The organism is Gallaecimonas xiamenensis 3-C-1 (assembly GCF_000299915.1).
GTDB classification, from domain to species: domain Bacteria; phylum Pseudomonadota; class Gammaproteobacteria; order Enterobacterales; family Gallaecimonadaceae; genus Gallaecimonas; species Gallaecimonas xiamenensis.
Window position 1 is genome coordinate 168,710 of record NZ_AMRI01000003.1, and the last position, 48,641, is coordinate 217,350.

45 protein-coding genes (1 of these 45 cut by a window edge) are annotated in these 48,641 nt (G+C 62.1%); 30 read left to right on the forward strand and 15 right to left on the reverse strand.

Going from position 1 to position 48,641, the window contains the following annotated elements:
* Positions 1 to 419 carry the end of a MocR-like pyridoxine biosynthesis transcription factor PdxR gene (pdxR, locus tag B3C1_RS03090; protein ID WP_008482841.1) on the forward strand. It extends 1,024 nt beyond the left edge of the window, so the window shows 419 of its 1,443 coding nt (coding positions 1,025-1,443); the start codon falls outside the window, past its left edge; the stop codon is at positions 417 to 419.
* 25 nt (positions 420 to 444) lie between these two features.
* Here pdxR and B3C1_RS03095 read toward each other — a convergent pair whose 3' ends face one another.
* A complete protein-coding gene (locus tag B3C1_RS03095; protein ID WP_008482842.1) occupies positions 445 to 2,055 on the reverse strand; it encodes an alpha-glucosidase family protein in 1,611 nt (536 codons plus the stop codon).
* A 354-nt stretch (positions 2,056 to 2,409) separates the two neighbouring features.
* Between B3C1_RS03095 and B3C1_RS03100 the strand changes: the two genes are divergently transcribed.
* Complete coding sequence (locus tag B3C1_RS03100; RefSeq protein ID WP_008482843.1) at positions 2,410 to 3,906, forward strand: MFS transporter; 1,497 nt, start codon at positions 2,410 to 2,412, stop codon at positions 3,904 to 3,906.
* Positions 3,907 to 3,916: 10 nt separating this feature from the next.
* Entirely contained in the window at positions 3,917 to 5,566 is a 1,650-nt protein-coding gene (locus tag B3C1_RS03105) for an alpha-amylase family glycosyl hydrolase (protein WP_008482844.1), read from the forward strand.
* Here B3C1_RS03105 and B3C1_RS03110 read toward each other — a convergent pair.
* Positions 5,532 to 6,569: a LacI family DNA-binding transcriptional regulator gene (locus tag B3C1_RS03110; protein ID WP_008482845.1), complete on the reverse strand. Its 1,038-nt coding sequence runs from the start codon at positions 6,567 to 6,569 to the stop codon at positions 5,532 to 5,534. The two genes, B3C1_RS03105 and B3C1_RS03110, sit on opposite strands and share 35 nt — an antisense overlap.
* A gap of 84 nt (positions 6,570 to 6,653) precedes the next feature.
* Between B3C1_RS03110 and glk the strand changes: the two genes are divergently transcribed.
* Positions 6,654 to 7,631 (forward strand): glucokinase, encoded by a 978-nt coding sequence (gene glk, locus B3C1_RS03115; RefSeq protein ID WP_035480983.1) that lies wholly within the window; start codon positions 6,654 to 6,656, stop codon positions 7,629 to 7,631.
* Positions 7,632 to 7,716: 85 nt separating this feature from the next.
* Positions 7,717 to 8,919, forward strand: coding sequence for an MFS transporter (locus B3C1_RS03120; protein ID WP_008482847.1), 1,203 nt, complete (start codon positions 7,717 to 7,719; stop codon positions 8,917 to 8,919).
* Here the strand turns inward: B3C1_RS03120 and B3C1_RS03125 are convergent.
* Positions 8,909 to 9,346, reverse strand: coding sequence for a GNAT family N-acetyltransferase (locus B3C1_RS03125; RefSeq protein ID WP_008482849.1), 438 nt, complete (start codon positions 9,344 to 9,346; stop codon positions 8,909 to 8,911). The two genes, B3C1_RS03120 and B3C1_RS03125, sit on opposite strands and share 11 nt — an antisense overlap.
* Before the next feature lie 190 nt (positions 9,347 to 9,536).
* Here B3C1_RS03125 and nagX point away from each other — a divergent pair, with 190 nt between their 5' ends.
* Together nagX and B3C1_RS03135 are read left to right on the forward strand one after the other, a co-directional pair.
* Positions 9,537 to 10,631 (forward strand): transmembrane glucosamine N-acetyltransferase NagX, encoded by a 1,095-nt coding sequence (gene nagX / locus B3C1_RS03130; RefSeq protein ID WP_008482850.1) that lies wholly within the window; start codon positions 9,537 to 9,539, stop codon positions 10,629 to 10,631.
* Positions 10,632 to 10,749: 118 nt separating this feature from the next.
* Complete coding sequence (locus tag B3C1_RS03135) at positions 10,750 to 11,082, forward strand: hypothetical protein (protein WP_008482851.1); 333 nt, start codon at positions 10,750 to 10,752, stop codon at positions 11,080 to 11,082.
* Here B3C1_RS03135 and B3C1_RS03140 read toward each other — a convergent pair.
* Together B3C1_RS03140 and B3C1_RS03145 are read right to left on the reverse strand one after the other, a co-directional pair.
* Positions 11,079 to 11,495, reverse strand: a complete 417-nt coding sequence (locus B3C1_RS03140) for a DUF2390 domain-containing protein (RefSeq protein ID WP_008482852.1) — start codon at positions 11,493 to 11,495, stop codon at positions 11,079 to 11,081. The genes B3C1_RS03135 and B3C1_RS03140 overlap by 4 nt on opposite strands.
* On the reverse strand, positions 11,492 to 13,411 hold the full coding sequence (locus B3C1_RS03145; protein WP_008482853.1) for an ABC transporter ATP-binding protein: 1,920 nt from the start codon (positions 13,409 to 13,411) through the stop codon (positions 11,492 to 11,494). The genes B3C1_RS03140 and B3C1_RS03145 overlap by 4 nt, the downstream gene beginning before the upstream one ends.
* A 53-nt stretch (positions 13,412 to 13,464) precedes the next feature.
* On the opposite strand from B3C1_RS03145, the gene B3C1_RS03150 reads away from it, so the two are divergent.
* Positions 13,465 to 13,665, forward strand: a complete 201-nt coding sequence (locus tag B3C1_RS03150) for a YheV family putative zinc ribbon protein (protein ID WP_008482854.1) — start codon at positions 13,465 to 13,467, stop codon at positions 13,663 to 13,665.
* 20 nt (positions 13,666 to 13,685) lie between these two features.
* On the opposite strand, the gene B3C1_RS03155 is transcribed toward B3C1_RS03150, so the two are convergent.
* Together B3C1_RS03155 and B3C1_RS03160 are read right to left on the reverse strand one after the other, a co-directional pair.
* On the reverse strand, positions 13,686 to 13,892 hold the full coding sequence (locus tag B3C1_RS03155; protein WP_008482855.1) for a SlyX family protein: 207 nt from the start codon (positions 13,890 to 13,892) through the stop codon (positions 13,686 to 13,688).
* Complete coding sequence (locus B3C1_RS03160) at positions 13,885 to 14,961, reverse strand: WD40 repeat domain-containing protein (protein WP_035480938.1); 1,077 nt, start codon at positions 14,959 to 14,961, stop codon at positions 13,885 to 13,887. Before B3C1_RS03160 ends, B3C1_RS03155 begins: the two co-directional genes overlap by 8 nt.
* 86 nt (positions 14,962 to 15,047) lie before the next feature.
* Here B3C1_RS03160 and fkpA point away from each other — a divergent pair, with 86 nt between their 5' ends.
* Both fkpA and B3C1_RS03170 read left to right on the forward strand, forming a co-directional pair.
* The gene (fkpA, locus tag B3C1_RS03165; protein ID WP_008482858.1) at positions 15,048 to 15,818 is read left to right on the forward strand and encodes an FKBP-type peptidyl-prolyl cis-trans isomerase; all 771 of its coding nucleotides are present in this window, start codon (positions 15,048 to 15,050) and stop codon (positions 15,816 to 15,818) included.
* A 104-nt stretch (positions 15,819 to 15,922) separates the two neighbouring features.
* Positions 15,923 to 16,639: a polysaccharide deacetylase family protein gene (locus B3C1_RS03170; protein WP_008482859.1), complete on the forward strand. Its 717-nt coding sequence runs from the start codon at positions 15,923 to 15,925 to the stop codon at positions 16,637 to 16,639.
* Positions 16,640 to 16,675: 36 nt separating this feature from the next.
* Here the strand turns inward: B3C1_RS03170 and B3C1_RS03175 are convergent, their stop codons facing one another.
* Positions 16,676 to 17,773, reverse strand: a complete 1,098-nt coding sequence (locus B3C1_RS03175; protein WP_008482860.1) for a polysaccharide deacetylase family protein — start codon at positions 17,771 to 17,773, stop codon at positions 16,676 to 16,678.
* A 57-nt stretch (positions 17,774 to 17,830) separates the two neighbouring features.
* Positions 17,831 to 19,006: a YfaP family protein gene (locus tag B3C1_RS03180; RefSeq protein WP_008482861.1), complete on the reverse strand. Its 1,176-nt coding sequence runs from the start codon at positions 19,004 to 19,006 to the stop codon at positions 17,831 to 17,833.
* Between the two features lie 261 nt (positions 19,007 to 19,267).
* Here B3C1_RS03180 and B3C1_RS03185 point away from each other — a divergent pair, with 261 nt between their 5' ends.
* The 6 genes from B3C1_RS03185 to B3C1_RS03210 all read left to right on the forward strand — a co-directional run bounded on the left by B3C1_RS03185 (position 19,268) and on the right by B3C1_RS03210 (position 24,760).
* Positions 19,268 to 19,828 carry a hypothetical protein gene (locus B3C1_RS03185; protein WP_008482863.1) on the forward strand — a complete coding sequence of 187 codons (561 nt, stop codon included), beginning with the start codon at positions 19,268 to 19,270 and terminating at the stop codon, positions 19,826 to 19,828.
* A gap of 149 nt (positions 19,829 to 19,977) precedes the next feature.
* The gene (locus B3C1_RS03190; RefSeq protein ID WP_008482864.1) at positions 19,978 to 22,059 is read left to right on the forward strand and encodes a TonB-dependent siderophore receptor; all 2,082 of its coding nucleotides are present in this window, start codon (positions 19,978 to 19,980) and stop codon (positions 22,057 to 22,059) included.
* A gap of 103 nt (positions 22,060 to 22,162) precedes the next feature.
* A complete protein-coding gene (locus B3C1_RS03195) occupies positions 22,163 to 22,867 on the forward strand; it encodes a DUF3592 domain-containing protein (RefSeq protein WP_008482865.1) in 705 nt (234 codons plus the stop codon).
* Between the two features lie 168 nt (positions 22,868 to 23,035).
* Positions 23,036 to 23,761: a DUF3592 domain-containing protein gene (locus B3C1_RS03200; RefSeq protein WP_008482866.1), complete on the forward strand. Its 726-nt coding sequence runs from the start codon at positions 23,036 to 23,038 to the stop codon at positions 23,759 to 23,761.
* 18 nt (positions 23,762 to 23,779) lie between these two features.
* On the forward strand, positions 23,780 to 24,172 hold the full coding sequence (locus B3C1_RS03205; RefSeq protein ID WP_008482867.1) for an MAPEG family protein: 393 nt from the start codon (positions 23,780 to 23,782) through the stop codon (positions 24,170 to 24,172).
* Between the two features lie 111 nt (positions 24,173 to 24,283).
* A complete protein-coding gene (locus tag B3C1_RS03210; RefSeq protein ID WP_008482868.1) occupies positions 24,284 to 24,760 on the forward strand; it encodes a GNAT family N-acetyltransferase in 477 nt (158 codons plus the stop codon).
* Here the strand turns inward: B3C1_RS03210 and B3C1_RS03215 are convergent.
* Together B3C1_RS03215 and B3C1_RS03220 are read right to left on the reverse strand one after the other, a co-directional pair.
* Positions 24,757 to 25,191: a GFA family protein gene (locus tag B3C1_RS03215; RefSeq protein WP_008482870.1), complete on the reverse strand. Its 435-nt coding sequence runs from the start codon at positions 25,189 to 25,191 to the stop codon at positions 24,757 to 24,759. The genes B3C1_RS03210 and B3C1_RS03215 overlap by 4 nt on opposite strands.
* Positions 25,188 to 25,658: an Rsd/AlgQ family anti-sigma factor gene (locus B3C1_RS03220; RefSeq protein ID WP_008482871.1), complete on the reverse strand. Its 471-nt coding sequence runs from the start codon at positions 25,656 to 25,658 to the stop codon at positions 25,188 to 25,190. The genes B3C1_RS03215 and B3C1_RS03220 overlap by 4 nt, the downstream gene beginning before the upstream one ends.
* A gap of 102 nt (positions 25,659 to 25,760) precedes the next feature.
* Here B3C1_RS03220 and nudC point away from each other — a divergent pair, with 102 nt between their 5' ends.
* The 4 genes from nudC to B3C1_RS19230 all read left to right on the forward strand — a co-directional run bounded on the left by nudC (position 25,761) and on the right by B3C1_RS19230 (position 34,364).
* Positions 25,761 to 26,570 (forward strand): NAD(+) diphosphatase, encoded by an 810-nt coding sequence (nudC, locus tag B3C1_RS03225; RefSeq protein WP_008482873.1) that lies wholly within the window; start codon positions 25,761 to 25,763, stop codon positions 26,568 to 26,570.
* Positions 26,571 to 26,662: 92 nt separating this feature from the next.
* A complete protein-coding gene (locus B3C1_RS03230) occupies positions 26,663 to 29,098 on the forward strand; it encodes a PepSY domain-containing protein (protein ID WP_008482874.1) in 2,436 nt (811 codons plus the stop codon).
* A 66-nt stretch (positions 29,099 to 29,164) separates the two neighbouring features.
* Entirely contained in the window at positions 29,165 to 30,229 is a 1,065-nt protein-coding gene (gene hemE, locus B3C1_RS03235) for a uroporphyrinogen decarboxylase (protein ID WP_008482875.1), read from the forward strand.
* A 106-nt stretch (positions 30,230 to 30,335) separates the two neighbouring features.
* Positions 30,336 to 34,364 carry an EAL domain-containing protein gene (locus B3C1_RS19230; RefSeq protein WP_008482876.1) on the forward strand — a complete coding sequence of 1,343 codons (4,029 nt, stop codon included), beginning with the start codon at positions 30,336 to 30,338 and terminating at the stop codon, positions 34,362 to 34,364.
* Here B3C1_RS19230 and B3C1_RS03245 read toward each other — a convergent pair.
* Positions 34,361 to 34,891, reverse strand: coding sequence for a DUF1439 domain-containing protein (locus B3C1_RS03245; protein WP_008482877.1), 531 nt, complete (start codon positions 34,889 to 34,891; stop codon positions 34,361 to 34,363). The two genes, B3C1_RS19230 and B3C1_RS03245, sit on opposite strands and share 4 nt — an antisense overlap.
* 257 nt (positions 34,892 to 35,148) lie before the next feature.
* On the opposite strand from B3C1_RS03245, the gene mdh reads away from it, so the two are divergent.
* Positions 35,149 to 36,321: an iron-dependent methanol dehydrogenase gene (gene mdh / locus B3C1_RS03250; protein WP_008482878.1), complete on the forward strand. Its 1,173-nt coding sequence runs from the start codon at positions 35,149 to 35,151 to the stop codon at positions 36,319 to 36,321.
* Between the two features lie 38 nt (positions 36,322 to 36,359).
* On the opposite strand, the gene B3C1_RS03255 is transcribed toward mdh, so the two are convergent.
* Positions 36,360 to 37,253 carry a helix-turn-helix domain-containing protein gene (locus B3C1_RS03255; protein ID WP_192813341.1) on the reverse strand — a complete coding sequence of 298 codons (894 nt, stop codon included), beginning with the start codon at positions 37,251 to 37,253 and terminating at the stop codon, positions 36,360 to 36,362.
* A gap of 166 nt (positions 37,254 to 37,419) precedes the next feature.
* Between B3C1_RS03255 and exaC the strand changes: the two genes are divergently transcribed.
* The 8 genes from exaC to B3C1_RS03295 all read left to right on the forward strand — a co-directional run bounded on the left by exaC (position 37,420) and on the right by B3C1_RS03295 (position 46,253).
* Positions 37,420 to 38,940, forward strand: coding sequence for an acetaldehyde dehydrogenase ExaC (gene exaC / locus B3C1_RS03260; protein ID WP_008482882.1), 1,521 nt, complete (start codon positions 37,420 to 37,422; stop codon positions 38,938 to 38,940).
* Positions 38,941 to 39,032: 92 nt separating this feature from the next.
* Positions 39,033 to 40,133 (forward strand): PfkB family carbohydrate kinase, encoded by a 1,101-nt coding sequence (locus B3C1_RS03265; protein ID WP_008482883.1) that lies wholly within the window; start codon positions 39,033 to 39,035, stop codon positions 40,131 to 40,133.
* Positions 40,117 to 41,031, forward strand: a complete 915-nt coding sequence (locus B3C1_RS03270; protein ID WP_008482884.1) for a pseudouridine-5'-phosphate glycosidase — start codon at positions 40,117 to 40,119, stop codon at positions 41,029 to 41,031. The genes B3C1_RS03265 and B3C1_RS03270 overlap by 17 nt, the downstream gene beginning before the upstream one ends.
* 476 nt (positions 41,032 to 41,507) lie before the next feature.
* Positions 41,508 to 42,596 (forward strand): polyamine ABC transporter substrate-binding protein, encoded by a 1,089-nt coding sequence (locus tag B3C1_RS03275; RefSeq protein WP_035480944.1) that lies wholly within the window; start codon positions 41,508 to 41,510, stop codon positions 42,594 to 42,596.
* A gap of 54 nt (positions 42,597 to 42,650) precedes the next feature.
* Positions 42,651 to 43,772: an ABC transporter ATP-binding protein gene (locus B3C1_RS03280; RefSeq protein ID WP_008482886.1), complete on the forward strand. Its 1,122-nt coding sequence runs from the start codon at positions 42,651 to 42,653 to the stop codon at positions 43,770 to 43,772.
* Between the two features lie 2 nt (positions 43,773 to 43,774).
* The gene (locus tag B3C1_RS03285) at positions 43,775 to 44,668 is read left to right on the forward strand and encodes an ABC transporter permease subunit (RefSeq protein ID WP_008482887.1); all 894 of its coding nucleotides are present in this window, start codon (positions 43,775 to 43,777) and stop codon (positions 44,666 to 44,668) included.
* Positions 44,665 to 45,498, forward strand: coding sequence for an ABC transporter permease subunit (locus B3C1_RS03290; RefSeq protein ID WP_008482890.1), 834 nt, complete (start codon positions 44,665 to 44,667; stop codon positions 45,496 to 45,498). Before B3C1_RS03285 ends, B3C1_RS03290 begins: the two co-directional genes overlap by 4 nt.
* Before the next feature lie 53 nt (positions 45,499 to 45,551).
* A complete protein-coding gene (locus B3C1_RS03295; RefSeq protein ID WP_008482891.1) occupies positions 45,552 to 46,253 on the forward strand; it encodes a glutamine amidotransferase-related protein in 702 nt (233 codons plus the stop codon).
* Between the two features lie 26 nt (positions 46,254 to 46,279).
* On the opposite strand, the gene aroG is transcribed toward B3C1_RS03295, so the two are convergent.
* Together aroG and B3C1_RS03305 are read right to left on the reverse strand one after the other, a co-directional pair.
* Positions 46,280 to 47,332: a 3-deoxy-7-phosphoheptulonate synthase AroG gene (gene aroG, locus B3C1_RS03300; protein ID WP_008482892.1), complete on the reverse strand. Its 1,053-nt coding sequence runs from the start codon at positions 47,330 to 47,332 to the stop codon at positions 46,280 to 46,282.
* Between the two features lie 103 nt (positions 47,333 to 47,435).
* Positions 47,436 to 47,921, reverse strand: coding sequence for an acyl-CoA thioesterase (locus B3C1_RS03305; protein WP_008482893.1), 486 nt, complete (start codon positions 47,919 to 47,921; stop codon positions 47,436 to 47,438).
* Positions 47,922 to 48,015: 94 nt separating this feature from the next.
* On the opposite strand from B3C1_RS03305, the gene B3C1_RS03310 reads away from it, so the two are divergent.
* Positions 48,016 to 48,641 (forward strand): class I SAM-dependent RNA methyltransferase (locus B3C1_RS03310; RefSeq protein ID WP_008482894.1); only part of this gene is annotated, 626 nt, incomplete at its 3' end.

Below are 48,641 nucleotides of genomic sequence, written 5' to 3' on the forward strand. Positions count from 1 at the left end.
CCCTGGTACTGGCCCGCCAGGCGGCGGATCTGCACAGCCCGCTGGTAGCCCAGGCCGCCCTGGCCGAATTTATCCGCCAGGGGGCCCTTAGGCGCCACGTCAGGGCCATGGGCAAGCAGTACCGGGCCAAGCACCAGGAGGTGTGCCAGGCCCTGGCCGGTTGCCCCTGGCTGGTCCCGGTGCCGCTGCTGGCCGGGGTCCATATGGCGCTGCTGGCCGATGAGGCGCTGGATCTAGAGGCATTGGTGATCCGGGCCAGGGCGCTGGGGGTCAATGTCAGCCACAGCGGCCCCTTCGGCCTGGCGGCCGGTACCCGGCCCCGGCATTTGCTGCTGGGGCTGGGGCCCATAGCACTAGAGGACATAGCCCCGGCCATGGCCAGGCTCAACGCCGCCGTAGCCGAGCAAATCAAGGCATAAAAAACGGGCCCAAGGCCCGTTCTTTTCAGCCCTTAAGGGCGAAGAAGCTGCCGTAGGGGGGCAGGGCCAGGCTGCCGCCTTGGAGGCTGCCTGCCACCAGGCCGTGGCCGTCCAGGGCTTGCCAGTGGCCGTCCAGAGCCAGGGTGTGGTCTTTTCCGGACAGGTTGAAGGCCACCAGCAGGGTCTGGCCCTGCCATTGGCGCTCAAAGGCCAGCACCGGCTCGGCGGTATCCCAGAACTGGATGCTGCCCTGTACCAGGGCCTCGAACTGCTTGCGCCAGGCCAGGAAGCGGCGAAAGCCGTTGAGGATGGAATCGCTGTCCTGGTCCTGGTGGGCCACCGCCTTTTGCTTGTGGCTGTCCGGTACCGGCAGCCAGGGCTTGGCACTGCTGAAGCCGCCGTGTTCGCCGTCGGTCCAGGGCATGGGGGTGCGGCAGCCGTCGCGGCCTTTGAATTCGGGCCAGAAGGTCTTGCCGTAGGGGTCTTGCAGGTCGTCGAAGGCCACCTGGGCTTCGTCCAGGCCCAGCTCTTCACCTTGGTAGATGCAGACCGAGCCGCGCAGGGAGCAGACCATGGCGCTGAGCATCTTGGCCATGTGGGCCGGCGGCGCTTCACCGCCCCAGCGGCTGATGGCCCGGGGCACATCATGGTTGGAGATGGCCCAGCAGGGCCAGCCCACCGTCATCTTGGCTTCCAGGTTCTGCACCGTGGTGCGGATATAGGCGGCCGAGAAGTCGTTGACCAGCAGCTCGAAGCTGTAGCCCATGTGCAGGCGGCCCACTTCGGTGTATTCGGCGGTGGTGGCCAGGGAGTCTTCCGAGGAGATCTCACCCAGGGTGGTGGCGCCGGGGTAGTTGTCCACCAGGGCCCGTAGCTCTTCCAGGAAGGGCAGGTTCTCTGGCCTGGTGTTGTTGTAATAGTGGTACTGGAAGGCGTAGGGGTTGTCGGCACTGAAGCCACGCCCCAGGCGCTTTTCCTTGGGTTTGGCCGGGTTGTCCCGCAGCGCCTGGTCGTGGAAGCAGAAATTGATGGCGTCCAGGCGGAAGCCGTCCACGCCCTTGTCCAGCCAGAACTTAACGTTGTCCAAAGTGGCCTGTTGCACCGCCGGGTTATGGAAGTTCAGGTCCGGCTGGGACGACAAAAAGTTGTGCAGGTAGTACTGGCCGCGGCGCGGTTCCCATTGCCAGGCCACGCCGCCGAACAGGCTCATCCAGTTGTTGGGGGGGGTGCCATCTTCCTGGGCGTCGGCCCAGACATACCAGTCGGCCTTGGGGTTGTCGCGGCTTTCGCGGCTTTCCTTGAACCAGTCGTGGTCTACCGAGGTGTGGGACAGCACCTGGTCAATCATCACCTTGATGCCGCGCTCGTGGGCACCGGCCAGTAGCCGGTCGAAGTCGGCCAGCTGCCCGAACAGCGGGTCCACGTCCCGGTAGTCGGCGATGTCGTAACCGAAGTCGGCCATGGGGGATTTGAAGAAGGGGGAAACCCAGATGGCATCCACCCCCAGGGACTGGATATAGTCCAGGCGGTCGATGATGCCGGGCAGATCCCCCACGCCGTCACCGTTGGTGTCGCTGAAACTGCGGGGATAAATCTGGTAAATGACGGCGCCGCGCCACCAAGGTGCTTGACTCATAGCTACCCCAATCTGCTGTTTGGAAAGGGGACAGGCCCCTTGTTTGCCGTGCAGCTTAAGACAGGGGCCTTCGGGGCGACAACCGGCTGCATACGTATGCAGGGTAAAAAGGTTGACCTAAACGTCAAGCGGTTAGGCTGGGGCTAAGGTGCTGGCCAGGGCTGATTTTTCCTGGCCTTGGCCGGTTTTGGCGGCCCGAGGGCGGGGATGAATACGTATGCATGGCGTTGTCCGCCACCCTGGCTCGGGTGAACATGGCGTCTACGTAAAGGTAAGGTTACTTGCCTTGGGCCGGTCGGGGAGCCAACAGCCCCGAGCAGGGCGCCGCCGGCGCCCCAACGAGGAATACACCGCATGACCACAAAACCGCAGCTTTCCTTCTGGCAGATCTGGAACATGTGTTTCGGTTTCCTGGGGATCCAGTTTGGCTTTGCCCTGCAAAACGCCAACGTCAGCCGTATCTTCCAGACCCTGGGGGCCTCGGTGGACGACATCCCCATCCTCTGGATAGCCGCCCCTTTGACCGGCCTGCTGGTGCAGCCTGTGGTGGGTTACCTGAGTGACCGCACCTGGACCCGCCTGGGCCGGCGCCGCCCCTATTTCCTGGTGGGCGCGGTGCTCACCACCCTGGCCCTGTTTGCCATGCCCAACTCCCCGAGCCTGTGGATAGCGGCGGGGCTGCTGTGGATCATGGACGCCTCCATCAATATTTCCATGGAACCCTTCCGGGCCTTCGTGGGTGACCAGCTGCCCCCCAAGCAGCGGCCCCTGGGTTACACCCTGCAAAGCTTCTTTATCGGCATCGGCGCCGTGGTGGCGTCCATGCTGCCCTGGATCCTCGCCAAATGCGGGGTCAGTAACGTGGCCGAGGCTGGCGCCATTCCCGACACCGTCAAATACGCCTTCTACTTTGGCGGCCTGGTATTGTTCCTGGCGGTGGGCTGGACTGTGGTGTCCACCCGCGAATACGCCCCCGACACCCTGCACGGCTTTGACGGCGCCAAAACCGCCCACAGCCAAACCCTGGCACCGGCCCAGGCCAGGCGCAGCGGCGGCAAGTGGTTGCTGGCGGCCCTGGTTTTGGGTGGCGTGGTGGCCTATTGGCAGCTGGAAAAGGAGCTGTACCTGCTGGCCGGTGGCCTGGCGGTTTACGGCCTGGCGCTGCTGGGGCTGTCCTGGCACCAGGGCCAGGGCATGTTCAGCACCATCATGACCGACCTCTACACCATGCCCCCGGCCATGGGCCGCCTGGCCTGGGTGCAGTTTTTCTCCTGGTTTGCCCTCTTTGCCATGTGGATCTACACCACCTCGGCGGTGACCCAGATCCATTTCGGCGCCACCGACAGCCAGTCCGCCGCCTATAACGACGGCGCCAACTGGGTCGGGGTGCTTTTTGCCGCCTATAACGGCTTTGCCGCCCTGGCTGCCCTGGTGATCCCGTTGATGGTCAGGGCCTGGGGCCTGCGCATCGCCCACCTGATCAACGTCTGCCTGGGGGGCGCCGGCCTGGTGTCCATCGCCCTTATCAAGGATCCGGACTGGCTGCTGCTGTCCATGGTGGGGGTGGGCTTTGCCTGGGCTTCCATCCTGTCCCTGCCCTATGCCCTGCTGTCGGACCGCCTGCCGGCCGACAAAATGGGTATCTACATGGGCATCTTCAACTTCTTTATCGTGATCCCCCAACTGCTGGCGGCCAGCGTGCTGGGCTTTATGCTCAAGAGTTTCTTTGGCAACCAGCCGGTGTACGCCCTGGTAATAGGGGGCGTGAGCCTGGTGGTGGCTGGGCTTTGCGTACTTAGGGTGCAGGAAAACGGCGACCAGGCCATGGCGGCCCTGGCCCCAAGCAAATAAGGAGCGGCCCATGAAACCCTGGCTTCCCGGCCTTTTGGCCCTGGCCAGCTGCCAGGCCCTGGCGGCGGACTACTACGGCACCACCGAGCCCTTTGCCAAGAGCCCCATTTATTTCGTGATGACGGACCGCTTCGTCAACGGCGATACCGGCAACGACCACCGCCACCAGGGCGGGGAGCACCCCACCTTTGATATCCCGGTGCCAGGCCCCGGCGGCCAGAGCGCCAACATCGGCTACCTGGGGGGGGATTTCAAAGGCATCCTCAACAACGCCGACTACATCCAGGGCATGGGCTTTGGGGCGGTGTGGATAACCCCCATAGTGGACAACCCGGACCAGGCCTTTACCGGCGGCAGCCCGGTCAGCTGGGGCAGTGCCTTTACCGACCAGGGCAAGACCGGCTACCACGGCTATTGGGGGGTGAACTTCTACCGGGTGGACGAGCACCTAGAAAGCCCGGGCCTGTCCTTTGCCCAGTTCACCGCCGCCATGAAGGTCAAGGGCCTGAAAACGGTGCTGGATATCGTGGTTAACCACGGCTCCCCGGCCTATACCATGCCGGTCAAGCAGCCCCAGTTTGGGCAAATTTTCGATAAAGACGGCAAGCTGGTGGCGGACCACCACAACCTGCCCCCGGAACAGCTGGACCCCAAAGACCCCCTGGCCGCCTTCTCCCACCGCCAGGGGGAGATGGTGCAGCTGTCGGACAACGACGACGACAGCGCCGCCGTGCTGGACTATTTCGTGGGGGCCTACGAGCAGTGGATAGAGCAGGGCGCAGACGCCTTTCGCATCGATACCATCAAGCATGTGTCCCACCGCTTCTGGCAGGCCTTTAGCCAGCGCATCCGCGCCCGCCACCCGGGCTTTTTCATGTTCGGCGAAAGCTACGACTTCGACGCCGCCAAGATAGCCCAGCACACCTGGCCGGAGAATGGCGCCATCAGCGTGCTGGACTTTCCCCTGAAGGCGGCCCTTAACCAGGTGTTTGCCGAGGGTAAGGGCTTTGAAACCCTCACCCCCGCCCTGTACCTGGAGCAGGGCCCCTACCAAAACCCCTATGAGCTGACCACCTTCTACGACAACCACGACATGCCGCGCATGGCGGCCAGCGACAACGGCTTTATTGACGCCCACAACTGGCTCTTTACCGCCAGGGGCATACCGGTAATTTACCAGGGTTCGGAACTGGGCTTTATGCGCGGCGCCGCCGAACACGCCGGTAACCGCAATTACCTGGGCCAGGCCCGTATCGACGGCGCCCCCCAAAGCCCCATCTACCGCCACCTCAAGGCGGTGGGGCAGCTGCGGGCCCGTTATGTGGCGCTGCAGCAGGGGCTGCAATTGGATCTGGCACTGGCCGGCGACCAGGCCCAGTTCCTACGGGTCTACCAAAAGGACGGGGTGCACCAGCAGGTTCTGGTGTTACTGAACAAGGGGGATAAAACTGTCGAGGCCAGCCTTGCCGGGCCCCTGCAAGCAGGCACCTGGCAGGACGCCCAGAGCGGCCAGTCCCTGGCTCTTGCCAAGGGCAGTGCGCTGGCGGTACCGGCTCACGGCCTCAGAGTGCTGGTGCTGGATCAGGCAGTGACAGACCCGGCCGTTAAGGCCGGGCTGGACGCCCTTATGGCACGGCCTGTCCGCAAGAGCGGCGAATAACCAGTTCGGCGGGGATCTTGGCGCTTTGCACCGGCAGATTGTGCAGGGTGCGCAGCAGTGATTGGACCAACAGCTCCCCGGCTCTTTTGGTATTTTGGCGCACCGTGGTCAGGGGCGGGGTGGCAAAGGCGGCCATGTGGATGTCGTCAAAGCCCACCACCGCCACCTGTTCGGGTACCTTAAAGCCTCTGTCGGTCAGGGCGCGCATGGCGCCAAGGGCGATAAGATCGCTGGCGCTGAAGACGGCGTCGAAGGACTGGCCCGCATCCAGCAGGGCGCAAACGGCTTCGTAGCCGGCCTGTTCGGTGGTGATGGCGTCCAGTTGCAGGGCCGGGTCAACCTTGAGGCCGGCCGCAGCCAGTGCGGCGCAGTAACCCTGGTAGCGCTCAAAAAACTCGGGGTAATGATTGGAAGCGTGGCCGAGAAAGGCTACCCTGCGTCGACTCAGGGCCAACAGATGCTCCACCAGGTCGCGGCCACCTTGGAAGTTGTCGCAGCCGATGGACAGGCCAGGCTGCTCCGGCAGCACGGCGCCCCAGCGCACGAAATGGGTGCCCTGGGCCACCAATTGCTCAAGCTTTGACTGGTACGCCACATAATCACCGTACCCTAATAAAATAATGCCGTCAGCCTTGTTGCTGTCTTCATAATCGGCATGCCAGTCATCGCTCAACTGCTGGAAGGACACCAGTAGGTCATAGCCCGCCTGGGCACAGGCCCGGGTGATGGACCCCAGCATGGACAGGAAAAAGGGGTTTATCAGGGAGTCATCCGGGGTGGGATCCTCGAACAGCAGCAGGGCCAGGGTGCCGGAGTGCTGGCTACGGAGGTTGGACGCATTCTTGTCCACCTTGTAGTTGAGCTCCCGTGCTATGGCCTGGATGCGATCACGGGTTTCCTTATTGACCAGGGGACTGCCGCGCAGGGCGCGGGAGACCGTGGACTGCGAAACGCCCGCTCTGTGGGCTATGTCAAAGGATGTGGCCTTGCCTTTATTGCGCATAGGGTCGGATCTTTCGCTGTCGCACCAGGGTCTTAGGAAAGAATAAATTAACACGATTTTGTGTTTGAAGACGGTACGGTAATCATGGTTACGCAGACATCTCCTTTCGTCGTCGCCGACATCGGCGGCACCAATGCCCGTTTCGGTCTGGTCACCGGCAAAACAGACGGCCGTTTCGATATCGCCTATCAGGAACGTTTCCCCTCCGGCGATTTTGCCGACATGCAGGCCCTGGTGGCCCATTACCTGGCGCTGGTGGCCGACCATGCCCCCAAGCATGTCTGCCTGGCCGTAGCCGGCCCTGTGGGTGGCGATGAAGTCCACCTGACCAACCTGGATTGGCGCTTTTCCATCAATGAGCTGCGCCAGGCCCTGGGGCTGGTGCAGCTGGAAGTGATCAACGACTTCGTCGCCTATGCCAACTCCATTCCGCTGCTGCCGCCCCAGGCCCTGGTGCAGGTCCGTGACGGCAAGCCGGTGGAAACGGCCCCCATAGCGGTACTGGGGCCCGGCACCGGCCTGGGTGTGGCCAGCCTTGTCCCCAACGGTAAGGGCGGCTGGAGTGCCATCGGCTGCGAAGGGGGCCATATTGCCCTGGGCGCCGCCACCGAGCAGCAGCGCCAGGTACTGTCCGCCCTGGCCGAAGACCTGGATTTTGTCTCCGCCGAGCGGGCCCTGTCCGGCTCCGGCCTGCCCAACCTGTACCGGGCCGTGGCCAAGGTCAAGGGCGACGTGCCCAAGGCCCTGACGTCTGCCGACATCAGCGAGATGGCCTTGGACGGTGACCCCACCTGCTTTGAAACCCTGAGCCTGTTCTGTGAATGGCTGGGGGGCGTGGCTTCCGACATCGCTCTGGCCCAGGGCGCCCGGGGCGGCCTCTACCTGGGGGGCGGCATACTGCCGCGCTTCTTGGAGTTCTTCCTCAAAAGCCGCTTTGTGGACGGCTTTACCCAAAAAGGGGTGATGACGGGCTATCTGTCTGATGTCCCAGTTTATCTGGCCATAGAGACCCATTCCGCCCTGACCGGAGCGGCGGCCTGGCTGGAATCTCATAAGATTTAATTATCAACTTTATAAGTTGAATATATTTTATTGATGCTACTGCCGGCCTTTATCATGTGCCCCTCAACACCCTCGAGGAGCTGTCATGATAGAGGTCGGTACCAAAGCCTTCTGGCGCGCAACCCTGGCCATGAGCCTGGGATCCTTCCTGATCTTCGCCAACCTCTATTTCACCCAGCCCCTGCTGCCGCTGCTGGCCGCCGAGTTTGACGTTTCGCCCCTGACCGCCTCCTACAGCTTTACCCTGTCCACCCTGATGCTGGGGCTGTCCCTGCTGCTGTATGGGCCCCTGTCCGACGCCCTGGGCCGGCGGGCCATCATAGTGGCCACCCTGGTGGGCGCCGTGCTCTGCACCTTGGCCCTGTCCCAGGTGCACAGTTTCGGGGCGCTGCTGGTGCTAAGGGCCTTGCAGGGCTTTTTCCTGGGGGGGCTGCCGGCCATCGCCATTGCCTACCTGGGGGATGAGATGACCAAGCGAGCCCTGGTGTCGGCGGTGGGGCTCTATATCAGCGCCAACAGCCTGGGGGGGATCAGTGGCCGGCTGATGGGGGGCTTTTTGGCCGACACCCTGGGCTGGCAGGCGGGCTTTGGGGTGCTGGGGCTGGCCAGCCTGGCGCTGCTGGCGGTGTTCTTGTGGCTGTTGCCCCCCAGCCAGCATTTCAGCCCCAAGCCCCTACACCCCAAGCGCATGGTCGCCGACCTGCTGGGTCACCTGAGGAACCGGCTACTGCTGGTGAGCTTTGCCATAGGGGGGCTTAATTTCTTTATCTTCGTCAACCAGTACAGCTTCCTGACCTTCAGGTTGTCGGACGCCCCCTACAACCTGCCGGCCCGCTACCTGGGGCTGCTGTTTTTGACCTATCTGTCCGGCACCCTGGGCTCGGCCCTGTCCGGGCGCCTGGCCGGGCGCTTTAGCCAGCCGGTGGTGATGATGCTGGGTATAGGGCTGATGATGCTGGGCAGCCTGGTGAGCCTGGCCGAGGGGCTTTGGGTGATCATGCTGGGCTTTTTATTCAGCGCCTTTGGCTTTTTCCTGTGCCATGCCAACGCATCGAGCTGGGTCAGCCACAACGCCGACAAGGCCAAGGCCAGCGCCTCTTCCCTGTATCTGGTGTTCTACTACCTGGGGGCCAGCCTGGGGGGGCTTTACCTGGCGCCCTTCTGGCACCATGGCCAGTGGCTGGGGGTGGTGCTGGGGTCCCTGCTGGTGCTGGCGCTAACCTTCAGCCTCTGCCTGCTGCTGCGCCATTGGAGCAGCCAACACGGCACCCTGGCCGTTAGTAGCTGAAGTAAGAGCCCGCTTTACGCGGCGCCATGTGCAGTAAGAATTGACCTGTGCGGCTGTCCAGCAGCTCTCTTACTGGGTGAAAACCCTGCTGCTTAAAATAGCTGTGACCATCCTGGGCCGATGTCATCAGTTGCACTTCCAATTGTGGACAACGGCTTTGGGCGTAGGCTAATAGGGCTTTTCCTATTCCCTTTCCCCTGGCGGTGTTGCTGACGCACAGCGCCTTTACTTGCCGCTGTTCTGTGGTGATGAAGCCCTGTATCCCTTCTTGCTCATAAAGCCAGGTTTGGCTTTGGGGCAGCAGCTGCTGGGCAACCCATTGTATTTCTTGGTCCCAGTCTTGTCCCGGCGTCAAAGCCAGGCCGGCTTGCTGCCAAAGAGCCAACACGGCTTCAATATCTTGGGGGGTGTCGATACTGCGGATCACCTGTTCATCCTAGTTGAACGCGAAGACAGACATGCTAAGTAGCCATGCCAGGTCAACCAAGGGGCCAAGCGGCCAACGGTTGGCCGGAGGCGACATAGCCGTTAAAACCTGGTTAAGTCGATGAGGGCATGGGCTTGCAATAAAAAGACAACGTTGTCATTTTGTTGAAGTATTGCAACAAGGTGGCCCTATGACAACGCCTCAGCCCCAACGCCTGCTTTGTGTCGACGCCTTGCGCGGCTTCGACATGTTTTGGATCTTGGGGGGAGAGCTGCTGTTTGCCGCTCTCTTTACCTGGACCGGTGCCGGCATCTGGCACAGCCTGGCGGGCCAGATGGCCCATTCCGACTGGCACGGCTTGACCGCCTATGACGGTATCTTCCCGCTCTTTATCTTCCTGTCCGGGGTGACCCTGGGGCTGGCGGACAAGCGGGCCTCGGCCCTTGGCGGCGGCGCGCGCCGGGCCCTCTATCGCAGTGCCCTGCGCCGGCTGTTACTGCTGTTGTTGCTCGGGGTGCTCTACAACCACGGCTGGGGCACCGGCCTGCCGGGGCATTGGGACGAGGTGCGCTATGCCTCGGTGCTGGGGCGTATCGGCCTGGCCTGGTTTGTGGCGGCCATGCTGGTCTGGCATTGCCGGCCCAAGGTCTGGCAGGGGGTGGCTCTGGCCATCTTGCTGGGCTACTGGGCATTGCTGGCCGGGCACCTTGATAACCCGGCCGCCACCCCCAACGCCTGGGTCGATGGCCACTGGCTGCCCGGCATCCATTACCGGCAGATGCCCGCCGACCCCGAAGGGTTGCTCTCTACCCTGCCGGCTGTGGTCAATGCCCTATTGGGGGTAGTGGCGGGGGGGCTTTTGCGCAGTCCTCGCCAGCCCTGGTCAAAGGCGGTGCTGCTGGCGGCCCTGGGGCTGGGGCTGTTGGCCCTGGGATATCTTTGGAGCCTGGTGTTTCCCCTTAACAAGACCCTCTGGACCTCCAGCTTCGTGCTGGTCACCAGCGGCTGGAGCGCCTTGCTGTTGGCCCTTTTCTACGTGCTTATCGATCTGTTGCGGCTGCGCTGGCTGGGGCTGGCCTTTGCCGTGATCGGCGCCAACGCCATCGCGATTTATCTTGCCTCCAGCCTGGTGGACTGGCCCTATGTCGCCGCTAGCCTCTTTGGCCAGTGGCTGGCGGCGCTCGGCCCTTCGGCCCAACCTTTAGGGGCGGCCCTGGCGCTGTTGGCGGTGCAATGGCTGGTGCTGGCCTGGCTTTATAAGCGGCAGATCTTTATCAAGGTCTGATATAAGAAAAACTGGGGCAAAAGGGGCAAAAAGACTGGCCTGAACATCACCGCTTTGTCACGGAGCTTTTCTAAGCTGTGCGCCGTTGATTGGTGATTGGCGCTTATGGGAGCCCGTGATGAAAAAGTCTCTGTTTGCCCTGTTCGGTATGATGCTGTGTGGCCAGGTCCTGGCCGATGACGTGACCTACTCCAACGAAGAATACTGTGCCATCCGCTACCAGGTGACCCAAAGCCACCTGGCTGCCTACGCTGACAAGCTGGGTTATGCCCCCAGCGACAAGGAATGTCGCCTGCTGCAAATCAAAGACCTTAACGGCGATAAGGCAGCCTGGGACTTCCAGGGCAACAGGCCTTATGCCGGTTCTGTGATGCGCCTGCCGGTGGCGGTGGTGGTCAAGCTGCGCGACATGACCCCGGCCCAACGCGCCGAGGCCCTGTCAGCCCATTAAGGCAGCTGGTAGAGGGCTTTTAAACGCGGCAGGTTCTTGGGACCTGCCGCTTTGTTTTGGGGGTAGTCCTGAGCGCTGGGGTCCCTGCCCACCAGGGCTTGATATTGGCGCTGGGCTTCGCGCTCCAGGCGCAGCTCCATGGCTTTGAGCTCCTGGTAGCGCTCTTGGCTGACCTCGCCCTTAAGGCTGTGGCGAAGGGCCCTGTAGGGTGCCAGCCACTGGGCTTGGATACGGCGGCTCTCACTCAGCAGCGCCAGCCAGGTGGCCTGCTCCAGGTACAGTTCTTCCTCGTCCAGCCAGGCCGCCAGCAGGTAGAGGTTCAGGTCCAGCTCGTGGCTTTGCTGCCAGGCCAGCAATTGCTTTTCCCATTGGGGATAGACCAGCAGGCAGTAATCCCAGAAGGTCTCGCTCATGCAAACTGTTCCTCAAAGGCGCTGTCCAGGCCCTCAAGCTCTTCGGACAGGGCCATCCATTCCATTTCCACTGCATCCAGCTCGGCCTTGGCATCCCCTTGCTCCTTAAGGAGCCGGGTCAGCTCGGCCTTGTTGGCCGCTTCGTAGATATCGGCTTCCCCCAGGCGACCCTCGATGGTGGCCAGCTTGTCACCGAGGCTGGCCATGGTTTTGTCGAGCTTTTCAATTTTTTGCTTAAGGGGCCGGGTCTTGGTGCGGTGCTCGGCCTCCAGGCGCTTGCGGTCCTTGCGGGACTGGGCCGAGTTGTCCTTGCCGGCGCCGTTGTCGCTGGCCGGGCTGGCTGCCTTTTCCCGGTCTTTTAGCCACTTGTGGTAGTCGTCCAGATCGCCGTCAAAAGGCGCCACCTCCCCGTGGGAGACCCGCAGGAAGGTGTCGGTGGTGGTGCGCAGCAGGTGGCGGTCGTGAGAGACGATGACCATGGCGCCGTCAAAATCCTGCAGGGCCAGGGTCAGGGCCTCGCGCATCTCCAGGTCCAGGTGGTTGGTGGGTTCGTCCAGCAGCAGAAGGTTGGGGCGCTGCCAGACGATAAGGGCCAGGGCCAGGCGCGCCTTCTCGCCACCGGAGAAGGGGGCTATGGGCTCCAGGGCCTTGTCGCCACGAAAACCGAAATGGCCGAGAAAATCGCGCAGCTCCTGCTCCCGTACTTGCGGCGCCAGGCGCTGCAGGTGCAAGAGCGCCGAGGCGTTGGCGTCCAGGTATTCCAACTGGTGCTGGGCAAAATAGCCCACCTTCAGGCCCTGGGCCGGTACCAGCTCGCCACTTTGCGGGGCAAGGCCGCCAGCCAGGAATTTAATGAGGGTGGATTTACCGGCGCCGTTGGGGCCCAACAGGCCAATGCGCTCACCGGGTTGTAGCCGCAGGCTGACATTACTGAGGATTTGCTTGTCGCCGTAACCCAGGCTCACTTTGTCGATGGCCAGCAGCGGCGAGGGCAGGGTGGCGGCGTTTTCAAAGACAAAGGAGAAGGGCGAGTCCACGTGGGCCGCTTGCAGCTCTTCCATCCGTTCCAGAGCCTTGATGCGGCTTTGGGCCTGGCGGGCCTTGGTGGCCTTGGCTTTGAAGCGGTCGATAAAGCTTTGCAGGTGGGCGCGCTGAGCCTGCTGGCGCTCGAACATGGCCTGCTGCTGGGCCAGGCGGGCGGCGCGCTGGCGTTCGAAGCTCTCGTAGTTGCCGGTGTAGCTGTTGAGCTTCTGGTGCTCCACATGGCAGATGTGGGTGACCACGTCGTCGAGAAAATCCCGGTCGTGGGAAATGAGCAGCAAGGTGCCCTTGTAGCTGGTCAGCCAGTCGGCCAGCCAGAACACCGCATCGAGATCCAAGTGGTTGGTGGGTTCGTCCAGCAGCAACAGATCTGAGGGGCAGATCAGCGCCTGGGCCAGGTTAAGGCGCATCCGCCAGCCGCCCGAGAAGGACGACACCGGCCGCAGCTCGTCACCGCCGGCAAAGCCCAAACCGTGCATCAGGGCGCCGGCCCGGGCGCGAATGTCGTAGCCGCCGGCCTGCTCCATGTCGCCCATGATGCGGGCCATGGCGTCGCCGTCGTTGTGCGCCTGAGCGGTGGCCAGTTTGGCCTCCAGGGCCCGGTAATGGGCGTCGCCGTCAATCACATAATCGATGGCGGGGCGCTCAAGGGCCGGGGTTTCCTGCTTGACCGAGGCAATGGTCCAGTTGGCGGGCAGCTTGACGTCGCCGCCATCCACCTCCAGCTCGCCGCGCAGCAGCGCAAAGAGGGTGGACTTGCCACAGCCATTGGCGCCTACCAGGCCCACCCTGTGGCCGGCGTGTACGGTAAGGGCGGCGCCGTCGAAGAGTTTCTGGCCGCCGCGGATCAATTGCAGGTCTTGAAGGTGTATCATGTGCGGTCTACATCTGCCGTGATGTCGGCAATCCTACTAGGTTGGAAGTCAGTATGGCAAAGCGTCGTTTCATCGCCGGGGCCAAGTGCCCGCAGTGCGAGCAGCAAGACAGCATTCAGCTCATCATTGAAAACAACGTCGAGCGTATCGAGTGCGTGTCCTGCGGCTATAAGCAGACCCAGACCAGCCGCGACGCCGAAGGCGCCGCCAAGGGCGACAAGGAAAGCATCATCGGGCTGTTTAAACCCGAATAAGGGCGCCGGCGGCGCCCTTTTCAATAATGGGGAGGCGGGGTTTCTTCGTGCTCGCCGGCAATGTTACTGCCCTGGGCACTCTTGAGCTTCCTGGCCATCAGCGCCAGCTGCTCCCGCTGCTTTTCCACCAGCCGCTGCAGGCTGGCCATCTCGTCCGACAGCTCCTGTAGGGCTATCTCTTGAAAGGCCAGGCGGCTTTCCAGATCGTTAAGGCGTTCTTCACTCATCCGTCTTCTCCAGCGGCCAGGCCTCCAATAAGCCGGCGGAGCTTACCGAATAGACCCTGTCCTTGGCAAAGGCCGTGGCATAGACCACCGCCGAGCGCGGCCGGTAATCCTCTGCAACCCCCACTTGGCGCTGCCAGAGCCGCTGGCCGCTTTCCAGGTTCCACAGGATCAACTGGCGGCCCGGGCCACCGGTGAGTAGCCGTTTGCCGTCGCCGCTGAAACGGGCGCTGGTAAAGAGCTCCTGCTTGGCCTTGGTGGCTAACCGGGTTTTCACCTGGCCGCTCCGGATATCCCAGATAAGGGCGTTGTTGTCGGCATCTTCCACAAAGGCATAGCGGCCGTCCTGAGTCAGGGCCACCAACACCACTCGTCCTTCGGCCGGGAAGGGGCGTTGCACCTGACCGGTCTGGGTGTTCCAGAGCATTGCCCTGTGGTCGTTGCCGCCGGACAGCACATAAAGGCCATTGGCGGACATGGCGATGGAATTGACCTTCTCGCTATGGCCCAAGAACTCCAGGCGCCGCCCGGAGATGCGGTTAAGGTGCACTATCACGCCATCGGCCCTGGCAAAGGCGATGAAATTGCCGCCATTGGACACCGCCACATCCCTCAGGCTGTGCACCTGGCTGGTGCCGGGTTGGTCCACTCTGGGGGCGCCGCTGTAACTGCCGGCCTGCCAGTAACCGAGGTTTTCACCGTCGGCGGTTCGCCACAAGGCGAGGCGGGTCTGGTCGGCGGTCACCAGGTAGGCGCCGTTCTCGGAAAAACGGGTCAGGGTGACCGGCAGGGGCTGGGCGGGCAGCCGTTCGTCCGGCTTGTAGCCGCCCCGGGTCAAGGCTGCTTGGTCGGGAGGTGCCACGTTCATCTGCAGCCGGTAGCGGGGGGCCTGGGTTTTCAGATCCCAGACCACCACCCCCTCGGGGTCGCCGCTGACCGCCGCCAGGTCACCCTGTACCGACAGATCGGCACCATAGGCCCCGTTGCCGACCAGCTGCCAGCTGGCCAGGGACGGGGATTGGGGGCTGCAACCAAACAGCAGCACAACACAAAACAAAAGGACTCTGGGCATGGATTTAATAATGCAAGATTTTGTGTTTAGTATAAGGACTTTACCAAAGACGAAAGGGGATGGCCCCTTTCACTGAAGGAGTGACTATGAAGCCCTGGTTCAAGCTGGCGGTGATCCCTGCTTTCGTTCTGGCAGTGACAGCCTGTCAACAACAAGAAGAAAAGACTGACCAAGCTGCCGCACAGGTCAAGCTGGAAACCGACGAGGCCAAGCAGGCTTATGCCATCGGTGCCAGCATTGCCGAGTACATCCGCACCACCATGGACAAGCAGGAAGAGCTGGGCATCAGCCTGGACAAAGAGCTGGTGATCGCGGGCTTCAGCGACGGTATCCACGACAAGAACCAACTGGACAAGGACACCATCACCGCCCAGCTGCAGGCCCTGGACAAGACCGCTTCCGAGAAGCTGGCCGCCAAGTCCAAGGAAGAAGCCGAAAAGAACAAGACCGATGGTGAGAAATACCTGGCCGAAAACGCCAAGAAAGACGGCGTGAAGGTCACCGATTCCGGCCTGCAGTACGAAGTGCTGACCGAAGGCACCGGCGAGCATCCCAAGGCTACCGACCGCGTTACCGTCAACTACAAGGGTACCCTCACCGACGGTACCCAGTTCGACAGCTCCTATGACCGTGGCGAGCCCATTACTTTCGCCCTCAACCGCGTTATTCCCGGTTGGACCGAAGGCGTACAGCTGATGACCGTTGGCTCCAAGTACCGCTTCGTGATCCCCTCCGAGCTGGCTTACGGTGAGCGCGACATGCAGACCATTCCCCCTAACTCCGTGCTGGTGTTCGAAGTGGAACTGCTGGGCATCGACAAGGGCGAGCAGGCCAAACCTGAAGCCTCCGACAAGTAAGTTGATTTGTTAATAAAAACCGGCCTTGATGGCCGGTTTTTTTACGTTGTTGTGGGTGGCAAAAAGGAACCACACTTCGTTTAAGGATGAATAGGAAATGTGTGATGAGTTTGTCCATCAAGTCGGTGGTGTTGGGTCTGATTGCTTTACTGGTGGTACTGCTTGGTACCTGGCAACTGGTCAACAGCCGCCAGGTGCAGCTTTTTGGGGAGCTGGTCAACAGGGTGGATACCGACCAGAAGGTGATAGCCCTGACCTTCGACGACGGCCCGGCCCCGGGCAATACCGAGGCGGTCCTGACGATGCTGGCCGCCGAGGACGTCAAAGCCACTTTCTTCCTGGTGGGCAGCGCCATGGAGCTGCACCCCAGGGAAACCATGCTGATTGCCAATGCCGGCCATGAGATTGGCAACCACTCCTACAGCCACCAGCGCATGGTGCTGATGTCTCCTGGCGCCGTGCGCGAAGAGTTGGAACGCACCGACGCCCTGATCCGCCAAAGCGGCTACCAGGGCCCCATCCTGTTCAGGCCCCCTTACGGCAAGAAGTTCGTCATGCTGCCCTGGTACCTGTCGCACCGTGACATGACCTCTGTCACCTGGGACCTGGAGCCGGAAAGCCATGGCGACATCGCCGGCAACAGCCAGGCCATCACCCGTTATGTACTGGACAAGGCCAAACCCGGCTCCATCCTGCTGCTGCACGTGATGTTCCGCTCCCGCCAGGCCTCCCTGGACGCCGTGCCCGGCATCATCGAGGGCCTTAAGGCCAAGGGCTATCGTTTGGTGACGGTGTCAGAGTTGCTGGCGTTAAGGCCCTGATAAAAAAGCCCCGCAGAGCGGGGCTTTTTTTAGCCATCAAATGTCGCGGCAGTCGGTCCAGGTGAGCCCCGCCTGCTTTTGAAAGTCCACCAGGGCCGGCAGGTTGGCCAAGGCCTTGGGGTGGATGTCGTGGTAGAGAATGATACCGCTGCGCCACAGCAGCATCAGGGTGATCACCCTGTCCTGGACCTGTTGGTTGTCGAGCTTGCGGTTCCAGTCCTGGCTGTCGATATTCCACAGCATCACCCCTTCATCCCGCTCAGCCAGGCTTTCCAGCAGCGCCGGTTGGCGCTGGCCGTAAGGGGGGCGGAACCAGTGGTGGCCTTTTTGCGGCAACTCGGCCAGCAGCTTGCGGGTGTCGGCCAGGGACTGGGCCCAGCCGTCCCAGCGCTGGTGGCTCTTATGCTGGTAACCATGGGAGCCCACGCACTGGTTGGCGTAAAAATCCTTACCGGGTTTAACGGCGGCCAGCCTTTCCCCCAGGGCGAAAAACTGGGCATGCAGGCCCTTGCCTTCAAGGGCGCTGACCAGTTGGGCACTGCGGTTGTCACCCTTGACGGTGCTGGACGGACCGTCGTCGTAGCTCAGCAGGAAGTGGCCGTCGGCCTGGTTAAAGCCACTTCGTTCCAGTTCGTCCAACTCACCGGCCCCCAGGGGTAATACTTCGCTGGTTACCCGGCCAAAGAGGGCGGCCAGACGCACCTGCTCGTAGAGGTAACGCTGGTGAAAGGCCTGGCTTGCCTGCTGCCAGGCGCCAAGGCTGTTGTCATGGGGTTGTTGGCTGGCGGCCACCAGGGCTTCCCAGCTTTTGGCGTCCTGGCATTGGTGGCAGGCCATGGCGTAGTTGCCCTGTAGGCGCAGCTGGGTCAGCTCGCGCCATTGCTGGACGCTGGCCATGTCCGGGTTGTCCACCTGGGTAAAGGCGGTGACGGCGGCGGCATCATCCAAGGGGGTGGCTGCCAGCAGCCGGGTAAATTGGCGGATCTCCGCCGCCGAGGCCTGGTCAAAGGCGCTGCGGCTGTCGATAGCCTGGGGCCAGAGCTGGCGGTCCAGGGTGGCGACCTTGGCGGGGCCGGCGGCCCAGGCTTGGGGCAGGGTCAGCAGGGCCAAGGCGGCGATAAAATAAGAGCGCATCTGTCGTCCTTTTCTTGTGCGTGGAAAGAAAAAACCCCGCCGAAGCGGGGCTTGGGATCAGTGCAGTTTCTGCTCCATCCGTTCTATGCCTTTGTCGTAGGCGCTGTGGGCGCGCAGGGACTTGGCTTTACGGTAGCTGTCGAGGGCATCCTGCCACTGGCCTTTGGCCTCGTAGATACGGGCGATGTTGTAGTAGCTGCTGGCCTGGACCCTGTCCTTGCTCTTGCCGCTGGCCAGTTCGATGGCCTTGCGGTTGGCCCACAGGGCTTCGGCGGTGCGGTCCAGTTTCTGGTAGGTCAGGCCCAGGTTGCTGTAGGCCTGGCCGAAGTTGGGATAGAGGTTGATGGCGTCTTGGAAGCGGTACATGGCGCCCATCAGATCCTGCTGGTGATAGAGCTTCTCACCCTGGGTGTTGTAGCGCTTGGCTTGCTGGATGTCGGCGCTGCTGACCAGGTTCTGGGGGTCAAAGCTGTCGCTTGCCAGCAGGTCCTTGAGGTAGGCATCCAGGCCCTGGGGGGTCAGGTTCTTGTAGCTGTTGATGTCCTGGAAGGCACCGTTCTCGTCGATGCCGAACACCAGCCAGCTGTTGCCGTTTTTACCGGGCTGAGGCCGGTAGGTGCGGACCAGGGTCTGGCCTACATAGAGCTGAACGCTGGCTTGGCTGTCGGCCATGGCGCGGGCAATGGTACCGCTGGCATTGCTGAAGTCATGGACGGCGTAGATGTATTTCTTGCCTTGCTGCTTCTTGCTGACGGTGATGGTCTCGGGGCCATAGGAGGTGGTGTCGTCCACGTCCAGATTGGCTTGGCGGCCGTTTTTCTTGGCGAAATAAATATGACTGCCGGGGAAGGCCATGTGGGAGTCCAGATCCTTGGGCGAGGCGCCCCAGGTCAGTACCACCCGCAGGCCGTCCAGGTTGTCCATCACCGGGGACAAGGCATAGGTGAAGCCGTCGCAAGGGCAACGTACTACCAGGGTGGAGTAGCCTTCCTTGTCTATGATCATGGTGGTGTCGGCATCATCGGAGATCTGGGCGCTGGCCTGGCCGGCGGTGTTGCTGGTGGCGCGTTGGGAGCTTTCACCATTGCGCTGCCAGGTGATCTTGGCGTCGGCCAGTTTCTGATCCTTGACCACGGCGCTCAGCACTTTGACGTTGACGCTGTCGGCGGCCTGGGCAGGCAGACCCATGATACCGGCCAACAACAGGGCCGGGAGTCCAAAATACGGCTTCATGTACATGTCCTTTGAATGTGTCGGTGAATCTGGGCTGCACTCCGCCTTCCAGGCGAAGTTGGCAGGCACAAGAGTCTAGCGACAATAACAGGGGATAACTACGGTCAAGGGCGGGAAATTTTCCGGCCCCAAGAAGGCAAGTCACTGTAACGCATTGCTTTTGGAGGGAGCCTGGCAGGTAAAGATAAAGGCCGATACTGAAGGTGGGGGGCCATTTGGACGCCTTTTGGCTAGGTGGCCCTTTTACTCCAGGTGTTGTCCATGGCCTTACTGCGTATCCTGCTGCTACCGCTATTGCTGGTGGGTTGTGCCAGCCAACCTTTCCACTACAGCCAAACCCCCACGCCTCTGGTTCAGGGCCAGAGCCAGTATTTCGTCGGTGCCGTGCGCATCAAACTGGTCAATGGCCCAGGTGGCGACCCCGACAACCTGGACTTTGCCGACCAGCAGCAGCTGACCCGCCACTTCACCGCTTTGCTGAAAGCCAACCTGGCCAAAGGCAAGCAGTTGGCCGCCCGGCTGGCGGATGCCGACGCGGTGCTGGAGCTGGACATGGAATATGTACGGCACTTCAACTTCGGTGGGCGCAGCCTCAACAAACCGGAGGTGTCCTTTTCCGCCTACCTGCTCAGCCCCGACCACAGCTTACGGCCCCTGGCTGATTTCAGGGTGGCCCGCTTTACCACCCGCTATCCCCAGCCCCAAGACGCCGAGATCAACGCCGAGATCGCCGCCTACCGCTGGGATGACAAGGATGAACCCCGGGATCTGGCGCTGATCGCCCAGTCCATCGCCGAGGACTTGGCAAGGGTAGGGGATTAGCAGAGTGAGCCAGCCTTCCGCTTGAATATGCAAATGGGAATGATTATCATGCGCTGATTCTTGTCGGGACCACTCCCGGGCTCCAGCAATACCCAGAGGTTGCAGGGCCGGCCTGGAGCGGCCCTGTCGCCGTTATGGGATAAAAGATCATGCTGCGCAAAACCCCCCTTACCCTGGCCCTTTCTGCTTTGCTGGGCAGCCTACCGGCCCTGGCCGACGACGTTGAGCACCTGCAAGTCACAGGTAGCCAGATACAAAAGGCCAACACCGCCACCGGCCTGCCCCTGTCACAGCGGGAGACACCCCAGTCCCTGACCGTGATGGACCAGGACCTGCTGCAAGATTTCAACCTCGACACCCTGGTCAAGGTGCTGGAATTCACCCCTGGGGTGACGGTGGAAAAGGTGGAAACCGACAGGACCTATTTCACGTCCCGGGGTTTTGAAATCAACAATTTCCAGTTGGATGGCCTAGGGGCACCCTTCTATTCCAACGTGGTGAACGGCGATACCGACATGAGCCTGTTTGAGCGGGTGGAAGTGGTGCGCGGTGCCGCCGGCCTGATGGCGGGGGTCGGTAACCCCTCTGCTACCGTCAACCTGGTACGCAAGCGTCCTACCGCCGAAACCCAGGGGCAGGTGACCCTGAGCCTGGGCCGCTGGGACAACTACCAGGGTGAGTTGGACCTGTCTGGCCCCCTGGCTGAGGGGCTACGTGGCCGCTTTGTGGCCAGCCACAGCGACAACCACTCCTATATCGATGATTACAGCAAGACCCTTTCCTCGGTCTACGGGGTATTGGAGGCCGATCTGGGGCTGGATACCCTGCTGACCCTGGGGGCCAACTACCAGGAAGGCAAGCCCAAGTCTCCCATGTGGGGCGCCCTGACGCTGGTCTATACCGACGGCTCGGCCACCCATTTTGACCGCTCGTCCAACACCTCGGCCGATTGGGCCTACTGGAACAGCTACAACACCCAGGCCTTTGCCGAGCTCAAGCACCAGTTTGGCAACGGCTGGAACGGCAAGCTGGTCTATGAATACCGAAAATCGACCCAGAACAGCGACCTCTTCTATGTGTATGGCACCATCGAACCCCAAACCAATGTAGGGTTGACCGGGTACGCCAGCCGTTACGACCTGGACTCCAAAGCCCAGCAGCTGGACGCCTCGGTCACCGGCCAATACCGCCTGCTGGGACGCAGCCACGACTTGACCTTCGGCGCCAGTTGGGTCCGTAACGAACTGACCGACCTGTCCCTGTACGATTTCACCAATGGCTTCCCGCCCATCGGCGACTTTACCCAGTGGCACGGCCAGGCTCCTTATCCAAATCTGGTGGAAGGGGCTACCGGCTCCGACATCGACGACACCCAAAAAGCCCTTTATGGCGCCACCCGCCTACACCTGACCGACCGGCTGGCGCTCATAGGCGGTGGCCGCCTGATCCGCTACAAAAGTGCCGGCGACAGCTATGGTGCCAACAAAGGCAGCGAGGTGAAGGACAAGCTGGTGCCCTACGGCGGCCTGGTTTTTGACCTCAGCCAGAGCCTGTCTCTCTATGGCAGCTACAGCGAGACCTTCCAGGCCCAGGCCGAGCAGGACATCGACCAGCGCCGCCTGGGGCCCACCGAAGGCAAGAGCCTGGAAGGGGGCGTCAAGGGTGACTGGTTCCACGGTGGCCTCAATGCCAGCCTGGCGCTATTTAAAAACCAATACGACAACCTGGCCCAGAGCCTTGGTCAGAACGGCCAGGGGCGCACTTACTACCAGGGCTTCGATTATGAATCCAAAGGGGTAGAGGCTCAGCTCTCCGGCCAGCTGACCGACGAGGTCAAGGTGCTGCTGGGTTACACCCAGTTGAAGATCGAAGGGCAGGACGGCCAAGAAGCCCGCCGTTACATTCCCAAGCAAAGTGCCAAGGCCTTGGTCAGCTACAATCCCCAGGCATTGGATGCCCTGCGCCTGGGGGCCAGCCTGCGTTGGCAGTCCAAGGTCTTTGTGGATGTGGTGGCCGACAGTACCCCGGACGGGGATCTCATCAGCCGTGTCACCCAGGGCGCCTACGGCATCTACGGCCTCTTTGCCCAATACCAACTCAGCCCCAGGTTGCGCCTGGCCCTGAACCTGGACAACCTCACCGACAAGCACTATTACAGCAGCCTGATGTGGGACCAGGCCTTCTACGGCAGTCCCCGTAGTTACAACCTGTCCCTGTCCTGGGATATCTAAGCCCATCAGAGCCGCCGCCGGGCGGCTTTTTTTTTGCAGAAATTGGGCTCCTGAGCCGCTTTGTGGTAGAAATGCCCGCCTATCTCGCTACAAGGATGTTTTTATGAATAAAACCATCGCCCGTATCTGCCTCATCTTTGGTGCCTTGGGATTAATCATGTCCCTGGCCGCAGGCTACCTGGCCTGGAGTAAGGTGCAGTTTATCGAGGGCGCACAGCAGGTTGAAGGTGAGGTGATAGACCTGCACCAATCCCGCTCCAGCGGCAGCAGTTCCAGCAGCTATTACCCCGAGATCCTCTATGTCACCCAAAGCGGTGAAGCCCTTACCCATGTCAGCAGCACCGGTTCCAGTCCGCCGGCCTACGATATCGGGGAGCGGGTACCTGTCTATTACGATCCCAAGAACCCGCGTAAGGTCGAGTACGGCAGCGGCTTCTCCCTTTACGGCGCAGCCATCATCCTGGGAATACTGGGTGGTACCTTCCTGATACCTGCCCTGGTATGGCTGGTGGTGACCAGGCGCAGCGCCGGGCGCATCAAGCGCCTGAAGGAAAGCGGCCACAAGGTGCTGGCGGACATCAAGGCGGTTGAAGAGGACGGGCGCATCTCCGTCAACGGCCGCTTCCCCTATCTGATCGTAGCCCAATGGCAGGACCCCAAAACCCAGCTGGTATACCGTTTCACCAGCGACCAGCTTTGGTTTGATCCCAGCGATTTCCTGGACAGGGACCAGGTGGCGGTACTGATAGATCCGGCCAACCCCAGTTGCCACTGGATGGACATCGGCTTCTTACCCAAGCAAGCCTGAGCCGAAGAGCCGCCCTGAGGGCGGCTTTTTTATGAGCATATTGAGCAGGTTAAAGGCGCTCCTTGTGAGCGCCGCTTTCCTTTAGGGCAAGCTTATTCTCGGCGGCCGCGACGATCCCCATCGCCAGCGGCCCCTGGACCTTGGGTCCGGCCCTAGCAAGGATGTGTCATGAAAACCTCGACCCTGCTTACCTACCTGTTCAGCCTGCTGTGCCTGGCCCTGATGGGGGTTGGCTACGGCTTCTATTACAACTCGGCCCGTTTTATCGACAGGGCCACCGAGACTCAGGGCACAGTGGTGGAACTGGTGCGCTCGCGCAGCGCCATGCCCCTCAACTACCACCCGGTGGTGGTCTTTACCGATGCCTTCAACCGCACTGTGGAATTCCAGGCCCGCCAGGGCAGCAATCCGGCTCGCTTCAAGCGTGGCGACAAGGTGACCTTGCTTTACGATCTCAATGAGCCCCAGCAGGCCAAGCTCAAGGATTTCAGCGGTTTTTGGGGCGCCGCCATCGGCTTTAGCGCCGCCGGCCTGGGCTTTGGCCTCTTGGCCGCCGGCATGGCCCTGTCGGCTATGCTGGCCCAGCGCCGGGAAAGCCGGCTCAAGGTACATGGCCTGCCGATACTGGCGCGCTTTGTGCGGGTCGAACCCAATATGTCGACCCTGGTGGAGGGGCGCCATCCCTTTCAGATAGTGTTAAAGTGGCAACATCCTGAGACCGACCAGGTCCGGACCTTCCGCAGCGACGACCTGTGGTTCAACCCTAATCCCTATATCGAAAGCGCCAAGCTGACGGTGAAACTGGACCGCAAGAACCCCAGCCGCTACTGGGTGGATACCGGTTTCCTGCCGCAAAAGCTGCTGGCCAACAGCAGGCCCAAGAGCCTGCGCTGACCCTGACAAGGAGCGTTTATGCCGGTTACCCCCCTTTATGCAGCCTTGCTGGCCGTCCTCTTTTTGGTGTTGAGCATTGCCACCATCAAAGGTCGCCAGCGCAACAGGGTCTCCCTGGGGGACGGCGGCCATAGCGACCTGGCCAGGGCCATCAGGGTGCATGGCAACTTTGCCGAGTATGTTCCCATGACCCTGGTGCTGATGCTGGCCCTGGAAAGCCTCAATGGCCCCAGCCCCTGGCTGCACCTGCCCGGCCTCTTGCTGCTGGCCGGGCGCGCCGTCCATGCCTTCGGGGTCAGCCAGCAACAGGAAAAACTGGTGTTCAGGGTTGCCGGCATGATGATGACCTTTCTCGCCATGGTCCTATGCATTATCGGCATAGGGGCTCGTTACCTGCTGGCCCTGGCCTGACTCCAAAGCCCACCGCCAGGTGGGCTTTTTTGTGCTTGGCGGCGTCACCAGCGCCCTCTATGCTCCCAGGCCTGATTGGCGCCTTGGGCGCCTCTTGCCGTAGGAGAGCAGATGTCCATAAGGGCGATTAGCGAAGATGACTGGCCGGCGCTGATGGCGGTGCAGGCCGCTTGCTACCATGCCGTTACCCCAGAGCCTTTGGCGGTGCTGCAAAGCAAGTGGCAAAGCTCTCCCCAAACCTGCCTGGCCTGGGCCGGGGCCGACAATCAGTTGTTGGGATATGTGCTGGCGTACCCCTGGGACGGGCAGGCATTGCCTGAGCTGAGCAAGGTATCAACCCCGGCCGGCGGCCAGGAGCTGTACCTGCATGATCTGGCCCTGGCGCCCGCCGCCAGGGGGCAGGGGGCGGCCCGGGCCTTGGCCGGACAACTGTTGCAATTGGCCAAGCGCCAAGGCTTTCGGCGGGTCACCCTGGTGTCTATCCAGGGCTCGGAGCGGTTCTGGGAAAGTTGTGGCTTCGACGCCACCAAACAACCTGCCCCGGCCAGTTACGGTGGCCAGGCTCTGGTGATGGTGCAGAACCTTTAAGTGTTCTGCTGGCTTAGGAAGGCGTCTATGACTTCCTGGCCGGTCAGGCGCTTGGCAGCGTCATCAAAGCGATAATAGCCCGGGGCGTCGTCCACGAAGATGTGCTCGTGCATCTTGGCCTTGGGTACCTGGTCCAAGCTGCCAATGGATACCGCCCAGTTGGTGTCGTCTTTGCCTTTAAGGCGCCAGAACAGGTTGGTGCCGCAGCAGTGGCAAAACCCCCTCTCGCCCCATTCGGAAGCGCTGTACCAGCTAAGGCCTTCGCTTTCGGCCAGGGTTACGCCCTTGTCGAAGTGAAAGCACAGGAAAGGGCCGCTGGACCAGCGCCGGCACATGCTGCAATGGCAGGCACTGATCTTGGCGCCGTCGGCCAGGTCTCCTTCAAAGCGCACCGAGCCGCACAGGCAGCCCCCTTTGATGGCCGCCGTCATGCGGGCTGACTCTGGTGTTGATGGAGGGTGGCGATCAGCTTGTCTTCCAGTTCAAAGCGCTGCTCAAGCACTTCTCCCAGGCTGGACAGATCCCCGTCCAGCTCCAACAGCCGGTCTTCATCTTCCAAGTCTTGGTACTTGTCGTTGAAGTCCAGTATGAACTGGGTGGTATCGGTGATCTTGGGGTAGACGCGGTTGGCCAGGGCCAGGCTTTCATCACCGCGTTTTTCGCAGCGGGATACCACCTGTTCGAAAATTTCGAAGTGGCCCGCCGAGACGTAATCGAGCAAAATGGCGCAGAAGTTTTCCAGCTGTGCGGCCTCGGGCAGAGGCGAACGGCCATTGGGAGCGTGGGTAGCCAGCTTGCAATAGCTGACCAAAACCTGCTGGCGGGTAGCAAGCCAGCGATCGATGACGTCGCTGGTTCCGCCCCATTTTTCTTTGGCTTGTTCGAGTTGGGTGAACATAACGGTCTCCCTTCAGTTGCCGATGGCGGGTACGGCTGCCATGTCCCTATCATCTAATGAAAAGGGGGGCAGGGATCAACACTTTTCCACAAGGAAACCAACATGTCCGAGCTGTACCTGACATTGCAAAGCCATCAAACCGAGGCGGTCTGGCTGCTGGTCCGAGGGGAACAACTCTGGTTCCTGGACGGTGCGCTGCCCCAGGGAACCAAAACTGTATTACCCCCCTTCGAGGCCGAAGGGCCTGCGGTATTGGTGGGGCAATGGCAGGGTCGCCCGGCCCTGATGCTGGAATGGCCGGAGCGCCACCAAGACCCTAAATTCGGTGAGTTTGGCGGTCTGCGCCCCTTGTTGATGCCGGGTCAGGAAGCCCTTTTTCAACTGGCCGGCCGCGGCGTGCAGTTGGCCAACTTCTTCCGCACCCACCGCTATTGCGGCCAGTGCGGTGCGCGGATGCGGGTAGTGCAGGAAGAGATAGCCACCCACTGTGACCGCTGCCAGCACCGTTGCTACCCCAGGTTGTCGCCGTCCATGATAGTGGCGGTAAAAAAAGGCCGGCAGCTGCTGCTGGGCAGTTCTCCTCGCCACAAGAACGGCATGTATTCCACCCTGGCCGGTTTTACCGAGCCGGGAGAAAGCATGGAAGAGACGGTACGCCGGGAAGTGATGGAAGAGGTGGGCCTGGAGGTCACCAATATCCGTTATGTCTGCTCCCAGAACTGGCCCTTTCCCCACTCCATGATGGTGGGCTTTATCGCCGACTACCACAGTGGCGACATCCAGATCGATCCCCTGGAACTGACCGACGCCCAATGGTTTGACCTGGACGCTCTGCCGTTGATCCCCCCCGCAGGCACCATAGCCCGGCGTTTGATTGACCAGGCCATCGACGAGATCGAAAAAGAGCGCTGAGGTGCTTTTTTCTGCCAAGGGGAAGCTGGCCCGCTTTGCCGGGCTGGCCATTGCAGGTATGATTTGCCAATGCAAATCGTTCTCATAAACAAATGTCCAAGAAGCTGACCCAACGCCTGAGTTTTCGCCTTCACCAATGGCTTGGCCTGGCCAGTGCCGCCGTACTGTTGGTGGTGGGCCTGACCGGGGCCTTACTGGCCCTGGAAGACCAGATAACCGATGCCTGGCCCAAGACCCCCCTAAAGGTCAGTGGCGCACCCCTGACGCCGCCCCAATTGGCGCCGCACCTGGAGATGCCAGGCAAGATCCTCAGTCGTATCTACCTGGAGAGCGATCCTGCCTCACCCGGGCGGGCCATGTACCTGGACGACAGTCCCCAGGGATTTTCCTTCCAAAGCTTCAACCCCTACACCGGGGAGCTGCTGGGCCCAAGGCCCGCCATCGAAGAGTTTTTCGCCGACGTCATGGCCCTGCACCGCTGGTTGCTGATCCCCCGTTCCGTGGGCAGCCTTATCACCGGTACTGCCGCCTTGATGGCCATAGGGCTGCTGATTGCCGGCATTATTCGCCGTGCCCCGGACAAGCTGTCCAGCCTCAAGGGGTGGCTGGCCTGGAAAAAGGGGGCCAAGGGCCGCCATGCCCTCTGGCAGTTCCATGCCTTGCTGGGCACCTGGTTTTTTATTCCGCTGCTGCTGATGGCCCTGACCGGCCCCTGGTTCGCCTTCGACTGGTACCGCCAGGGACTGACCCAAATGTTGGGTTCTGGCCAGGGGTCTGGGCCTGTCCAGAGCCAAGGCCGTGAAGTGAACCTGGACGCCGCCTGGCAGGGCTTTTTGTCCGTCAAGCCGGACGGCCAATACCTGCGCTGGATGATGCCAAGGGGCCCGAGGGGCGCCATCACCGTGCTCTACCTGGAGGCGGACGCCCCCCATCACCACGCCTATTCACGGCTGAGCCTGGACGCCGGTAGCGGCGCGCTGCTGCACCAACAGCGTTATTCCGACCTCCAGGGCGGCGACTACTGGCTGGCCAATATCTATGCCCTGCATACCGGCCTCTATTTTGGGCTGCCGGGTCGCATCATCTGGTCCCTGGCCGGCCTGGCGTTCGGCTCCTTCGCCGTGACCGGCGTCTGGCTCTTCTTCAACCGCCGGGCCCGTCCCAAGGACAAGGCGCTGGGCCCGGCCCAGACCCTTATCACCTATGCCAGCCAGAGCGGCACCGCCGCCGCCCAGGGCCAACGCCTCAAGGGTTGGTTGGACAGCCAGGGCCATGGTGCCCACCTCAAGGCCCTCGGCAACCTGGCCCCGGCCCAGTTGGCCGCCTACCAACAAGTGTTGGTGTTGGCTTCCACCTACGGTGAAGGGGAGCCACCGGACAGCGCCCTGGGATTCCAGCAGCAACTGGCCCAGGCCCAGGTGCCCCTGGACGGCCTGAAAGTGGGGGTATGGGCCTTCGGCGCCAGCCAATACCAGCAGTTTTGTGCCTTTGGCCATTGGCTGGCCGAGCGTTTCGGGCAGTTGGGTGCCGAATTGCTGCTGCCGGTGACCGAGGTGGACAGGGGCGCCGAGCACAGCATCCGTCAATGGAGCCAGGCCCTGGCCGAGAAGTTGTCCCTGGGCGGCCATATGAGCGAAGCCCATTGGCAGCAGGCCGAGCTGATCGGCAACCAATGCCTCAATCCCGGCTCCATCAGGGCGGTGCACGATATTCGGTTGGCCTTGCCTGGGCACTACCAGCCGGGGGATCTGTTGGAACTGCTGCCGGTGCGAAGCGAAGGAGAGCTCAGGGCCGCTGCCCTCGCCGCCGGCCAGGACCCGGATGCGCCGGTTAGCCTGAGCGGGGACATCCAACCCCTGTGGCAGGCCCTTGACCAACTGGAATGGCAGGGCCCTCAAGGGCCGGATGCCCAGGCCTGGGTGGATAGCCTGGCGCCCCTGGCACCGCGCAGCTACTCCATTGCCAGCCACCAGGGCCCGGTACGGCTGATGGTGCGCCATGTCATCAAGGATGACGGCAGTACCGGCTTGGCCTCTGGCCAGCTCTGCCAGGGGGCGGTGGGCCAGCATTTCAAGACCAGGCTCAAGGGCCATGGCAGCTTCAGGCTGCCCGAAGACCCGGCGCCGCTGGTATTGCTGGGGGCCGGTACCGGCCTGGCTCCTTACCTGGGATTCTTGGCACAGCTGCGGGCCCAGGGGCGCCAAGGCCAGGCCTGGCTGCTCTTTGGTGAGCGCCAGCCAGGCCAGGATTATTACTACCAGGACGAGCTTGAAGCCTTCCTGGCTGACGGCACCCTGGCAAGGCTCGATCTGGCCTGGTCCCGCTCTGACGGCCGCTACGTGCAGCAAGCCCTGGCCCAGGCGCTGCCCCAGTTGGACCAGGTCCTGGCCCAGGGCGCCCATCTCTATGTCTGCGGCGCCATCGACGGCATAGGCAAAGGGGTGCACCAGGTACTGCTGGAACACCTGGGAGAGGCGGGGGTGGCTGCCCTGGTCACAGCCGGTCGTTACCATCGGGATTTGTATTGATTTCTGGCAAGGTATCGGGGGCAACTGCTGCTACAATGCGCGCGTTGTGAACCAAGAGGCGGCACTATGCGCGAGCTGAAAAACGATCGTTACCTCAAGGCCCTGATGCGCCAACCGGTAGACCAGACCCCGGTGTGGATGATGCGCCAGGCAGGGCGGTACCTGCCGGAATACAAGGCCACCCGCGCCGAAGCCGGCAGCTTCATGGATCTGTGCAAGAACACCGAGCTTGCCTGCGAGGTGACCTTGCAGCCGCTGCGCCGCTTCCCTTTGGATGCGGCCATCCTCTTCTCCGACATCCTGACCATTCCCGACGCCATGGGCCTTGGCCTCTACTTCGAAACAGGCGAAGGCCCCAAGTTTGAGCGCCCCATCCAGAGCGCCGCCGACATCCAGGCCCTGCCGGTACCGGACCCGGAGCAGGAGCTGGGCTACGTCATGGACGCAGTGCGGGCCATTCGCGCCGCCCTTGACGGCCAGGTGCCCCTTATCGGCTTTTCCGGCAGCCCCTGGACCCTGGCCACCTACATGGTGGAAGGGGGCCCTACCAAGACCTTCTCCAAGATCAAAAAGCTGATCTTCAGCGAGCCGGCCCTGGCCCATGCCATGCTGGGCAAGCTGGCCGAGTCGGTCACCCTCTACCTCAACGCCCAGATCAAGGCCGGGGCCCAGGCGGTGCAGATCTTCGATACCTGGGGCGGTGTGCTGTCCGGCCCGGCTTATCGGGAGTTTTCCCTACGCTACATGGAGCAGATCGTCTCCGGCCTTATCCGCGAGCACGAAGGGCGCAAGGTGCCGGTGGTGCTGTTCACCAAGGGCGGTGGCCTGTGGCTGGAAGACATCGCCGCCACCGGCTGCGACGCCGTTGGCCTGGACTGGACAGTGGACCTGGGTGATGCCCGCCGCCGTATCGGCGACAAGGTCGCCCTGCAGGGCAACATGGACCCGTCCATGCTCTACGCGCCGCCAGCGGCGATCGAGCAGGAAGTGGGGCGCATACTGCACAGCTTCGGTGAGGGCCCTGGCCACGTATTCAACCTGGGCCACGGCATCCATCCCGACGTGGATCCGGCCCATGCCGGCGCCTTTATCGAGGCCGTCGGACGACTGTCCCGCCCCTACCACAAGTAACCCCCCTGTAGCCCCCGCCAGCCGGGGGCTATTTGCTTGACTGACGTTTGTTTTCTCGCCAATTCCTGCCGATACTCAAGATCCCACAGGGAACAAGGATGGCAGGATGCACAGGATCTCCCTCACCAACCGCATCGCCGTATTGGCCGTGGCCACAGTGCTGGTCACCGGCATCCTTGTGCAATGGCTGACCTTTCACCAACTGGCCAGGGGCATTACCAGCGAGCAGCAACAGCTGCTCCAAGCCAGGGCCGCCAACCTCCAGCAGTCCCTCGACAGCTACCAGGACGATATCCTGCTGCTGGCCAGCCTGGGTGAGGTCAAAGACTGGTTGGCCGACCCCGACCGCCCGCCCCAATCTCCCTCCTTGACCCTGGCCTGGTTGTCGGTGATGGAAAACACCCCGGATTACTTCCAGGCCCGTATCCTCGACGAAGAGGGCATGGAGCTACTGAAAGTGGTGCGGGAGGAAGACGGCCGGCTGCACAGCCTGCCCTTGGCAGATTTGCAGGACAAGAGCGACAGGGACTACTACCTGGCCAGCCTGCCGTTGGGGCGGGGGGAGTTCTATATCTCTCCTTTGAACCTCAACCAGGAATTTGGCCGCATCCAGATCCCCCATATTCCCACGGTGCGGCTGATGGCGCCGGTCTTTTCCAACCAGGGCAAACGACTGGGGTTTGTGGCCCTGAACGTGGACTTCCGCTTTGACCTGAACCGTTACCTGCTGGATGTGGGCAGCGAGTCCTACACCTACTTGGTCAACGAAAAAGGCCAGGTGCTGTTCTCCCCCCAGCCTGACGAAAGCTTTGCCTTCGAGCTGGGGCAGGATCTGCGTATCGGCGAGCTGTACCCGGCCCTGGCGGAGCTTTGGGCCCAGGATGAGGGAGAGCGGCTGACCCAGGTCAAGGAGAGCCTGGCGTCGGGCCAGAAGGTCTTCTTTGCCAACCGCATCGACTACACGGGACAGCGCAGTGACCGCTACTGGTATGTGATAAGGGCCCTGCCCAGGGACTTTTTGCTGGCTGAAGCCCTGCAGTTCCGTAACTTCTTTTTCCTGCAACTAACCGGCCTGGTGTTGGTGATGTTCATTCTGCTCACCGTCGGGGTTCGGCGGCTGCTTTATCCCCTGCGCCTGCTAGGCAAGGCCACCAGTCAGGTGGCCAGGGGCAACTTCAACACCAGCCTGCCTCCAGCCAATTCCAAGGAACTGCGGCGACTGACCGACGACTTCAGCCATATGGTCCAGCGCCTCAAGGAAAGGGAGGCGGAGATCATCCAGAACAAGGACAGGTTTGCCTTGTTCTTGTCCAAGGTGCCCTGCGAGGTGGCCATTTTCGATATGGGCATGCGCTACATCGCCGCCAGTGACGACTGGATAGAAAGCCACGACCTGGCCGGTATCCAATACAAGGGCCGCATCCATTACGATCTGTTCCCCGACGAGTCCGAAGAGTGGCGGGTTATCCATGCCCGCAGCCTGCGCGGCGAGAGCCAAAAGCGCAGCGAAGACAGTTTTATGGTGGGAGACAGGGTGATCTGGCTGCGCTGGGAGGTGATTCCCTGGTTTGAACAGGGGGACCGCCAAGGCGGCATCATCGTCTTTCAGGAAAACATCACCGAGCGCAAGCTGCTGGAAGCCTCTTTGCAGGAGAGTGAAAACCTGCTGCGCACCACCATAGACAATGCCCCCGACGGCATGGCCATAGTGGACTTGAATCTGCAATGGCAGCAGGTCAACCCGGCGCTGTGCCGGGAGCTGGGCTGCGCCGCCAACGATCTCTTGGATCGCACCGTGATCAGCATGCTCGGCCACAACAGCAAGGAAAGGCTGCGCCAGCAACTGGTGGCTCTGGGCCGGGAAGAACAGGACAAGGCCAGCCTGGACCTGACCTTCACCCAGGAGTTTCAGGACGACATCATACTCCAGGCCAGTGTATCGGCGGTGCGGGGCAAAGGCGGCCAGCTGCGCCACTACGTATTCCAGATGCAGAACGTCACCCTGCTCAGGGAGCTGGAAGCCCAGCAAAAAGCGGCCAGCGAGCGTTTGGCTCTGGCCACCAGGGCAGGGAAGATCGGCATCTGGGAATATGTGCCCCACCAGGGATTGCTGACCTGGGACAGCCTGATGTACAGCATCTACCGCCTGGAGCCTGACGAGAGCCAGGACCTGATGGCCCGTTGGCGGGGCCGGGTGCTGGCCGAAGATCTACCGGATCTGTTGACCCGCTTCGAGGACACCCTGAATCTGGGCCAGCATCTGGACAGCCTGTTTCGTATCCGCCTGCCCGACGGCGCCCTGCGCTACATCAGGACCATGGCCGAGCCGCAGCTGGACGAGGCAGGCATGGTCAAGCGGGTGGTGGGCTGCAACTGGGACGTGACCGACTTCAAGCGCTCGGAGCAGGCCCTGTTCGAAGAAAAAGAACGGCTTAGCGTTACCCTGGGCAGCATAGGGGACGCCGTGGTCTGTACCGACGCCGCCGGCCGGGTCAGTTACTTCAACCATGTGGCAGAAGAGCTGCTGGGTTGGCCCCTGGACGAGGCCATGGGTTGGGATTTTGACCGTATCTTCACCATCTATGACGAGCGGACCGACAACGCCTTGCCCAATCCCGTGCTCCAATGCATCGAAGAGAACAGCAACCAGCATCCGGCCCAGGACATGGTGATGGTCAACCGTTACGGCAAGCGCTTTGACATCATCAGTTCGGCGGCGCCGGTACGGGACAGTGACGGCCTGCCCCAGGGGGCGGTGATGGTGTTCCAGGACATGACCCGGACCCGGGCCCTGCAGCGGGAACTGAGCCATGCCGCCGCCCATGACGCCTTGACCGGCCTACTGAACCGGGCCCAGTTCGAGCAGAGCCTGGAGCGCTGCATCGACAAGGTGCACCGCAGCGGCAAGGTGGCCCAGTTCTGCTTCTTCGACCTCGATAGCTTCAAGATCCTCAACGACAGCGCCGGCCACAGCGCCGGTGACGCCCTGCTGGTGGAACTGGGCCAGCAATGGCGGCAACTGATCCGGAGTGACGACGTACTGGCCCGCCTGGGGGGAGACGAATTCGGGTTGCTGCTGGAACACTGCAACCAGGACAAGGCCAGGCAGATAGCCGAAGAAATGCTGGCGGCGGCCAAGAAGCTCAATTTCCGCTGGGAAGGGCAGGACTATGACGTCAGCGCCTGCGTCGGCATTGCCAGTATCACTCCCGCCACCCAGTCCCTGGCCGAGGTGATGTCCCATGCGGACGTGGCCTGTTATGCCGCCAAGTCTTCCGGGCGGGCCAAGGTCTGCATCTATAACGGTGACGATCTGGCTCAGCTCAACCACCAGGAACTGATGATGGCCTCCAAGCTCAAGGCCGCCATCCAGGAAGAGAAATTCATGCTCTACTGCCAGGGCATGGAGGCCTTCAACGGCGATGAGCGTTTCGTGGAGCTGCTGCTGCGCCTCAAGTCCGACGACGGCGGCGTCATCGGGCCGGCCGCCTTTATCCCGGCGGCGGAGCGCTACGACCTGATGGAACACTTGGATCTCTGGGTGCTGGATCAGGTACTGGTGCGTCAGGCTCAGCTGTTGGCCGATGCCAAGGTGGACTGCTACTTCGTCAACCTGTCGGCCAATTCCCTGAGTAGCGAACTCTTTGCCAAACAGCTGCTGGACAAACTCACCAACAGCCCCCTCGGGCCGTCAAGGGTCTGTTTCGAGATCACCGAGACGGCCCTTATCAACCAGATGTCCAATGCCACCCGGTTGGTGCAGCAGATCCGCACCATAGGGGGGCGCATTGCCATCGACGACTTCGGCTCTGGGCTCAGTTCCTTTGCCTATCTGCGCCACTTCCAAGTGGATTTCATCAAGATTGACGGCTGCTTTGTGCAAAGCGCCGCCCACAACCCCCTGGACAGGACCATCATCTCCTCCATCAGCAATATCGCCCACAAGATGCAGGCCCAGAGTATTGCCGAGTGGGTGGAGGACGACGTTACCGCCACCTTGCTGCACAAGATGGGGCTGGACTACGGGCAGGGATTCTACTTTGGCCGGCCGGCGCCGCTGGCCGAGTTCCTCAGGGAACAGGGGGACCAGCGGCAGGCGACCCTGGGATACGGCGACCAGCGCCGCTCCGATTAGGGCTTGCTGGGGCGAAAGACCAGGCGGCCTTCGGCCACTTCCATGGACAGGGGCAGGGCGGCCAAGGGGCTGTCGTCCGGGATCCGGTAGACGGGGTGGCTGTTGAGGTAACGGGTCAGCCATTGGCCCATGGCGCTGGTATCCGGGCCCAGGCGGCCGCTGTAACCCAGCAGGTCGGCCTTGGCGGTCAGCAGCTTGATGTCTCTCAGATACACCGCTTTGCCCTCCAGGGAGGGGCGACCTTCCACTTCCAATTGCAGGGCTAGGGGAATGGCTTTGAACATCTGGCTCAAGGCCGCCTCACCGCCCAGTTTCAACCTGGCCTTCTGGTCATGGAGGCGCAAGTCCAGTTGGTCAATCTGGGTGCGCACCCCCAGGCTTTGGCCCAACTCCTGGCTCCAGTCGTCCAACTGGCCGCGCAGCTTGTCCTGCAGCTCGGCCTGGGTCAGGGTGTAATTGGCCAGGCCCATCAATTGGGCACAGCCGGCCAGCATCAGCAGGCTGGCCACGATCAGCAGTCTTTTCATCTTGAAACTATTCCGGTTCCGGGGCAGGCAGTGTAGCAAGCCTAGCCTGAATGGCCAGCGGCGCCAACGCCATATCAGCCTTGGCTGTTTGACTGGCCCGATGAGCCTCAGAGGCAAGCTTGGCGCCGGGGGCGGCGCTAGGGTGAAACGGCGAGCAACGTCAAACCCAAAACTTGATCGAGATCCGGTGTGCCGCTGCCTGCCAGGGGCACACTGGCCATCAAGACAAGCCAGTATTCAAGGAAATGGAGCGCGTTATGGCGATTAAGGCACTTGCTGATCAAACCTATGGATTCTACATCCCCTGCGTCACCCTGATGGGCCTGGGCTCTGCCGCCCAAGTGGGCCCCAAGGCCAGGGAACTTGGGGCACGCCGTGCCCTTATCGTCACCGACCAGGGGCTGCACAAGCTGGGGGTGTCGGAACAGATCGCCGGCTACCTGCGCGAAGCAGGGGTCGAAGCGGTGATTTTCCCCGGTGCCGAGCCCAACCCTACAGACGTCAACGTCCACCAGGGGGTCCAGGTGTACCAGGACAACGACTGTGATTTTATCCTGTCCCTGGGGGGCGGCAGTGCCCACGACTGCGCCAAGGGCGTGGGCCTGGTGACGGCCGGTGGCGGCCATATCCGCGATTACGAAGGGGTGGATAAGAGCAAGGTGCCCATGACTCCCCTTATTGCCGTCAACACCACGGCCGGTACGGCTTCGGAGATGACCCGTTTTTGTATCATCACCAACACCGAGACCCATGTGAAGATGGCCATCGTCGACTGGCGCTGCACCCCCCTGGTGGCCATAGACGATCCCAAGCTGATGGTAGGTAAGCCGCCGGCCCTGACCGCTGCTACCGGCATGGACGCCTTGACCCATGCCATAGAGGCCTATGTGTCCACGGCGGCCAACCCCATCACCGACGCCTGCGCCGAGAAGGCCATCCGCCTTATCGCCCAGTGGCTGCGCCCAGCCGTGGCCAACGGCACCGATCTGGAGGCCAGGGACGCCATGTGTTACGCCCAGTACCTGGCCGGTATGGCGTTCAACAACGCCTCCTTGGGTTATGTCCATGCCATGGCTCACCAGCTTGGCGGCTTCTACAACCTGCCCCACGGGGTCTGCAACGCCGTGCTGCTGCCCCATGTCTGTGAGTTCAACCTCATTGCCTGCCCCGAGCGCTATGCCGAGATCGCCACTTTCCTTGGGGCCGAAACCCTGGGGCTGACGGTCACCGAGGCCGCCGAGGCCGGCATCCAGGCTATTCGCGAACTGGCCGGGGCGATCGGCATTCCCGCCAATCTCAGCCAGTTGGGGGTCAAAGAAGCTGACCTGGGGGTAATGTCCGAGAACGCCCAGAAGGACGCCTGCATGCTCACCAACCCGCGCCTGGCTACCCACGACCAGGTGGTGGCCATCTTCCGCGCCGCCCTCTGAGTGCAGACCTTGAAAAAGCCCGCCTTTCGGCGGGCTTTTTAATTGAGCTGCCGGCGGTAGCGGCCAGGGCTGACCCCGGCCGCCGCCTTAAAGCGCCGGTTGAAATGGGACAGGCTCTGGTAGCCCAGTTCGAAGGCGATCTCGGTGACGCTCATCTGCCCTTCGCTCAGCCACTGGCGGGCCTGCTCCAGGCGCAATTGTTGCAGGTACTCCCCCGGGGTCTGGCCCAGCTCCTGCTTGAACAACCGGTAGAGCTGGGCCTTGGAAATGCAGGCCTCGCTGCTGAGTTTGTCCATATCCAACGGCTGGCTGGGCCTGTCTTTAAGGGTGCGCATGGCGGCCAGCAGGCCGTGGTGGATCTGCCCCTGCTCCAGGGCGCTGAGCAGCAGGTCCCGGCTTTGCTGGCGCAACAGCCGCATCACCAGTTCGGTCAATTGCAGATCGATAAGGATCTTCTGTTCCGGCGCCGGTTCGATAAAGGTGGCGCTCAGGCGCTCCAGCAGCCGCTGGGTTTCGTTGTTGTGGCGGCAATGAACGGCCCTGGCCTGGTATTGGCAAGGGCCAAGACCGGGGTCCCGGCGATCGCTCAGCTGCCGGGCTACGGCGTCGATACGCTCAGGGCTGATGTCCACCGCCAGGCAGGTGGTGGGGGTCTGGGGCCTGGCATCGGGAAAATCAATCCAGACCGGTTGGCCTGGTGCCAGCACGAAGGACTCATGGGGCAAAAACAGCTGGGGTTGGTCACTGACCCCATGCATGCGTTTGCTGCCGCTGAGCATGGCGCAGTAGAGCAGGTTGTCCGAGCGCAGCGCCACCTGTTTGGCTGGCTCATAGGTGTCGTAAATGGCCAGCTCGACCTGGGGGCCGTTGAAACAGACCCGGTTTTCCACCGCTTCCCGGCGTCTGGCATTTTTGTTCAGGCGTTCAAGCATTTGCATTCCGGGTTCTCCCCCTTTGCTGCTTTATTGACCTTAACGGCAAGGTAAGGTGCAACTGGCCCGATGAGTCTGGCAGGCAATGGTTTGCAACTGCCAGGCAAGAGTCGAAGCCGCTGCCCTCCGATAGTAGTGCAAAACAACAGCGCCACGAGGATGCAGCATGATTTACGCCCAACCCGGCCAGCCTAACGCTCTGGTCAACTTCAAGGACCGCTACGAGAACTTTATCGATGGCCGCTGGCAACCGCCGGTGGAAGGCCGCTATCTGGACAACCTGACCCCGGTAACAGGGCAGGTCTTTTGCCAGGTGCCGCGCTCCTCGGCGCCGGATATTGACCTGGCCGTGGCCGCCGCCCACAAGGCGGCTGCGGCCTGGGGTGCCACCTCGGTAACCGACAGGGCCAACCTGCTGCTGCGCATCGCCGATCGTATCGAGCAGAACATCGAGATGCTGGCGGTGGCCGAAACCTGGGACAACGGCAAGGCGGTGCGAGAAACCGTCAATGCCGACATTCCCCTGGTGGTGGACCACTTTCGCTATTACGCCGGCTGCATCAGGGCTCAGGAAGGGAGCCTGAGCGAGATTGACGCTACTACGGTTGCCTACCACTTCCACGAGCCCTACGGGGTTGTGGGGCAGATCATTCCCTGGAACTTCCCGCTGCTGATGGCGGCCTGGAAGCTGGCCCCGGCCCTGGCAGCGGGCAACTGCGTGGTGCTCAAACCGGCCGAGCAGACACCGGCGTCCATCTGCGTGCTGATGGAACTGGTGGGAGACCTTATTCCCCCCGGCGTGGTGAACGTGGTGCACGGCCTGGGCGCCGAGGCCGGCGAGGCCTTGGCCACCCACAGCGGCATCGCCAAAATCGCCTTTACCGGCTCCACCCCGGTAGGCTCCAAGATCATGGCCAATGCCGCCAAGTTGCTGATCCCCACCACCCTGGAGCTGGGGGGCAAATCCCCCAACATCTACTTTGAAGATGTGATGAGCCACGGTGAGGACTACCTCAACAAGTGCATCGAAGGGTTGTTGATGACCTTCTTCAACCAAGGGGAGGTCTGTACCTGCCCGTCCCGGGCACTGATCCACGAGTCCATCTACGATGCCTTTATGGAAAAGGCCCTGGCCAGGGCCAAGACCATCCGCCAGGGCAACCCCCTGGATACCGACACCCAGGTTGGGGCCCAGGCCTCCAAACAGCAGCTGGACAAGATCCTCTCCTACATGGACATAGGCCGTGCCGAAGGTGTGGAAGTGTTGTTGGGAGGGGGCCGAGCCAGCCTGGGAGCGGGTCTGGAGTCCGGCTTCTATGTGGAACCCACCATGCTCAAGGGCAATAACAGCATGCGGGTGTTCCAGGAGGAGATCTTCGGGCCCACCCTGGCCATCACCACCTTCAAGGACGAGGCCGAGGCCCTGCGCATCGCCAACGACACCAGCTTCGGCCTGGGGGCCGGGGTGTGGACCATGGACGCCAACCGTGCCTACCGTCTTGGCCGGGGGATCCAGGCCGGCCGGGTCTGGACCAACTGCTACCACCTCTACCCGGCCCACGCCGCTTTCGGTGGCTACAAGCGCTCCGGCATCGGTCGCGAGACCCACAAGATGATGCTGGACCACTACCAGCAGACCAAGTGCATCTTGATGAGCTACGACCAAAAGCCCCTGGGCTTCTTCTAAAGCAGCAAGGCGCCTCAGGGCGCCTTCTTCTTGTCTCCTTAGGTGTGGCGGTCTATCATGCAAACTTAAGTTTGTATTGCGGACATAAGTTTGTGACCGAGCGTGAACGCCAGATCCTCGAGCTTCTCAAGCAAGACCCCCTTATCCCTCAGCAGCAGTTGGCTGACCAACTGGGCCTGAGCCGCAGCGCCGTGGCGGGCCATATCATGAACCTCACCCAGAAGGGCCATATCCTCGGCAAGGGCTATGTGCTGGCCCCCAGCCGCTATGCCCTGGTGCTGGGCGGTGCCAACCTGGACCTGTGCGGCAAAAGCCAGGGTGCCCTGCACTTTGGCGACTCCAACCCCGGAACCCTCAGCGCCAGTGCCGGGGGAGTGGCCCGTAACATCGCCGACAACCTGGCCCGCCTGGGCAGCCCGGTGCAGTTTGTCAGCGCCTTGGGTGACGACGACTGGGGCGAGCGGCTGCTGGCCGCCTGCCGCCAAAGCGGCATGGGCCTGGACGGCCTGCTGCGGGTGCCCGGGGCCCGCACCTGTGTCTACCTGTCGGTGCATGACAACAGCGGTGAGATGCAGTTGGCCCTGAGTGACATGGAGGTGCTCAAGCGCCTCGATGCCAAGGCCCTGCAGGACAGGAGCGGCCTGGTGGACAGGGCTGCCATCTGGGTATTGGATGCCAACCTGGATGAAGAAGCCCTGGCCTGGCTTTTTGCCCGCCATGCCGGCCAGCCGGTGCTGGTGGACCCTGTGTCCACGGCCAAGGCCCCCAAACTCAAGCCCTACCTTGGGCAGATCCAATGCCTTAAACCCAACGCCCTGGAGGCCGGTGTGCTGACCGGCATCAGGGTAACCGACAGGGCCAGTGCCCAGGCGGCGGCCCAGGCCCTGGTAGCTCAGGGGGTAGGGGAGGTGCTGCTGACCCTGGGGGCCGATGGGGCCCTGCTGGCCAACCAGCAGGGTTGCCACTGGTTGGCGTCGCGCGTCAGCCAACTGGTCAATGTCACCGGTGCCGGTGACGCTGCCCTGGCGGCCATGGCCCACGGCCTGCTGCAACACCAAGACCTGGCCCAACGTACCGATTTCGCCCTGTGGGCGGCTGCCCTGGCGGCCTCCCACCAGGACACCATTCATCCCTTGATGTCGGAGGCGGCTGTTTGGCGCCTCAAGGAGACGACCCATGCAACAGTATCTTGAGATAGCCCCCAATGTCGCCGAGGCCCTGGCGGCCGGCCGGCCGGTGGTAGCCCTGGAGTCCACCATCATTTCCCACGGCATGCCCTTTCCCCAGAACGTGGAAACGGCCCTGCAAGTGGAAGCGGCAGTGCGCGCCGAAGGAGCCGAGCCGGCCACCCTGGCCATCATGGATGGCAAGCTCAAAATCGGCCTGAGCGAAGCCGATATCACCCGTCTGGGCCAGGCCGGCCAGTCGGCGATCAAGACCAGTCGCCGCGACATTCCCTTTGTGGTGGCCAGCAAGGCCATGGGTGCCACGACCGTTGCCGGCACCATGATCCTGGCGGCCATGGCCGGCATCCGGGTCTTTGCCACGGGGGGCATAGGGGGCGTGCACAGGGGGGCCCAGAGCACCTTTGACATCAGCGCCGACCTGGACGAACTGGCCCAGACCGACGTGGCCGTGGTGTGCGCTGGCGCCAAGTCCATACTGGATCTGGGCCTGACCCGTGAATATCTGGAAACCAAAGGGGTGCCGGTGGTGGGTTACCAGACCGACTGCCTGCCGGCCTTTTATACCCGCGAGTCCGATTTTGGTATCGACTACCGCCTGGATGAGCCGGCGCAGATCGCCGCCGCGCTCAAGGCCAAGTGGGCCATGGACCTCAAAGGGGGTGTGGTGGTGGCCAACCCCATCCCTGCCGAGCACGCTATGGACAAGGCCGTCATCGATCAGGCCATTGCCACCGCCTTGGTGGAGCTGGAGCAGCAGGGCATAGGCGGCAAGGCTTCCACTCCTTTCCTGCTCAAGAGGGTGACGGAGTTGACCGGTGGCAGCTCCCTGGCCGCCAACATCGCCTTGGTGCTTAACAATGCAAGGCTGGCGGCTCAGATAGCCACTGCCTACGCTAAGGGCTAAGCCCGGCAGACCCCGCTTCGGCGGGGTCTTTTTTTAGCGGCCGGGCCTGGGCGCAGCCTGGTTTGGCAGCGGCGGGGAGCCGTCACTAAACCGTCACTTCAAGGCCCCGGGCCCGTAAATCGGGGCCTGCATTTTGGTGCAGCTCCCAGGCATAAAAAAAATCATGTCGAGGGGTGAAAAAAGCGTTTGGCAGGGCCGATTTTGCGATTATATTACGCGCAAATTTGAGCTCCTTTCCAAACCTGGGGTGTGACCCACCTCTAGGCGTAAAAAGCAAAGCATTCCAAACCGGGGCAGCTGTATGGTTGCCGGTTTTGGGCAAAAGGGTCCTGGCTGCCAGCCAGGGTTTGATTGGGATGTACGCGCCCGTTCTGCGGGTTGCCAATGAAGTGGGTCTAAACGTGCTTTTGAGTGCGGTGCGCCTCTGTGGCGGCCCCAGGCAAGGCAGGTTTGGCCTGAACCTGAAGGAGACTTCCATGCACAAGTCTGTGTTCGCCCTGGCTGGCCTCGCCCTGATGAGCAGTGTTGCTCTGGCCAAGGATGCCACCCTCCATATCTACAACTGGTCTGACTATATCGACGAGCAGAGCATTCCTGCCTTCGAAAAAGAGACCGGTATCAAGGTCACCTACGACGTCTTCGACAGCAACGAACTGCTGGAGGCCAAACTGCTGGCCGGCCGCAGCGGCTTTGACGTGGTAGTGCCTTCCGGCCAGTTCCTGGGTAAACAGATCCAGGCCGGCGCCTTTATGAAGCTGGACAAGAGCAAGCTGCCCAACTGGCACAACCTCAACCCCAAGCTGATGAAGATCCTCGAAACCTACGACCCGGGTAACGAGCATGCCTTCCCCTACATGTGGGGCACCACAGGTATCGGCTTCAACCCCGACAAGGTCAAGGCGGTGTTGGGCGCCGATGCCCCCACCGATACCTGGGCCCTGGTGTTCGATCCCAAGTACATGAGCAAGCTCAGCCAGTGTGGCGTCAGCTTCCTGGACGCCCCGTCCGAGATCCTGCCGGCCGCCCTTAACTACCTGGGCCTGAACCCCAACTCCGAGGATCCGGCCGACTACGCCAAGGCCGAAGCCATGCTGAGCAAGGTCGCCCCCTACGTGACCTACTACCACAGCTCCAAGTACATCGACGACCTGGCCAACGGCGACATCTGTATCGCCATCGGTTTCTCCGGCGACGTGCTGCAGGCCGCCACCCGTGCCGACGAAGCCAAAAACGGTGTTCAGGTGTCCTACGTCATTCCCAAGGAAGGCGCCGGCATGTGGTTTGACATGATGGCCATCCCGGTGGACGCCAACAACGCCGACGAGGCCTACAAGTTCCTCAACTACATGCTGGAACCGGCCAACATCGCCCGCGTTTCCAACTTCGTGTCCTATGCTAACGGCAATGCCGCCGCCACCCCCCTGGTGGAAGACGCCATCCGCAACAACCCCGGCGTTTATCCCACCGCCGAGGCAGAGGCGCACCTCTTTACCTTCGCCATCTTGCCCAAGAAGGTGGAGCGCCTGGTAACCCGGGTCTGGACCAAGGTTAAGTCTGGTAAGTGAGTTCAGAGGCCAGGCGAAAGCCTGGCCCTTTTGTTTTCGGAGGTTGTAATGGCAATGACTGGCAGCGAAGCGCCACTCGCGACGCCCCCAGTACTGCTGACCATTGAAGGCGTCAGCAAGTTTTTCGGCCAGGTCAAGGCGGTGGACAACGTCAGCCTGGAGATCCGCAAAGGCGAGATCTTTGCCCTGCTGGGTGGTTCCGGCTCGGGCAAGAGCACCTTGCTGCGCATGCTGGCGGGTTTCGAGCAGCCGTCCAGCGGCCGCATCTTCATCGACGGCCAGGACATCACCGAGCTGCCCCCCTACAAGCGGCCCATCAACATGATGTTCCAGTCCTACGCCCTGTTCCCGCACATGACGGTGGCCCAGAACATCGCCTACGGCCTCAAGCAGGACGGCCTGCCCAAGGCGGAGATTGGCCCCAGGGTCGATGAAATGCTGCGCCTGGTGCGTATGACCGATTATGCCCAGCGCAAACCCCAGCAGCTGTCCGGTGGCCAGCGCCAGCGGGTGGCCCTGGCCCGCAGCCTGGCCAAAAGGCCCAAGCTGTTGCTGCTGGACGAGCCCATGGGCGCCCTGGACAAGAAGCTGCGCACCCAGATGCAGCTGGAACTGGTGCAGATCATCGAGTCCGTAGGGGTTACCTGCGTGATGGTGACCCACGACCAGGAAGAAGCCATGACCATGGCCCAGCGCATCGCCATCATGAACGAAGGCTGGATAGTGCAGCAGGGCACCCCTCTGGACATCTACGAGAGCCCCAACAGCCGCATGACCGCCGAATTCATCGGTTCGGTGAACATGTTTGAAGGGGAACTGGTGGACGACGCCCCGGACCACGCCCTGATCCAGGTGCCTGGCCTGGAAGCCCCCATTTTCGTGTCCCGTGGTGTCACCACCGCCATGGAAGATCCCAAGGTGTTCGTGGCGGTACGCCCCGAGAAGCTGCAGGTGACCTTCGATGCCCCGGAAGACACCCAGTACAACTGGGCCCAGGGCAAGGTCCACGACATCGCCTACCTGGGCTCCCATTCGGTGTATTACATCCGCCTGGCCTCTGGCCAGCTGATCCAGAGCCAGTACACCAACCTGGAACGCCGAGGCGAGCGCCCCACCTGGGGTGATGAGGTCTATGTGTCCTGGGAAGCGGCCAGCCCCATGGTGCTGAGGAGCTGACCATGAAGTTGCGCCTGCCTCCCGGCCGCCGCCTGGTGATGGGGATCCCCTTCGCCTGGCTGCTGCTGTTTTTCGTGGTGCCCTTCGTCATAGTGCTGAAGATCAGCCTGTCCGAGAGCATTGTCGGCATACCGCCCTACAAGCCTTTGCTAGAGTGGGCGGACGACAGCCTCAAGGTGGTGGTGAACTTCGCCAATTTCGTGTGGCTGACCCAGGACAACCTCTATTTTGATGCCTACCTCAACTCCCTGAAGGTGGCGGCCATCAGCACAGTGCTGTGCCTGCTGGTGGGTTACCCCATGGCCTATGCCATCGCCAGGGCGCCCCAGACGGCCCAGCCGGCGCTGCTGTTGCTGATCATGCTGCCCAGTTGGACCAGCTTCCTTATCCGCATCTACGCCTGGATAGGCATCCTCAAGAACCAGGGCCTGCTGAACCAGTTCCTGATGTGGCTGGGGGTGATAGACGAGCCGCTGCGTATCCTCAACACCAACACCGCGCTGTATATCGGTGTGGTCTACGCCTACCTGCCCTTTATGATCCTGCCCCTCTACGCCAACTTGAGCCGCCATGACCAGTCATTGCTGGAAGCGGCCTCGGACCTGGGCGCCAGGGGCTGGAAGGCCTTCTTGACCGTGACCCTGCCCCTGTCCAAGGCCGGCATGGTGGCTGGCGCCATGCTGGTGTTTATCCCGGTGGTGGGGGAATTCGTGATCCCCGAACTGCTGGGAGGCCCCCAAAGCCTGATGATCGGCAAGGTGTTGTGGAACGAGTTCTTCTCCAACCGTGACTGGCCGGTGGCCGCCGCCCTGGCGGTGGTGATGCTGGGGCTGTTGTGCCTGCCCATCGCCTACTTCAACCGCCAACAGGCCAAGGAACTGGAGGGCGAGCAATGAGCCGATTTTCCCTGAGCCGGCTGTGGTTCTACCTGGGGCTGCTGTTCCTGTACGCCCCCATGGTGATCCTCATCATCTATTCGTTCAACAGCGCCAGGGTAGTGACGGTCTGGGCCGGCTTTTCTACCAAGTGGTACGGTGAACTGTTCAGCGACACACAACTGATGAACGCCGTCTGGACCAGCCTGCGCATCGCCTTTATGACCGCCTGCAGCGCCGTGGTGCTGGGTACCATGGCCGCCTTCGTGCTGGTGCGGTTCAGGCCCAGCCGCTGGAAGACCGCCTTTTCCAGCATGGTGACGGCGCCGCTGGTGATGCCCGACGTCATCATCGGCTTGTCACTGCTGCTGCTGTTTGTGGCCATGGCCGACGTGCTGGGCTGGCCCAAGGACAGGGGCATGCTCACCATCTGGATTGCCCATGTCACCTTCTGCTCGGCCTATGCCGCCGTGGTGATCACCTCGCGGCTGCGGGAGATGGACTTGAGCCTGGAAGAAGCGGCCATGGATCTGGGGGCGACGCCTCTGAAGACCTTCTTTACCATCACCCTACCACTGTTGGCCCCGGCCCTGGCGGCGGCCTGGCTGCTGTCCTTTACCCTGTCCCTGGACGATCTGGTGGTGGCCAGCTTTGTGTCGGGGCCGGGGGCCACCACCTTGCCCATGGAAGTGTTCAGCTCGGTGCGCATGGGGATCTCTCCCAAGGTCAACGCCCTGGCCACCTTGATCATCCTGGTGGTGTCGGTGGCGGCCTTTATCAGCTGGCTGATGGTACGGCGCGCCGACAAGCGCCGCCTGGCCGACCTCAAGGCCATCAAGGCCGCCGGTTGAAAGGGATAACAAAAAACGGCAAGGTTTCCTTGCCGTTTTGTTTTGGAGAGCCCGTGAAAATCGCCCTGTTGCAAACCGATATCCTGCACCCGGAATTCCGGGACCAATACCAGGGCTACGGCCTGATGTTCCAACAGCTGTTCGCCCGGGCCGGGTTGACCCTGCACAGCGAGATCTTCAGCGTCATCGAGGGGGTCTATCCCGAACACCCCGAGGCCTTTGACGCCCTGCTGGTGACCGGCTCCAAGGCCGACGCCTTCAGCGACGAGCCCTGGGTGCTGACCTTGGCGGACTACTTGCGGGCGCGCCACGCCGCCGGCCAGAAACTGATTGGTATCTGCTTTGGCCACCAGTTGCTGGCCCATGCCCTGGGGGGCAAGGCCGAAAGGGCCGAAGGGGGCTGGGGGGTTGGGGTCATGGATTATGAGTGGCGTAACCAGCCGGCCTGGCTCAAGGCATCGGCACCGGCCTTTAAGCTTATCTGCAGCCACCGGGACCAGGTCACCCGCCTGCCCCAGGGAGCCTCGCTGCTGGCGGCCAATGCCTTTTGCCCCCACGCCGCCTTCCATATCGGCGACACGGTGCTGGCCTTCCAGGGGCACCCGGAATTCACCCCCGACTATGGCCAGGCGCTGTTGAAAAAGCGCTGGGACGACATCGGCACCGAGCGGGCCGACCGGGCCATGGCCAGTTACCGCCAGGACCACGACGGCCTGATGGTGGCCAGGGTGATGGCCGATTTTATCCGCCATTAAAAAAGCCGCCCTTGAGGCGGCTTTTTTCAGGCTTGGCGGCGCTGGCGTACCGCCTGGGCCAACTGGCGCAGTACCTGGTCGGTGTCGTCCCAGCCGATGCAGGCGTCGGTGACGGACTGGCCATAGGTCAGGGGCTGGCCTTCCACCAGGTCCTGGCGCCCTGCCACCAGGTGGCTTTCGATCATCACCCCGAAGATGGCCTTGTTGCCCTCGGCCAGCTGGGCACCCACCTCCTGGGCCACGTCCAGCTGCTTTTGGTATTGCTTAAGGCTGTTGGCGTGGGAGAAGTCGATCATCACCTTCTGGCGCAGGCCGGCAGCCTCGAGCTTGGCCATCACGTCCTGCACGTCTTCGCGGCTGTAATTGGGGGCCTTGCCGCCCCGCAGGATGATATGGCAGTCCTCGTTACCGGCGGTGGAGACGATGGCGCTGTGGCCGAACTTGGTCACAGACAGGAAATGGTGGGGGCTCGAGGCGCTGCGGATGGCGTCGGCGGCGATCTTGATGTTGCCGTCGGTGCCGTTCTTAAAGCCTACCGGGCAGGACAGGCCGGAAGACAGTTCCCGGTGTACCTGGGATTCGGTGGTGCGGGCGCCGATGGCGCCCCAGCTGATCAGATCGGCCAGGTACTGGGGGGTGATCATGTCCAGAAATTCTACCGCCGTGGGCATGCCCAGGTGGGTCAGGTCCAGCAGCAGCTTGCGGCCCAGGCGCAGGCCGTCGTTGATCTGGCAGCTGTTGTCCATGTAGGGGTCGTTGATCAGGCCCTTCCAGCCGACCGTGGTGCGGGGCTTTTCAAAGTAGACCCGCATTACCACTTCCAGGTCGCCTTTGAGTTCTTCGCGCAGGGCCTTGAGCTTGTGGGCGTATTCCACCGCTGCCTTGGGGTCGTGGATAGAACAGGGGCCGACGATCACCAGCAGCCGGTCGTCTTCGTCATTGAGGATCTGGTGGATGGCCTGGCGGGCCGAAAAGACGGTGCTGGCAGCCTCTTCAGTGGCCGGAAACTTTTCCAAAACGGCGATGGGGGGAAGAAGTTCTTTGATCTCTAGAATGCGCAGATCGTCATTTTGGAACATGTCGGTATTTTCCTTTACTGCAAGGCGCTAGGTGCGGGTCGTTAACTCGGTGATTCAAGACCCCCTAAAGCTATCCTGCCTGAGGGGCGGGCGCAACAGACTTCTAAACGTCCAGTGCCGCGCCCCGGTAGCCGTCGGCGAAGGCGGCGGGCATGCGTTTGGGCTTGCCGCTGCTCATTTCGATGCACACGAAGCGCACCTTGCCTCGAAACAGGGTCTTGCCGTCGGCGGGGCGCAGCAGCTGGAAGAGGCGGTCGGACACCAGCTTGCCGTCGCAGTGCTCGACCCAGGTGCCCAGCAGCAGCTCGTCGCCGGCCAGGGCGGCCGCCAGGTACTGGTACTGGGCCTGTTGCATGGCCATGGCTCGGTCCAGCTCCCGGTACAGGTCCAGGCCAAGGCCCAGGGCGGTGGTGTGGGCCCAGGCAATGTCACCGCACCAGCGCACATAGACGGCGTTGTTGGTGTGGCCCAGTTCGTCGATATGCTCGGGCAGTACGGTCAGGGCTTGGACAAAGGGTTGCGGGTGATCCCAGGGAAGGGGGCTGGCCATGGCGGTTTTGGGGCTGTGGGGGATGGCCCAAACTAACAATGGCCCCCGGCCTTGGCAAGGCTGTGCTTTTATTTGTTGTGCGGCCCCGGTCCTGCCCTTATGATGCGCCACCCTCAGCGTCCTTGGAGCTTTTATGGCCAACCAACCTGTTATCCTCACCATCGACAGCCTTACCGACAAAGGCGACGGCATTGCCCAGCTGGACCAGCGCCGCATCTTTGTCAGCGGCGCCCTGCCAGGGGAAGAGGTGGCCGTGGCCCTCAAGGACGTCAAACCCCGCTATGCCCAAGGTGAACTGCTGTACGTGCGCCAGGCCTCAGCGGACCGGGCCGAGCCCTTTTGCGCCCACAGCGACTGTGGTGGCTGCCAAATCGGCACCCTGGCCTACCCGGCGCAGCTGGCCATGAAAACCCAGAGGGTGGCCCAGGCCCTGGCGGCCAAGGGCATCGATGCCGAGGTGGCTCCCTGCATCGGCATGGACAGCCCCCTGAAGTTCCGCAACAAGGCCCTCTACAACGTGCTCAAGCAAAAGGGCAAGGCGGAGATCGGCTTTTTCAAAAAGCACAGCCACGAACTGGTGGCCACCGACGATTGCCCGGTGCAGGCCGACCAGGTTGCCCCCCTGGTGGCCCTGATGCGGGACTGGATGCGCGAATTCGGGGTGCTGGCCTATGACGAAGCCAGCCACAGCGGCCAAGTTCGTGGCCTGATGGTCCGTAACGGCCAACACAGCGGCCAGTGGCTGGGGGGGGTGGGGGG

Coding starts and splice junctions, on each gene's coding strand:
- B3C1_RS03095 (WP_008482842.1), bottom strand. CDS start 2,055: ATGAGTCAAGCACCTTGGTGGCGCGGCGCCGTCATTTACCAGATTTAT.
- B3C1_RS03100 (WP_008482843.1), top strand. CDS start 2,410: ATGACCACAAAACCGCAGCTTTCCTTCTGGCAGATCTGGAACATGTGT.
- B3C1_RS03105 (WP_008482844.1), top strand. CDS start 3,917: ATGAAACCCTGGCTTCCCGGCCTTTTGGCCCTGGCCAGCTGCCAGGCC.
- B3C1_RS03110 (WP_008482845.1), bottom strand. CDS start 6,569: ATGCGCAATAAAGGCAAGGCCACATCCTTTGACATAGCCCACAGAGCG.
- glk (WP_035480983.1), top strand. CDS start 6,654: ATGGTTACGCAGACATCTCCTTTCGTCGTCGCCGACATCGGCGGCACC.
- B3C1_RS03120 (WP_008482847.1), top strand. CDS start 7,717: ATGATAGAGGTCGGTACCAAAGCCTTCTGGCGCGCAACCCTGGCCATG.
- nagX (WP_008482850.1), top strand. CDS start 9,537: ATGACAACGCCTCAGCCCCAACGCCTGCTTTGTGTCGACGCCTTGCGC.
- B3C1_RS03135 (WP_008482851.1), top strand. CDS start 10,750: ATGAAAAAGTCTCTGTTTGCCCTGTTCGGTATGATGCTGTGTGGCCAG.
- B3C1_RS03140 (WP_008482852.1), bottom strand. CDS start 11,495: ATGAGCGAGACCTTCTGGGATTACTGCCTGCTGGTCTATCCCCAATGG.
- B3C1_RS03145 (WP_008482853.1), bottom strand. CDS start 13,411: ATGATACACCTTCAAGACCTGCAATTGATCCGCGGCGGCCAGAAACTC.
- B3C1_RS03150 (WP_008482854.1), top strand. CDS start 13,465: ATGGCAAAGCGTCGTTTCATCGCCGGGGCCAAGTGCCCGCAGTGCGAG.
- B3C1_RS03155 (WP_008482855.1), bottom strand. CDS start 13,892: ATGAGTGAAGAACGCCTTAACGATCTGGAAAGCCGCCTGGCCTTTCAA.
- B3C1_RS03160 (WP_035480938.1), bottom strand. CDS start 14,961: ATGCCCAGAGTCCTTTTGTTTTGTGTTGTGCTGCTGTTTGGTTGCAGC.
- fkpA (WP_008482858.1), top strand. CDS start 15,048: ATGAAGCCCTGGTTCAAGCTGGCGGTGATCCCTGCTTTCGTTCTGGCA.
- B3C1_RS03170 (WP_008482859.1), top strand. CDS start 15,923: ATGAGTTTGTCCATCAAGTCGGTGGTGTTGGGTCTGATTGCTTTACTG.
- B3C1_RS03175 (WP_008482860.1), bottom strand. CDS start 17,773: ATGCGCTCTTATTTTATCGCCGCCTTGGCCCTGCTGACCCTGCCCCAA.
- B3C1_RS03180 (WP_008482861.1), bottom strand. CDS start 19,006: ATGAAGCCGTATTTTGGACTCCCGGCCCTGTTGTTGGCCGGTATCATG.
- B3C1_RS03185 (WP_008482863.1), top strand. CDS start 19,268: ATGGCCTTACTGCGTATCCTGCTGCTACCGCTATTGCTGGTGGGTTGT.
- B3C1_RS03190 (WP_008482864.1), top strand. CDS start 19,978: ATGCTGCGCAAAACCCCCCTTACCCTGGCCCTTTCTGCTTTGCTGGGC.
- B3C1_RS03195 (WP_008482865.1), top strand. CDS start 22,163: ATGAATAAAACCATCGCCCGTATCTGCCTCATCTTTGGTGCCTTGGGA.
- B3C1_RS03200 (WP_008482866.1), top strand. CDS start 23,036: ATGAAAACCTCGACCCTGCTTACCTACCTGTTCAGCCTGCTGTGCCTG.
- B3C1_RS03205 (WP_008482867.1), top strand. CDS start 23,780: ATGCCGGTTACCCCCCTTTATGCAGCCTTGCTGGCCGTCCTCTTTTTG.
- B3C1_RS03210 (WP_008482868.1), top strand. CDS start 24,284: ATGTCCATAAGGGCGATTAGCGAAGATGACTGGCCGGCGCTGATGGCG.
- B3C1_RS03215 (WP_008482870.1), bottom strand. CDS start 25,191: ATGACGGCGGCCATCAAAGGGGGCTGCCTGTGCGGCTCGGTGCGCTTT.
- B3C1_RS03220 (WP_008482871.1), bottom strand. CDS start 25,658: ATGTTCACCCAACTCGAACAAGCCAAAGAAAAATGGGGCGGAACCAGC.
- nudC (WP_008482873.1), top strand. CDS start 25,761: ATGTCCGAGCTGTACCTGACATTGCAAAGCCATCAAACCGAGGCGGTC.
- B3C1_RS03230 (WP_008482874.1), top strand. CDS start 26,663: ATGTCCAAGAAGCTGACCCAACGCCTGAGTTTTCGCCTTCACCAATGG.
- hemE (WP_008482875.1), top strand. CDS start 29,165: ATGCGCGAGCTGAAAAACGATCGTTACCTCAAGGCCCTGATGCGCCAA.
- B3C1_RS19230 (WP_008482876.1), top strand. CDS start 30,336: ATGCACAGGATCTCCCTCACCAACCGCATCGCCGTATTGGCCGTGGCC.
- B3C1_RS03245 (WP_008482877.1), bottom strand. CDS start 34,891: ATGAAAAGACTGCTGATCGTGGCCAGCCTGCTGATGCTGGCCGGCTGT.
- mdh (WP_008482878.1), top strand. CDS start 35,149: ATGGCGATTAAGGCACTTGCTGATCAAACCTATGGATTCTACATCCCC.
- B3C1_RS03255 (WP_192813341.1), bottom strand. CDS start 37,253: ATGCTTGAACGCCTGAACAAAAATGCCAGACGCCGGGAAGCGGTGGAA.
- exaC (WP_008482882.1), top strand. CDS start 37,420: ATGATTTACGCCCAACCCGGCCAGCCTAACGCTCTGGTCAACTTCAAG.
- B3C1_RS03270 (WP_008482884.1), top strand. CDS start 40,117: ATGCAACAGTATCTTGAGATAGCCCCCAATGTCGCCGAGGCCCTGGCG.
- B3C1_RS03275 (WP_035480944.1), top strand. CDS start 41,508: ATGCACAAGTCTGTGTTCGCCCTGGCTGGCCTCGCCCTGATGAGCAGT.
- B3C1_RS03280 (WP_008482886.1), top strand. CDS start 42,651: ATGACTGGCAGCGAAGCGCCACTCGCGACGCCCCCAGTACTGCTGACC.
- B3C1_RS03285 (WP_008482887.1), top strand. CDS start 43,775: ATGAAGTTGCGCCTGCCTCCCGGCCGCCGCCTGGTGATGGGGATCCCC.
- B3C1_RS03290 (WP_008482890.1), top strand. CDS start 44,665: ATGAGCCGATTTTCCCTGAGCCGGCTGTGGTTCTACCTGGGGCTGCTG.
- aroG (WP_008482892.1), bottom strand. CDS start 47,332: ATGTTCCAAAATGACGATCTGCGCATTCTAGAGATCAAAGAACTTCTT.